This window comes from Bacillus cereus group sp. MYBK195-1 (assembly GCF_051916605.1).
Classification (GTDB): Bacteria; Bacillota; Bacilli; order Bacillales; family Bacillaceae_G; genus Bacillus_A; species Bacillus_A cereus.
Window position 1 is genome coordinate 1 of sequence record NZ_JBQAGZ010000009.1, and the last position, 57,671, is coordinate 57,671.

Below are 57,671 nucleotides of genomic sequence, written 5' to 3' on the forward strand. Positions count from 1 at the left end.
GTATTAGGCACGCCGCCAGCGTTCATCCTGAGCCAGGATCAAACTCTCCAATAAAGTTAGTTTGTCTAGCATCTAAAATAAAAATTGACGTTTCACGTTGTTTGTTTCGTTCAGTTTTCAAAGAACTACTTAGTCGCTCATTCGCGACTTCCTTATGTTAACATCTTCATTTTTCAATGTCAACTAAGTTTTTTATTTCTTTTTTGTCGTTTTCTGCGTTTCCGCATCAGCGACGGTTATTAATATATCATGCAGTATATACATGGTCAATACTTTTTATAAAAAAATTTCACATCCCGTTAAAAACTTAAAAACCGCTGTAAAAATCATTATAGCGTCCATTCATTCTTCATGGCTCCCCTCCTATTCATTTCATATCTTATCCCTTTATCAATTTACACGAGAGTGAAAATTCTAAATTTTATGTTATATTATTAGTATAGGAGCGTGGTGAGAATGAGCATTAAGTATTCAAACAAAATCAATAAAATCCGGACCTTTGCATTAAGTTTAGTATTTATCGGCCTCTTCATTGCATACTTAGGTGTCTTTTTCCGCGAAAACATTATTATTATGACAACGTTTATGATGGTTGGCTTTTTAGCTGTTATCGCTAGCACTGTCGTTTACTTTTGGATTGGTATGTTATCTACTAAGACTATCCAAATTATTTGCCCAAGCTGTGATAAGCCAACAAAAATGCTCGGCCGTGTCGATGCATGTATGCACTGCAATCAACCTTTAACACTAGATCGAGATCTAGAAGGAAAAGAATTTGATGAAAAGTATAATAAGAAGAGTTATAAATCATAAGTATCAAGGGAAATACGAATTTGCAACACTACAAATGTTTCAACTCATTAAAAAGTTGATTTCTTAAAAAATCAACTTTTTAATTGTTTTATTAAATTTATTACACCTATTTTTTCGAAATAACAGTAAACATCCCTGTCATATTAGGCGAATAATCTTTAAAATCATATTTTTCGTAGAATGATGTTTTACCTTGCGACGCAAACAAACCAATGAATGCTTTATTTGGAGCATTCTGATTTAAGTATTCTACTAAAGTATTCATTATTTTCTTTCCAATACCATTCTTTTGATACTCTGGATGAACCACTATATCTTGAATATAGAAATAGATAGCCCCATCACCAACAATTCTCCCCATGCCGATGATTTGATTATTATCCTTGACTGTTATACAGTAAATCGAATTTTGAAGTGATATTTCCGCCACCTCAAAGTTCATATAGTTAGTCCATCCCACAGAATCACATAAATATTTATATTCTTCCAATGTTGGAATGTTATTTTTAATCTCATATTTCTTCAAAATGTCCCCTCCCAGAATTCATTTCCACCAATACAAAGTAAATTCGACAAACTTTTATCTAACCCTTCTTACTAACTTAGCACTGTAAATCCCGATTAGCCTCACTCTAATCCTTATATAATAAAGAAAGAGGCTGACGTATAGCCGTCAGCCTCTTTCTTTATTATATATTACGCCTTATGACACTCTGGACAAACGCCATAAATTTCTAAGCGATGACTATTGATAACGAAGCCTGTCGTTTTCGCAGCTTCCTCTTCCAGCTTTTCCAAGCCTCCATAAGGAAAATCAACAATCTTACCACATTTTTCGCAAATCACATGATAATGTTGACTTGTAACATAATCAAATCTACTTGAAGCGTCTCCATAAGTTAATTCCTTTACAAGTCCAACCTCTTTAAACACACGTAAGTTATTATAGACAGTTGCAACACTCATATTTGGAAACTTACCTTCTAATGCTTTATAAATATCATCCGCTGTTGGGTGCGTCATTGATTCCACAAGGTACTCTAAAATAGCATGACGCTGTGGAGTAATGCGTACACCCGTATTTTTCAGCATTTCTAGCGCTTCTTTTAATTCTTCTTTGACCACCGTCATGCACCCCGATTCTATACGGATTATTATTTTATAATTCTTATAAAGAGTGTACTCCTTTTCTTATAAATCGTCAATATTTCTACTATAAGTATGTAGTTTATTTTTATATTCAGGACTTGTTTTTATGTATCTTTCCCTTTTTTCTTCATATATTCCATAGAAAAAAGTGCGACATAATCGCACTTGGAATACTATCATCTGAGGAGGTATGCCCTACACTTCCACTTTATGTAAGGGAGTAAAATATGTATAGACACTTGCCTTGTTTCTGCATATTTTATCTCCAATGTAGATTTATTTTATATAAGAAAGAACATCCTCAATATGTCCTTTCACTTTCACTTTACGCCACTCTTTTACAAGTTCACCGTCTTTATTAATAAGGAATGTAGAACGCTCGATTCCCATATACTCTTTCCCAAAGTTCTTTTTTAACTTCCAAACATCGTATAACTCTGCTACTTTATGATCTTCATCTACTAAAAGTGTAAATGGCAATTCATGTTTCTCAATGAATTTCAAATGTCTATTCGCTGAATCAGGACTTACTCCAAGAATAACCGTATCCTTCTCTTGAAATACTCCATACGCATCACGAAAATCACATGCTTCAGTTGTACATCCTGGCGTCATATCTTTCGGATAAAAATAGAGAACTACATTTTTACCGCGGAAATCAGCTAGGCGAACTTCTTCTCCGTTACTTCCCTCTAATGTGAATTCTAGTGCCATTTCTCCTACTGTAATCATAGTTATCACTCCTACTCTTTTCCTTTACTATAACAAATGCTTCCTTATTTTTCATTGTCTATTACAGACCTCATCACAAAAGCAAAAGGGAGTGTATATCCAATTAGCGCTTCTGCGATTGCAATCCATCGCCCAATTCCAATCGGAGATATGTCACCATATCCAACAGACAATAAAGTAACTGCGCTAAAATATAAACAAACTTCGACGAGTTGAAAAGAATGAGCGTTCAAACTTTCTCCGTCCTCTTTCAAAACTGCGAAACCCATTTCCTCTAATACAACGTAACTTAATCCAAATGCGATTAGTACTGTTGTATAGATTAAAAATAATGTGGCCAAATTATAGAGCGAAAAAAAACGCGTTGAATCCGAATAGGAACTCCATAATAATTGGACACTTTTCAAAATAGCGATTGCTGCAATTAATAGAATAAATCCCCATAACATGTCCTCCACCTCATTTTATATGTATGAGGTGGAGAACTGATTTATCCCTTAGAAACGAACAAGCTTCTATAATTAATTACCCGCGCCACGATACCTTTTTACCCCTTGGTTCCAGAGGGTGATTGCAATCGTAAAACAGATAACACCAACAATTGGCGTCGCAAATGCATAACTATTCCATTCTGTTTTTCTTAAAAAGTATGCCGCTGGATATACTCCAACAAATGCAAACGGTAAAACAAACGTTAAAATGAAACGAATTACACGATTATAAATATTAACAGGATAGCGCCCGTAATTACCTATATTATACATAAGAGGCATAATTGAACTTTTCGCATCCGACCAAAAACCAAGGCTCGCCAACGTAACAAATATCCCTCCATATACAAGTGCTCCTCCTCCTACCATCAATATAAATAAGAAGAAATCATACCAGTAAAAAGATAATTGTAACTCCACAGCTGCATATCCCATTACAACAATCCCTGTAATAGCTCCAATTAAAGATTCAAGTTCCATTCTTTCTAATATAATTTGAAATAGGCTATGGATCGGTCGCGTTAATACACGATCCATCTCCCCTTTAATAATGTATCGATCATTAAAATCCCATATATTAAAGAAAGCTGAAAAGATGGCAAATGGCACTAAAAAGAAACCATAAATAAAGATTACCTCTTCTCGACTCCATCCCTTCAATGCTTGTGTATGCCCAAATACAACGAGAATAAATATTAAATTAACTGCTTGAAGCGATAAATCAGAAAGTAAACCAACGATAAAATCGCCTCGATACTCCAATTTCGTTTTTATATATTGACTTGCATATTGTAAAAATAAGTTTATATATATCATCTCATCATCCCCCTTGTACAATTAGACGTTTTCTCGCCGTTCTCCACATGAGTACAATTGGAAGAATAAGTACAATCGCCCAAATCACTTGAAATACTAAAGCCTCATACAACTTACTCCCCTGTATACCTTCAGAAAAAATCATACTTGGAATATAACTAATAGCCTGAAATGGTAAAAACATCATTGCTTTTTGAGCCCATAACGGATAAAAACTAATTGGTAATAATAGACCTGAAAATAAATCAATAACAACGCGTTTTGCATACATAATCCCACTATTATTAAATAGGAAAAACGTAAGCATTCCCGTCATTAAATTAATTTGTGTATTAATAATAAAGCTAAATATTAAAGATAAGAAGAAATATAACCAAGTTTGAAAATTCGTTGTAATTTGCAACGAAAATAATAACGTAACCATAACCATGCCTGGAATGGAAAAGAAGGCAAAACGGAATATTCCCTCGCCAAGACCTTGCATAACTTTCATTCCCAAATAGTTATACGGACGAATTAATTCTACAGCCACACGTCCTTCTTGAATCTCCATCGCAATTTCCCTATCTATATTATTAAAATAGAAGGCACGTGCCATCCACGCGATTGCGATATACGTGGTCATTTGCGAAATAGATAAACTTTCAATATTCTCTTTTCCGCTATAAATTGCTTGCCATAAAAAATAGTAAGCACCGATATTAATCGTATAAATTAAAATCCCGCTATAGTAATTTGTACGATACGCAAGCATCATTAAAAAGCGAATTCGAATCATTTCAATATACTTACCCATGCGTAATACCTTCTTCATAAATGTTACGAATAATTTCCTCTGTAGACACTTCGTTAATTTTTAAATCTTTAATTTGAAATGCTTGTACTACTTTAGAAATAAGCATTGAAATAATAACTTCTTCATTCGGAATTTTTGCAATCCATGCATTTTCCTCTTTCGCTTTCGACCAAACGACATGATTATCTGGCATAACCATTGATAAATCCTGATAGGAAACTGGTGCAACAAACTGAAAGTGAATTTCCTTCTCTGCTCCCCACTGCGTACGAAGATTACTTAAAGAACCGTCATACATAATATTCCCTTCATCCAGCATGATAACGCGCTCACATAAAGCTTCAATATCAGTAATATCGTGTGTTGTTAATAAAATTGTTGTTTTATAACGTTCATTCATTTCTTTTAAAAATTCACGTATTTTCAATTTCACAAGTACATCTAACCCAATTGTTGGCTCATCTAAAAATAATAACGGTGGATTATGAATTAAGGCTGCCGCTAATTCACAACGCATCCTTTGACCAAGAGATAATTTTCGAACTGGTTTATCTAATAAAGGCCCTATATCTAACGTTTCAATTACGTGCTCCATATGCTCCTTATACTGAGCGTCTGATACACCGTACACTTTCTTTAATAAACGAAACGATTCTTGTACTGCAATATCCCACCAAAGTTGCGAACGCTGTCCAAAAACAACACCAATTGTTCTTACAAATTCTTCTCTTTGTTTATGCGGGTTCATTCCATTTACTGTGATTTGCCCTGATGTCGGAGTTAAAATCCCCGTAAGCATTTTAATTGTTGTTGATTTACCAGCACCGTTCTCACCGATATAACCAACCATTTCACCTTGCTTTACAGTAAAAGATACATCATTTACTGCTGGTACTATTTTATAATTACGATTTAATAAATCGCGAAATGCACCCTTTAAGCCCGGACGACTTGAATAGGCTGTAAACTCTTTACGTAACCCTTGTACCTCAATTACCGATTTCATAATCGGACCCCCCTCCTAAATGTCACAACGAATAGTTTACCCAACTGCCTGCGCTATCACAAACAATACGTCTTTTCGAAAAACATGTTAGAATAATACATAGATTTTTGTAAGGAGATGAATTGTAGTGAAATTCACAAAGTCAGAAGCATTACATAAAGAAGCTTTAGAGCATATCGTTGGCGGTGTTAATAGTCCTTCTCGTTCTTTTAAAGCAGTTGGCGGCGGCGCTCCTGTTGCTATGGAACGTGGGAAAGGCGCTTATTTCTGGGATGTAGACGGAAATAAATATATCGATTATTTAGCAGCATACGGTCCTATTATTACTGGACATGCTCATCCGCATATAACAAAAGCAATTACAACAGCTGCTGAAAATGGGGTACTTTATGGAACACCAACAGCGCTAGAGGTAAAATTCGCAAAAATGTTAAAAGAAGCAATGCCTGCATTAGATAAAGTCCGTTTCGTAAACTCTGGTACAGAAGCAGTGATGACAACGATTCGTGTTGCTCGTGCTTATACAGGTCGCACAAAAATCATGAAATTCGCTGGTTGTTACCACGGTCATTCTGATTTAGTACTTGTGGCAGCTGGATCTGGTCCTTCTACTTTAGGAACTCCTGACTCAGCTGGCGTACCACAAAGTATTGCACAAGAAGTTATTACCGTTCCATTTAATAATGTAGAAACTTTAAAAGAGGCTTTAGATAAATGGGGTCATGAAGTAGCAGCTATCCTTGTAGAACCAATCGTTGGAAACTTCGGTATTGTAGAGCCTAAACCAGGATTCCTTGAAAAAGTGAATGAACTTGTTCACGAAGCTGGCGCACTAGTAATTTATGATGAAGTTATTACTGCTTTCCGCTTTATGTACGGTGGTGCTCAAGACTTACTTGGTGTGACACCTGACTTAACAGCGCTTGGTAAAGTTATTGGCGGCGGCTTACCAATCGGTGCTTACGGTGGTAAGAAAGAAATTATGGAACAAGTTGCTCCGCTTGGACCTGCATACCAAGCTGGTACAATGGCAGGAAACCCTGCTTCTATGGCATCAGGTATCGCTTGTCTAGAAGTACTTCAACAAGCAGGGCTTTATGAGAAATTAGATGAACTTGGTGCAATGCTTGAAAAAGGAATTTTAGAGCAAGCAGCGAAACATAATATCGACATTACATTAAACCGTCTAAAAGGGGCTTTAACTGTATACTTCACAACAAACACAATTGAAGATTACGATGCCGCACAAGATACAGACGGTGAAATGTTCGGTAAATTCTTCAAGCTTATGCTTCAAGAAGGAGTTAACTTAGCACCTTCTAAATACGAGGCATGGTTCTTAACTACAGAACATACAAAAGAAGATATTGAATATACAATCGAAGCTGTCGGCAGAGCATTTGCTGCCCTAGCAGACAATAAATAATCCCGTCATTAAAAGGAAAAAAGAAAGCTCACCTTTCTTTTTTCCTTTTTTCTATTTCATAAATTCCGTATTAATAGTATAATTATTCATAATTATCTGTTTTATATTCTTTTACAGCATTACTATCTCTGTGTACAAGGTGATTCGCACCTTAAATAGTAAGATTATTCTAACTTTTACAAGAGGGGGGATTGACGGATGCTCAATAAAAAAAATACATGGACACCGTCTTTATTTCGAGATTATAGAAATGCAGAACATGATGCGTGTGGAATCGTTTCCGTTATGGAGAAACGAAAAATTGCTACAAAAGAAAACATTGACCTTTGCATACAATCACTCGTCAAAATGAATCATAGAGCTGGTTTCATTAATGGTGAGGGCGATGGCATCGGCATTCACATTGATGTACCAAAAACGCTTTGGAATGAAAAACTAAAAAGTAGCGGATATAATCCAACGATTGTGGATCATCCCCACTTTATCGTTGGACATTTTTTTCTAAATAAAAAAGAAGACATTACTGCCTTAAAAGATTATATTCGTACAAAGTTAAACAACAAAAACTTTACTATCATTTTCGAAAGTGATGATGTAACAAACTCAGATGCGCTCGGTCCACTTGGTAAACAAGAAGAACCTTTATTTTGGCAAGTTGCCCTTATCGCAGAAAACGAAATTACAAATATTGAGCAAACATTATTTTCTGTCACAATAAAAATAGAGGAAAACGAAGCAATTCATGTTGCTTCATTAAGTCGTGATCATGTTGTATATAAAGTTCTAGGTGCTGGTGATACGCTTGTTGCCTACTATAATGATTTACAACATCCGCTTATCGCTTCAACTATGACATTAGGACATAACCGCTACTCTACTAATACATTATCTAATTTTTTTCGTGTACAACCATTTAGCATTCTCGGACATAATGGTGAAATTAACACAATTGCGAAATTACGCGATCAAGCCGAAATGATTGATGTACCACTTACTGCAGGAGGCAGTGACTCTCAAGATTTAAACCGCACCTTAGAAACCCTACTTGTTCAATACAACTACAGCTTATTTGAAGCAATGGAAATTCTATTCCCACCAATTATTAATGAAATTAAACTTTATGAAACACCTTTACAAGATTTATATACGTATATACGTGAAGCATGGGGACATTTTGCCCAAGGACCAGCTGGCATCATTTCCCGTTTTAAAGATGAAGCTGTTTTCAGCGTTGATTCCCTTGGATTACGCCCAGTATGGAAAGTAGAGACAGAGAGCTCTTATATTTTCTCTTCTGAACCTGGAGTTGTATCACCAACTAAATATGTAGCAGAACCAAAACCACTCGCTCCTGGAGAAAAAGTCGGATTAAAATGGAATGAACAAGATGAACTTGTTCTTTATGAATATGACAAATATCAAATCCAAGTATATAACCGTTTTAAAAAGCGAATTGATACTACCAATTACCATTTAAATTTATCTATCCCTGAAACGAAAAAAATCCAAGGGCTATGTGATTCTGTTCAAGTTGAAACGAAACAATACGTCGCTTTCGGATGGGACCGAGAACATATTCAACTTCTTGAACAGATGGCAACAAAAGGCGTTGAGCCAATACGCTCACTTGGGCATGACTCACCACTTGCCGCACTTGATACTGATAGACGAAATATCGCTGACTTTATTAAAGAAAGTGTAGCTGTTGTTACAAACCCTGCAATTGACCGTGACCGTGAAATTGAACACTTCTCTACACGTACTGTACTTGGAGAGCGTCCAAGTTTATTAAGCGGCGCAAAACGGCCATTTGTAGTTGAAATGCTTTCACCAATTATTTTAGAAGGAAGCGTGGCACAACCTATTGCAGAGGAATTACACACAATTACGTACGAACAACTCATAGAGCTATTTAAAACTCATAACTCTATCGCCACAATCTCTGCTACATTCAGCTCGTCAGAAACTCTACAATGTGCATTAAGCCGCATTAGTTCTGAAGCGATAGCTGCTGTTAACAATGGTGCTTCCCTACTAGTATTAGATGACGCAAAAGCCCATCTAAATGAGCGATTGTGGATTGATCCACATTTAGTTACTGCTAAAGTACATCAAGCATTAAGTGAAAATAAATTACGCCGCAATTGTTCTCTCGTTATACGTTCTGGTGCCCTTCGCTCCTTACATGACATTGTCACGCTATATGGATTAGGAGCAGATGGTATTAATCCATATTTATTATTCGCGACTGTAAATGACGGAACAAAAACACCAATTACGAATCTGTATAATGCACTTAATAAAGGATTAGAAAAAGTCATTTCAACAATTGGAATTCATGAGTTACGTGGTTACGGACGTCTCTATTCATCTATTGGGTTACATGAAGAAATCGCAAATATATTACAGATTACAAATTTCTTCGGTTCAAATGATTTAGCTTTTTCACTTGAATCACTTGCTGAAGATGCAAAAATGCGAGCGGATGATTATAACAATCCTAAAATTAGAATGCGAAAATCATTTCATATATTCCCGCGAATTTGGAAAGCAATCGGCGATGTTGCAAAAGGAAATTCTTATGATGATTACCGTGACAAGTTAAGTGAACTAGAAGAGAATAATCCCATCGCAATCAGACACCTTGTTCAAACGAAACAAACAAAACATGTCGTTCCAACTGAAGAAGTATCTATCGGCATTAAAAACCATGATTTTCCATTTATTATTAGTTCTATGTCATTTGGTTCTCAAAACGAAATTGCCTTTCGCGCATATGCAGAAGCGGCCGATCAGCTAAATATGATTAGCTTGAACGGTGAAGGCGGCGAAATTAAAGATATGATTGGAAAATATCCACATACACGTGGACAACAAGTGGCATCTGGGCGATTTGGAGTAAATGCCGAACTACTAAACTCATCGAACTTAATTGAAATCAAAATCGGTCAAGGCGCAAAGCCTGGGGAAGGTGGGCATTTACCTGGTTCAAAAGTAACAGCCAAAATCGCTGAAGCACGTAATGCGACAATTGGCTCAGATTTAATTTCACCTTCTAATAACCATGATATTTATTCAATTGAAGATTTAGCTCAAATGATTACGGAAATTAAAACAGCTAATCAACTTGCCAAAGTAGCCGTGAAAGTCCCTGTCGTTCCTAATATCGGAACAATTGCTGTCGGTATCGCCAAAGCTGGTGCTGATTTTATTAACATTAGCGGATTCGATGGCGGAACAGGTGCTGCACGTATTCACGCCTTGCAACATGTAGGTCTTCCTGTAGAAATTGGTGTTAAAGCCGCTCACAACGCTTTATTAGAAGCGAGCATGAGACATAAAGTAGAGATTTGGGCAGATGGTGGTATTCGAAGTGTAAATGATGCCTTGAAAATCATGCTTCTCGGAGCAAACCGTATTGGATTTGGCACACTATCAATGATTGCAATCGGCTGCACTACTTGCCGTGGGTGTCATCTAGATACTTGCCATGTCGGAATTGCGACACAAATCGAGTCTGAAGCACAAGCAAAGGAACATGGGTTACGCCGCTTCGTCCCACGCGAATTAGAAAGCGCAGTTACTGGCCTGCTAAATTTATTCACCTCTTTCGGTATAGAACTAAAACGATTAACAGGACAGCTTGGGTGTACAAATTTACAAGCAATTGTTGGGCGTTCTGATTTATTAGAGCAAGTTCGAGGCGAAAATTTATTAAACTTACGTAATTTATTACAAATAATAGAACATCCATCTGTTACAACAACAGATGGTGTACCAGAAAAACAATTTAAGACAGTTCATTCCGCTGACTCAAAAGAATTAGTAGGCGTTGGTGTAGAGCAACGCGTTATGGGTGGTCTAGAATCATGTTATCGCGTTCGCAGTAAACTATATGAAGCTACTCAACTTGAACCACTTACATTAAAGTATACGAATGGTTCTATTCCCGGAAATGGGTTAGGCGCTTACAATAGTGAAAATTTATTTATACACGTAAATGGCGGCGCACAAGATGGCATTGGTAAAACTTCCTTTGGTGGTGGGATTTATATAACGAAATCAAAAGGAAAAGACGGAGTATATTATAACGGTTCTGTCGGAAAAGGATTTGGATATGGTGCACAAAAAGGGGCACTATACGTGCAAGGGAACGCTGATGCTCGCGCTGGCATTCGCCTTTCTGGGGCAGACATGATAATTGGAGGTAGAATAACAAAACCACTCCGTGAAAAAGAGCAAGGAAATATAGGGGCATACTCCAATATTAAAGGTTTTGCTTTTGAATATATGACAAATGGGCGAGCGCTTGTTTTAGGTGACCCTGGTCCATGGATTTGCGCTGGCATGACTGGCGGTGTTGTTTATTTGCGTCATGATTCAAACTTAGGCCTAACAGAACAGGCCTTAAAAAGAAGAATTGCAAAAGGGGCAAATGTTACATTACAACCAATTAGTAAAAATGGTTTGAAAGATGTAACTGAATTATTGCTAGACTATATTCGTGTACTAAACGAACATGAGCAATATGAGGAAGTTGCTTTATTAACAGCATTATTAGATGATATACAGAACCAGTTTTTTGAGATTATCCCGAAAAAAGAACAGGCAGACCCATCTATCTCAACAGAGTAAAATGAGTAATTTTCATTATTAAGAAAAAATTGACGAAGTACGCTTCTCATAGTAATCTATAATAACAATTTGAGACCTGCTGAAATTCAGCAGGTTTTTTTACTAAAAACTGATGTTTAAAAGGAATTAGGAAAAATTATAAAGTGAAACTTTAATTAGCCTACACCAATCGAGCGTTTACCGGCATCTAGCTTCTGATTTTTGAGGCAGTAATCTTACTACTCACAATTAGCGGGATAAAATGAAGACTAATTTCTTTTAACGTCACTAAAATATCACTTGCTAACATATTGTAATGAATGTATAGTATCATGTTGTACATTCATTATGACAAGAGAAAGGATCTTATTAAGGGTATGAAACTTGGTGCTCGCATTTTAAAAACGGGTATTGCCATCACGTTAGCTTTATTTGCTTGTATTTTACTTCAATTACCGAGTCCGGTATTTGCGGGAATTTCAGCTATCTTTGCTGTTCAACCGTCTGTATACCGTTCTTATTTAACAGCACTTGAACAAATTCAAGCAAATGTAATTGGTGCGATATTTGCTATCGCATTTGCTACTGCTTTTGGACATAATCCTTTTATTATTGGATTAACATGTATATTAGTAATTGCTCTTACATTACAATTACGATTAGAAAACACAATATCAATTGCTTTAGTAACAGTTATCGCCATTATGGAGTATCAAGGCGAAGATTTCTTTAGTTTTGCCTTACTTCGATTTGCGACGATTATGATTGGTATTATTGCGGCTTCACTTGTAAATTTAGTATTTATGCCGCCAAAATATGAAACAAAACTTTATCATCGTATCGTTGATAATACAGAAGAAATTGTAAAATGGATTCGAATGAATAGCAGGCAGGCTTCTGATTTTACAACGCTAAAAACTGATATTGATCGTATGAAAGAAAAAATGATCAAACTAAATCATTACTATTTGCTGTATAAAGAAGAAAGAAGCTATACGAAAAAAGTAAAGTTCGCAAAAATTCGTAAGCTCGTTTTATTCAGACAAATGTTAGCGACAACAAGCCGTGCTTTAAGTACGTTAAAATCATTACACCGTACTGAAAATGAACTGCGCTATATGCCAGAAGAATTTCAGGAATCTATCCAAAACGAACTTGACTCATTAACGCATTATCATGAACAAGTTTTATTAAAATTTATTGGTAAAGCAAAAAAACAACAATCAGTTGAAATGCTTGATGAAGTTGAAACAGGTAAACAAGAATTAATTGATATCTTTATGGAATATCAAAATAAAGACGATGAAGAAGCATATAAAACATGGTTACATCTCTTTCCTCTTATTTCTTCCATCATTAACTATAGTGAAGAAGTAGAGCATTTAGATTTGCTTGTAGATAGCTTCTACACATATCATAAACCAGAAAAAGAACTCCAAATCGATGATAAAAAAGAAGACGAATAAAAAAACAGCTCCTTTTATGCTAAAGGAGCTGTTTCTGTTATATGTTGAAGTTGATATAAATTGTAATAAAATCCTCTTTTTCGCATTAACTCTTCATGAGAACCAGTCTCTTTAATCTCACCGTCTTCAATGTAAATAATCGTATCAACATGCGTAATCGTCGCTAATCGATGTGCGATTATAATCGTTGTCCGGTCAGCAGCTAACGTCTGAAGCGCCTCTTGAATATACCTTTCATTTTCTAAATCTAATGCTGAAGTTGCTTCATCTAATATAAGTACCGACGGATTCTTTAGAAACACTCGTGCAATTGCCACGCGTTGTCTTTGCCCGCCTGATAGCTTCACACCACGTTCTCCAACGACAGTATTATAACCATCTGGTAAGTCTATAATAAAATCATGAATTTGCGCAGCTTTGGCAGCTGCAATCACTTCTTTCTCTGTAGCTTTCGGATTTCCATATAAAATATTAGCTCCAATTGTATCGCTAAACAATAAATTATCCTGCAGTACAATTCCAATATGACTACGCAAATTTCTCATATTGTACTTTCTTACATCTATGCCATCTACATAAACCGCGCCTTCAGAAACATCATAGAAACGCGGGATCAAACTAGCAAGAGATGACTTTCCTCCCCCACTCGCTCCTACAAGCGCTACTTTCTCTCCAGGCTGCATAGTTAATGACAAGTTGTGTAATATCTCTTTTTCATCTGCATTATAACGAAAAGAAACATTGTCAAATACAATTTCTCCATTTAATTTTTTCGTTTGTACCGCATTTGGTACATTAACAATATCGTATTTTTCATCTAACAGTTCAAACACACGGTCCATCGATGCAAAAGATTGTGTTAATGTTGTAGATGAATTAACAAGGCGGCGAAGCGGACTATATAAACTATCCATATATCCAACAAAAGCTACCATCGTTCCTAGCGTTAACTGCCCTTGAATTACTTCATATGCTGCAAAACCAATCACAAGTAACGGACCTAAATCGGTTAACGTATTTACTGCCGAAAATGTTCTTGCCGTCCAACTTGTATGGGTTAATGCTTTCGTTAAAAATTCATTATTTCTTTTTTCAAACTGCTTCCCCTCATACTCTTCTAACGCAAAGCTACGTGTCACTTGCATTCCTTGAATACGTTCATGCAAATACCCTTGCATCGTCGCTAATGCTTGTGAACGCTCTTTCGTCAAATTCCGAAGACGTCCGAAAAAATATTTCACTGCAATTACATAAATAGGTAAAATCAATAACGCAACAAATGTTAATTTTATATTCATAGAAAACATAACAATGATAGCAATAGCAATTGTTGCAGTATCTAACCAGACGTTCATCAAACCAGTAATTACAAAATCCTTCGTTTGTTCTACATCATGGATGACACGCGAAATAATCTCCCCTGTTTTTGTATTGGAGTAATAACGTAAACTTAACTTTTGTAAGTGACCGAAAATATGCTTCCGCAAATCATACAGTATTGTATTTGCGATACGTTGGGCGAAATATTGACGATAATATTCAATCGGTGGTCTTAATACCGCAAAAATAAAAAAAGCAATTCCAATCGCTGTTATTAATTGAGATGTTTTATCTTGAAGTGAGCCCGCGCCTTGAATTACATCATCGATAATATACTTTAATAACCACGGCATAATAAGTGGGATACCGAACTTAACTAGTCCAATAATAATTGTAATAGCAATAAGCCATCGATATGGTTTAACAAATTGTAAATATCTTTTTATGCCTTGCACATAATCCCCCCTCTAATAGGACAAACCTGCCGGGAAGCCCCCTGCAGGTTTGTTTTAATTTCTGTACATTAAATATCGTTCATACCACATATCTACGAAATCTGGTGCAAATGGACCTTTTCTTTGATGAATCCACTGTGTTAAATGTGCTACATTTCGTTTTAAAATTGTATCAATAACAGGTGGATACTGCATAATTTGACTATGTTTTTCATACTCATCTTCATCTAGAAGCGTATATGTCATATCTGGATATACTTTAATATCTAAATCATAATCAATATACTTTAATGCTTCAGGATCATACGCAAAAGGTGAGCTTAAATTACAATAATAATATACGCCATCTTCCCTAAGCATCCCAATCACATTAAACCAATAGTTGGCATGAAAATAACAAATTGCTGGTTCACGAGTAATCCATGTTCGGCCATCCGATTCTGTAACTACTGTACGATCATTCGCTCCGATTACAAGACTCTGTGTCCCTTTTAAAATTGTTGTTTCTTCCCACATTCTATGAATGGAGCCATTATGTTTATAACTATGTATTTGTACTTTTTCTCCTTCTTTGGGAAATCCCATATATGCTCCCTTCTTTCAACTGCAAATGCCCTTTGAACGGCATTCACTTTTTTTCTATTATAACTTTTTTGTCGAAATTTTAAAACTAAAGGGATAAGACTCTATTTTTCAAACTGAATATGCAGGAGGTTTATCGTTGAATACTATGCCCCAACTCTTCTTAAGAGATAGGGATTGTACTGCATTATTTATAAGCGAGGACATGTAATAGAAAAAGCCCTTCTCTATTTCCATACAAAGAAGGACTTTTCACCTGAAGATAACAATATATCTTATCCTAAATTTGAAATCATTTTTTCAGTTGCAAAAGATTGAATTACACTATTCGTTTGTTCTTCAAATTTCTCATGTAACATCTTCAAAGCTACTTCTGTTCTATATATTTCCTGGCGGATAAAATGCAGTTCTTTTTTATCGCACGTATCTTTTTCATTCATTTCGATTTGTTGATACTTCTCTAGATGTGCTTGTAACTTTAACAACTCATCCATCGTCTCTAATTGCTCCCCTACCAACTTATCAAAATCGTTCATTACTTACCCCCTTTTGGACTTATTCATCAGTTATTATTCCTAATTACATAATTCTAATTGTTAACTTCCTTCTCCTTTGACTACATTTGTTGACTTATTAGAAGTTATGTCGTTCGCTTTCTTTTCATTACAACGATCCACGCAAAAAGAAAACACTTCTCCCGAATTAGAGAAGTGTTTTTCTTTCATTACTGATTTGAGCTAGAAGATTGTGATTGTTTTGCAGCTGACTTAGCATTTTGTTTTTTCACAGCATGCACGTCTGTTTCAGTTGCAAATTCTGTACCATAACTAGCGTTTGCACTTTGTGCACCAGAAGCTTGTGCTTTCTTTGCTTCTGATTGTGCGTTTGCTTGTTTTACTGCTTGTACATTTGTTTCAGTCGCAAACTCTGTACCATAACTAGCATTTGTACTTTGAATGCTAGCACCAGAAGTTGCCTTGTTATAACCTTGTTGTTTTTTACTCATCTTTCTCACCTCCACAATCAATAATGTAACCAATTCACTTAGAAGCTATCCGTAATTTTCTTTTGAATAATTTCCGCATATATCTTTTGTTACTTATTCAAACTATAAGAAATGGAGGTGGAAATATGTATATAGGACGCGATATGACTGAACTAACGATGATTTCAAAAAATGAATGGAAAGAAGATGAATTAGCTTATTTTCATCACTCACTACAACAAGTTCTGCCTTATTTAAATGTAGAAGGGCAAAGTATTTACAAAGAAATTGTAGTAGAAATCGAATCAAGAGGCGGCTTACAAGAAGGTGAAGCTAGTTGGACTCATGGGACAAAAATTTCTTACGATTAAAAAAGTGTTCCCTAGATTGGGAACACTTTTTTATTTATTGCATTGTAATTTTCTCCACACAATTTTCATAAATAGTACGGTGTGATTTTGAGAAAGGTAATTGCTCAAATACCTCTTTTGATACAAATTTTAATGTATCTGTATCAACAATATTACCTGTTACTTTTCCGTAAAATACAAATATATCCCAAGTACGATGTGTAAACGTATGTTGTACATTCATTGCGTATTCATCAATAAAAACCTCGAGCTCAAATTTTTCTTTCATATAATCTATAAGCTGTTCCTTCTGATTTCGAATACTTTCTCCAAGTTCCACATTCGGAAACTCCCACATGTTAGCTAACAAACCTGTACTTGGACGTTTATTAATAACGTAACGACCGTCTTCAGTTTGAAGTACACCTGCAACAATAGGTACCATTTTAGGAGCTTTCGCTTTACTTTTTACTGGTAATTCTTTTTGAACACCTTCAGCATACCCTCTGCAATGTTCACGTACAGGACAAAGTAAGCATGCTGGATTTTTCGGAATACAAATTAGTGCACCTAATTCCATCAAACCTTGATTAAAATAAGATGGATTTTCAATCGAAATAATTTCACGCACAATCTCTTCAAAAACTTTTCGAGTCTTTGGTTTTGCAATATCATCCCATACTGATAAAATACGAGATAATACACGCATAACATTTCCATCAACTGCCGGCTCTGGTATACCATATGCGATACTTAAAATAGCACCTTTTGTATATGGTCCGACTCCTTTTAACTTTTCAATTTTCTTTACATCACTTGGTACAACTCCGCCGTATACTTCTTTTACCTCTTTTACTGCCGCATGTAAATTACGTGCTCTAGAATAATATCCTAAACCTTCCCATGCTTTTAATACTTCTTCATCATCTGCGTTCGCTAACGCTTCAAGTGTAGGAAACTTCCCCATAAAATTTGCGTAATATGGTTTTACAGCTTCTACTCTTGTTTGCTGTAACATAATTTCAGAAACCCAAACGCGGTATGGATCTTTATTCTTTCTCCATGGTAAGTCGCGCTGTTCTTCTTCAAACCAACCAATTAAATCATTTTGAAACTGCTCTATATTAAAATTGTTTAGTATTTCAAGTGTCAAACTTGATCCCCCTCATTTTTTTGCATATAAGTACTATTATAAAGATTTTAGGAAAAAATTTAAGTAAGATGATACAGGAAATAGAAGGCAAAGGACTTGAGGTATCGAATAAAAAGAGTTACATTAATAAAAAACGGAGGTGGATTTCTATGGACACAGCCACTCACCTTGTTATGGGTATCACTTTAGGTAGCTTAGCAACATTAGATCCAGCCATAGCACAAAGTGATATTGGCCCCCAAGCTGTTATGCTTGCTACAATTGCTGGTTCCAACATTCCTGACATTGACACAGTTTTAAAATTGCGTAATAACGCTAAATATATAAGAAATCATCGTGGGATTACTCATTCTATTCCTGCGGTAATTCTTTGGTCATTCCTTATAAGTGGCATCTCTTTCGCCTTCTTTTCAGACGCTCCATATCTTCATCTACTGCTTTGGTCATTTATTGCTGTCTTCCTTCACGTCTTTGTAGATATTTTCAATGCCTATGGTACACAAGCATTACGGCCTTTCACAAAAAAATGGGTCGCACTCGGCGTGATTAATACATTCGATACCGTAATTTTCTTTATCCATATACTTGCAATTGCTTGCATGCTCGTCGGTTCTCATAAGGGATATACAGCTTTAGCGGCATATATATTAATGATTGTTTACTATATCGGACGGATTATGATGCACAGAAATATAAGAAGCGTTGTACACAAACGTTTCAAAAATGTCGAAAAGATTATCATTTCTCCTTCTTACCGATTTTACCATTACCATTTAGCAATCGTTACGGCTGATTATTACTACGTTGCGAGATGGCACCGTGGTAACATCATGATATATGATAAGTTCGATCGGGTACCGTTCCCAGACAATAATATTATGCGAGCAGCTAAACAAGATGAAAACATCTCGGCCTTTCTATCTTTCTCTCCTGTATATCGCTGGGATATTTTTGATCATGACCATTATTATGAAGTACGATTCATTGATTTACGATATCGAAGTAAAGATTATTATCCATTTGTTGCAATCGTTCAGCTCGACCACAATTTAAATATTATTAGTTCCTATACAGGATGGATCTTTAGTGAAGAAAAGCTTCGAAAAAAACTGGAATTACTTCCACATTAAAAAAGCGACTTAAGTCGCTTTTTTTAATGTTTCAAATGATCTTCTTGATTAATTAAATGACTATACTTCGGATTATTTGTACGCATTTCATGAAGGCGTACACCATGATTATTAATCCATGATCGTACCACTTGTTCCGTCATTTCATCGCCTTGATAACGACCTGATTTTGCATAAGTTGTTTGAAAATCTTCCCATAGTAACTCAACCCACGCACGAGCTTGTGCGTAAGAAAGCTTGTCATTCTTGTCTAATAATTCTTTCGTTAATGTTTCATAAATATCATTCATATTATAATCTCCTTTTACCTATTTATCCCTTCATTTCTAAAGGATAGTTTCTTCAATTTTGCACATTCTATAATTGATACTTCTTAAAGAGGTATCAACCGATAATGAGGAGGGCGTTCGTAATGGGTAAACAAGCCGAATTTTGGTCTGAGTCAAAAAACAACAGCAAAATCGACGGTCAACCGAAAGCGAAATCACGCTTCGCTTCGAAACGACCTAACGGCACAATTAACACGCACCCACAAGAACGTATGCGTGCTGCAAATCAGCAGGAAGAGTAGTACAAATTAAATTAACTTCCTACACGAGGTGATAAAGATGAGCTACCGTGATCGCTTAGATAGTCGTTCTGAATTATTTAACCATACGTGGACTCGTCCAAAACATGCGAAAGCGCAAGTTAACGGACAGACGCAACAAACCCAGTCTCTCATTATATTGGCAAATGAATGTAAAAAACGCCAATTTTAGAATCTCCTATCTCCTTTAACGCCTACCAAAGATGAAAACCAGAGAGATATATGCTCTCTGGTTTTTATTTTTCTTGCAATAAGGAAATTGGTATGCCAATCTCTTCATTATCATTTTGCTTATATCCCCAAGCAAATACCCCATTGAAATACGTAATTTTAAATAATACACCAGGTTCTTCTACTAATTCATATGTTTCACCAATACGGAATTTGTTTATATCCGTCATATAAGCACGAGCCATTGCCATTTTTCTCATTAATACATCAAATTCATTGACAATCCCAAGCTGCTCCGCTTTTACTGCTTGCTCCTTCAAAGCGCCAATTTCTTCTCTTAGCTCATGCGGTGTCATTTCACTGTAGCGTTTTGGCATATTCATCTTATTCTCCTCATTCCTCTTCGCGTTTCATTTGCAAAAATATCTCGATTTCATCAATAGAGAATCCTTTTCGATATAACGCTTGTTTCATCTTGTTTTCAAATATCCATCCATCATGCTTCTTATATTTCTCATAATATTTATTCCCATGATAGTGTAACGCTTCTTGTTGCTTTTCGTCATCTTTTTCGTCTTTCAATTCTTCCAAACAAATTTGAATTACTTCTCTAGAATATCCTTTTCGAACAAGCATCTCATCTAACTTTAGTTTCATTTGTAAAAAAGAATGTTTTTGATAAGATTTTTTCTTCTTCTCTATGAGAAACAAGGCATTCTCAATTTGCTTTTCCTTCGGATATTCTTGTAAACTATGTGTAATAATTAAATCCTGAACACCTTTATTTAATAACTCTCTTTTAATAACAGTTGGACCTTTTCGATTCACATTACTTTGCGTTCGCGTATATAAAACAGCATACTCTTTATCATTAATATATCGGTCATGTAATAATTTCGAAACGACTTCAGAGATGATGGCCTGTCCCGCTTCTTTTTTTCGTAAAAAATCTTCTATTTCTTGTTTTGTTCTCATTTGATAGGATAAATAGGAGATTGCTTGTAAATATGCTTTTTGCACTTCTTCATTGTACAAAATATTTCCTAACTCGATTTCATCAATTTCTAAGCCTTTTTGTAATCCATGTTTTATTAAGATTACTTGATCCACACTAAATCCGTACTCTTCGCCTTGACCTTTATCAATATAAATATTAAATCGTTCTTTCGATCGTTTTTGTACTTCTATTTTTGTAATGACAGCCATACTCTCACCTCTCTATTATTTTAACATAGTCGAGGAACATTTTTTCTTTTCAAGAATATATATAATGAGGAGGAAATACTTGTGAAAATCGCAATTTCTGGTGGTACAGGCTTTATCGGTAAATCCCTTTCTACTTTTTTTATTCAAAAAGGATATACTGTTTACATTCTCACACGAAAAAAAACTACTGAAACTTCCGATCCTAACCTTCAGTATGTTCAATGGACACCAGATTTACAAACCTTCCCCCTCTCTTCTATTGATGTAGTTATTAATCTAGCGGGAGAGTCTATTAATAGTAGATGGACAAAGCAACAAAAGAAAGTCATTTTAAACAGTAGAATTCAAACAACAAAAGGACTCATTAAACAATTGCAGGGACTCCATACAAAGCCACACACATTTATTAACGCAAGTGCTATTGGATACTATGGAACGTCTGAAATAGAGTCTTTTACAGAACAGCATGAGACTCCTGGAAATGACTTTTTAGCAAATACAGTATATTCATGGGAACAAGAAGCATCTAAAGCACGTTCTCTCGGAATACGAACAATCTACGCAAGATTTGGAGTTGTATTAGGTACAAATGAAGGAGCTCTTCCAAAAATGCTACTTCCCTATCAATTCTATATCGGCGGCACCATTGGTTCTGGGAAGCAATGGTTATCATGGATTCATATAGACGATGTCGTTCGTATGATGGATTTCATCATACACAAAAAAGAAATTGATGGTCCTCTTAATATGACAGCACCAACACCTATAAGAATGAAGGAATTTGGAGAAACCATTGCAACTATAATGAAAAAGCCCCATTGGTTGCCTGTACCTTCTTTTATCATTCAAACTTTATTAGGTGAAATGAGCATACTTGTACTAGAAGGGCAACGTGTATTACCCATTAAAGCAATTGAACATGGATACCAATACACATTTCCAGAAATAGACCATGCATTACAAAATATACTTTCGCATACAATGTAGTACTTCTAAAACACAATTTTACATGGGCTCTTTCAAAACTTTCATTTTCTAGGATCCGAAGCATTACCACACAAATAACCTTTCAGTTACTTTCCCTTAACTTCCATTAGCATTATAAAGTAACAGAAATGAGGTACCTATGAAAATATTGCTCAAACAAGCCATTGTATACCCTATTACATCTCAAAAGTTTCAAGGAGATGTACTCGTTACAGGAGAGCGAATTACCGAGGTCAAACCTTTTATTCCACCTACTCAAGATATGACCGTTATAGATGCACGAGCACTCCATCTCTTACCTGGCTTTATTGATGTCCATACTCACCTTGGTCTCTATGATGAAGGTACTGGTTGGGCTGGAAATGATGCCAATGAAACATCTGAAGTTTCAACACCACATATTCGTTCTTTAGATGGAATCCATCCTTTCGATATTGCCTTTCAAGACGCTGTACAAAACGGAATTACAACCGTTCACGTTATGCCTGGCAGTCAAAATATTATCGGGGGTACTACTTGTGTAATAAAAACAGCTGGAACTTGTATTGATCATATGATTATTCAAGAACCTGCTGGTTTAAAGATTGCCTTTGGAGAAAATCCTAAAAAAGTCCATAGTAATGGAACAAAAGAATCCATTACACGTATGGGGATTATGGGGTTACTTCGGGAATCATTCTATGAAGCACAACATTACGGGCACGAAGCTGATTTTCGAATGCTTCCTATTCTAAAAGCATTACGTCGTGAAATACCCGTACGTATCCACGCTCACCGAGCAGATGATATTAGTTCTGCTCTACGCTTTGCAACAGAATTCAATCTCGATTTACGCATTGAACATTGCACAGAAGGACACTTTATTGTTGAAGAACTTTCAAAACACAATTTGAAGGTTTCAGTTGGTCCCACTCTGACACGCCGTTCTAAAATCGAACTAAAAAATAAAACATGGGATACTTACCATATATTATCAAAAAATGGTGTGGAAGTTTCTATCACAACAGATCATCCTTATACACCCATTCAATATTTAAATGTTTGCGCTGCTGTTGCAGTAAGAGAAGGGTTAGACGAGAAAACAGCACTAGAAGGAATCACCATATTCCCAGCACGAAATTTGCGTTTAGAGGATAGAATTGGAAGCATCGAGGTTGGAAAAGACGCCGATCTCGTGCTATGGACTCATCATCCTTTCCATTATTTAGCCAAGCCTGTACTAACTATGATTGATGGAAAAATAATTTACAAAAAAAATAAAAAAAACTAGTTTATTTTTTTGACTAGATAAAGTATTATACGATTATAAACTGAATGAAACCATAATCAATTTGTGTCGTGATTATCATTTTCAAATTGATGAATGGGGAAGGCAAATGGTGCGCCACCAGCGTTAGAAACTGGTTCTAGTGGGTTCGATTCCCACCCCGAAATTTTTTAAAGATTGATATAAAAATTTCGAGGGTGGGGTGTTTTTTCGTCATGCTACCCTCGTGTGAGGAGGAGTTAGTATGTTGAAAAAACGCGACTTACACGACAGCCACGTTCTATACGAGTTAATGGTGGATCCAGCTGTCTTCCCTTTTGTGCGTCAAAAGGCTTATTCTTATGAAGAATATTTATTCTTAACGAAACAAACGATTGAAGCTGAAGAGCGTGGTGAATTAATTTCACGCACAATTTTAGATGAATGGGGTAACCCTATCGGAACAATTACTTTATTTGATGTGCAAGAAAAAGCTGGATTTCTCGGGACATGGCTTGGCAAACCATATCATGGAAAAGGTTATAACAAATTGGCAAAAGATTCATTTTTTAGTGAACTTTTCTATGAATTAGATATTGAAACAATTTTCATGCGTATTCGTAAAATAAATATTCGTTCTATTAAAGCTGCAGAAAAACTGCAATATGTGAATCTAGCAAACGAAACAAGAAAAGCCGTATATGATGAAATTAACGCAAACGAAGAAGTGTATAACTTATATGAAATTCCAAAAGATCAATACACACTTGCTACAATGCGAGATACAACCTTCCAAGATGCTCATCAATTAAAAGAAGCGTAATCTAAATTTTCTGAAATGATAATCAGTTGTTAACATTTTCCATATGCGTATATCCCCTCATGTCTTTGGAAACGATAAATAGTAACTTTAAGACACGAGGTGATTTGTAATGGATAAAAAGAAACGTGATAAAACAAAAAACACATTATCTAGTACACAAGAAGTTCTCTATCAACGCGAATTTCAAAAAGCAGATCGTGCAGCAGGATATCGCTCGAAAAGCATTTAAAGTGAAAATGAATAATTAGAAGTTTCCCCCCTAATTATTCATTTTCATTACATAATTTTCTCGACTGATAGAAGTAAGCAAAAAAGCCCCTTATACATAAGGGACTTTTTTGCTGTGGACAACTTTATCCACAAAACCGATGAAATTGTTAGTAATTTTCAAAAACATTTAATATTTTTCTATATTAAAGCATATATCAGCTGTTTTAATTGTGGATATTTTTCTAAAAATTGTGGACAATGTGGATATAGTTGTTAATATTCCGACTTTACTGTTTAATGAAAGCGCAATCCTTTTGTGGATAACTTGCTAAATTTTCTTTAAAAATAATAAAGAACCCTCTTTACATATACAAAGAGGGTTTCATATTAAGTAAAAGATTGTGCAAGAGCAGGTGATTTAATAGGTATATGACGCGGTTCTGCATGATTTTCCGCCAAAATTGCATCTACAATATGGCCAGCTGGCTCTGGAAGATAGATGCTTTTCATTGCTTCTTTCATTTGAAGAAGCTTCACATCATCTTGTAATAATGCCTCTGTTTTTGCAAAAACCTCACTATCATCGCGAATGACAACTGCTGCTCCCTTTCTTTCAAAGTACATCGCATTTTCATTTTCTTGTCCTGGAACAGGCTTATATAAAATGACAGGTACTTGCAACGCTGCTGCTTCACTTAATGTTATTCCGCCTGGCTTCGTAATCATACAAGAAGTAACACGGAATAATTCATCAATATTTTCAACATACCCAAACACTTTTAATGCATCGGAATTTTGCTTCTGTAAACTTAATAAATCCTGTTTTAAAGCTTCATTTTTCCCACAAACGACAACTACTTGTAAATTAGGCACTGACATAAATGATTGGCATAGTTCTTTTACATTTCCTAATACCCCATGAGCACCTGCTACAATTAGTAAAATCTTTTTATTCTTACATAACTGATATTTATTATATATGATTTCTGGATTTACCTTTAACTCAAAACTACTCCGAATTGGAATTCCGGTTTCAACAATTTGTTCCGCAGGTACACCGATATCAACCATCAATTCTTTCACATGATCCGTTGCAACAAAATAACGATCTACTTCTCGATGAATCCATATTTTGTGCACGCAAAAATCCGTTAATACATTATAGACAGGAATTGAAATACCTGTTTGTTTCTTCAATTCTGGTACAGCGATAATTGGAAATGTATTAATTACAATATCTGGTTTCTCCACCTGTAACAGTGTTTTCAAACGTTTTCTTCCAAAGTTCGCATACCAAGATGCTATTTTCTTATCATAAATTTTTTCTACCCCGTAATAAAACAAACGATATAATTCTTTTCCTATTGTATAACTTTTTAAATATAGATATTTTGTAATGTCAGTTATAAATGGATGTGATTCTCCAAACAAGTCGCATACAATAACATCTTCAATTCCTTTTTGGCGAAATGTTTGTTCTAATGTTTTTGCTACTTGCACATGACCATTACCGTAATGTGCAGTTAATATTAAAACCTTGGGGTTTTTTATCAAACAAATCCACTCCTAGCTTTTTGTTTCTCCATATTGCATATACGACAATAGGAAAAACATTTTCCTTAAAAATTACATAAACAGATTCTAATAATTCCCTTTCAGCTATGTACCTGTCGTGGATATGCAAAGCATATAAGATTGACCCCTTAATCCTATCTGTGCTCATATCTTTACATTATACTTTCCTATAAGAGCTTTCGCAATAACTTACAAATGTTCTCTATTCCATGATACTCACTCTTTTACTTCTTAATTCTTTTTACTATTTTGATTTCCCTTTACAATTATGTAAATTTCTCCATTTATTCCGTACAAAATTATGGATATTCTATTTTCAGTATACTCTTTTATCAATATATACTCTAGATTTTATTGTAAAGAAAGCAAAAAGCCTAATCCAATATTTGGATTAGACCGCTTGTAAAATATATTTAGCATGTTCTACATTTTTCTCAGTAGGTGGTTCTACATTTGCGAGTGGATACTTGTGTCCAAGCGCCTCCCATTTATATACACCAAGCTTATGATATGGTAACACTTCAACTTTTTGAACATTAGACAGACTTTGAATAAAGCTAGATAGTTTTTGTAGATCCTCTTCATTATCCGTAACACCAGGAACTAATACGTGTCGTACCCAAATCGGTTTATTCTTATCCGATAAATAACGAGCAAATTGTAAAATATGTTCATTTGGTTTCCCTGTTAATTTACGATGCTTTTTGGAATCGATATGTTTCAGATCCAATAAAACTAAATCTGTATAATCCATTAAAATATCTAGCTTATTTTGGAATTCTGGTTCCTCAGAATAACAACCACCAGAAGAGTCGATTGTTGTATGGATACCAGCCTCTTTACACTTTTTAAACAACTCAATTAAAAAGTCTAGCTGTAATAATGGCTCTCCACCGCTAACTGTTATACCTCCTCCGGAAGCTTCAATAAATGGAAGGTAACATGTCACATCCTGCATCACTTCTTCAACTGTTATTTCTTTACCTTTACCGATTTCCCACGTATCAGCATTATGACAATATTGACAACGTAATAAACACCCTTGTGTAAATATGACATAACGAATCCCTGGGCCATCAACAGTACCACAAGACTCTACAGAATGTATTCTTCCTTTTACCATGTTACTTCCTCCTTTATTGAAACAGCCTCCCTTCGCTATATATTAAGAGCGAAGGGACACTTTTTTCATTTACATGCTTTCATGCATTGTACGGTTAATTACATCAATTTGTTGTTCACGAGTTAATTTAATAAAGTTTACAGCGTAACCAGATACGCGAATTGTTAATTGTGGATATTTCTCAGGATGTTCCATTGCATCCATTAATGTTTCACGGTTAAATACGTTAATATTTAAGTGGTGGCCTTCTTTTACTGCATAGCCATCAAGCATTGATACTAAGTTACGTACTTGTACATCATCTTCTTTACCAAGTGCTTTCGGAATAATAGAGAATGTATTAGAAATACCATCTTGTGCATCTTCATATGGTAATTTAGCCACAGATAATAATGAAGCTAATGCACCTTTTGTATCACGTCCATGCATTGGGTTCGCACCTGGTGCAAATGGTTCTCCAGTACGGCGGCCATCTGGAGTATTACCAGTTTTCTTACCGTATACAACGTTAGATGTGATTGTTAAGATTGACATTGTATGAACAGAATTTCTGTATGTTTTATGTTTACGAAGTTTATTCATAAATGTTTTTACAAGATTTACAGCAATCTCATCTACACGATCATCATTGTTACCGTATTTAGGGAAATCTCCTTCAATCTCGAAGTCAACTGCAATACCATTTTCATCACGAATTGGTTTTACTTTTGCGTATTTAATTGCACTTAATGAATCTGCTACTACAGATAGACCAGCAATACCTGTTGCCATTGTACGAAGAACGTTTGTATCATGAAGTGCCATTTCAATACGTTCATAGCTATATTTATCATGCATGTAATGGATAACATTTAATGTGTTTAAATATAGACCCGCCAACCATTCCATTGTCATATCAAACTTATGCATAACTTCTTCATAATTTAATACTTCAGAAGTAATTGGTGCGTACTCAGGACCAACTTGTGCTTTAGATTTTTCATCTTTACCACCGTTAATCGCATATAGTAATGCTTTTGCTAAGTTTGCACGTGCGCCGAAGAATTGCATTTGTTTACCAATTCTCATTGCAGATACGCAACATGCAATACCGTAGTCATCGCCGTAGTCAGCACGCATAATGTCATCATTTTCATATTGAATTGCTGATGTTTTAATAGACATTTTCGCACAGTAGTTTTTAAAGTTCTCTGGTAATTGTTTAGACCAAAGAACTGTTAAGTTTGGTTCTGGAGCTGGTCCTAAATTATCTAATGTATGCAAGAAACGGAATGAGTTCTTTGTTACTAATGGACGACCATCTAATGCCATACCACCGATAGACTCAGTTACCCAAGTTGGGTCACCAGAGAATAATTCATTATAATCAGGTGTTCTTGCAAATTTCACAAGACGTAATTTCATAATGAAGTGATCTACAATTTCTTGTACTTCTTCTTCTGTTAAAGTACCATTTGCTAAATCTCTTTCAATGTAAATATCTAAGAATGTAGAAGTACGTCCAAGACTCATTGCAGCTCCGTTTTGCTCTTTAATTGCTGCAAGATATGCGAAGTATAACCATTGGAATGCTTCTTGCGTGTTTGTTGCTGGCTTAGAAATATCGAAGCCATGAGAAGCAGCCATTTGTTTTAACTCTTGAAGTGCACGCATTTGCTCAGATAATTCTTCGCGTAAACGCATTGTCTCTTCGCTCATTACACCGCCAGTTAAATTTAAATCAGCTTTTTTCGCTTCAATTAAATGATCTACCCCATATAACGCTACGCGGCGATAGTCACCGATAATACGTCCACGTCCGTATGCATCTGGAAGACCAGTAATAACACCTGACTTACGAGCAGCTCTCATTTCTGGTGTATAAGCATCAAATACACCTTGGTTATGAGTTTTTCTCCAATCTCTAAAAATACGACTAAGTTCTTTATCCATTTCGTATCCATAAGATTCACAAGCTTGTTCTGCCATACGAATACCACCATATGGTTGTAAAGAACGCTTAAACGGTTTATCAGTTTGGAAACCGACTACTTTTTCAATATCTTTATTTAAGTATCCTGGGTCATGTGATGTAATAGAAGAAACAATTTTTGTATCCATATCAAGAACGCCACCGTTTTCACGTTCTTTTGTTGTTAAATCCATTACTTGATCCCAAAGTTGTTTCGTTGCTTCAGTTGCTTCTGCTAAGAAAGATTCGTCCCCTTCGAAAACGTTTACATTATTTAAAATGAAATCGCGAACATCAATCTCTGCTTTCCATTTTTCACCTTTAAAGTTTTCCCATGCGTTTTTAACATTTTCTAATACTTGAGTCATCCTAATCTCCTCCATTTTTGATTAGTACAGGACTAAGATTTTTTATATAACAGCTTACACACTTAGAATACTACTTTTTTACGAAAGTGAACGAAATAGTTGTGACATGTTTGTGAAATGTTGAGCAAACTACTATATATATAGTGTTAACTTCATTTAAAAGTCTTTAAAATTAACTCTTTCCTTAATTGTATTTTTTTGGTACCCTTATATACGAGTCCTATTTTGTAATATAAGAACAATACCCATTGTAGAGCTGTAATACTCTTATCTCCTAATCTGTTATAGTTTTTATAACAGAACAAAAAAGTGTACACATGTTGTACACTTTTTTTGTTACTTCTATAAAACATCTCTTTTTCTATTGCCATCATAGAATCCGCCACGATTGTCTGTTAATGCAATTATTTGCTCTAGTCCCTCTATATGATCACCTATAATTCGAAGTACAGCTGGAGGGTGACCTATTTTTGCGAAATGTTCACTGGGACGAATACGGTTCATCTTATCAACCTCAACACGATATACACATGCAATTTCAAATCCAGAAAGAAGAGCCTTCACTTGTGCTACACAAGGTGACAATAAAGATTTATACCCAATTGCTTTCAAACACTTTTGGCTAAATGCATTAGGTACCGCAATAAGTGAGCCTACCCCTAAATCCTTTCTATCACAAGCTAAATTTAGTGCATATTTAAATGCAGTTACAAGATGAAGCGGTACTCTTAAATCTAAATAATGATTTAAATCATTTAATGCGACGTCCTTTCCATCTGCTATAGCTTTTGCAAAAGGATATAGCTCACTCGCTGGAATAACAAAATCGCCGTCTATAAATAACACAATTTCTCCTTTTGCAAAATACGTTCCAAGTGAGCGCCCTACATCATTTCCGAGTGCTTCTTTATATACAATTGTCGTTGCCCCTTTGTCTTTTGCAATTTTTTTCGTTTTATCTGACGAACCATTTACGACAACGATAATTTCGAAGGGTTCAATTTTGCGAAGCTCTTCTATAACGTTTCCAATTGTTTTCTCTTCATCTTGTACGGGAATAACAACAGATAGTTGCTTTCCTTTATACAAATTAGATGTGACACCCCATCCTTGATAAAACTCTTCAAAACTTAAAGTATGATAGACACTATCCCTTTTCCTATTTCCATCATAATATCCTCCGCGCTCATCACTGCTTAATATCCGTGCCGCTACTGCTTCTATATGATCACCTATCATTCTTTTTTCAGATTGGGAAAGATTTGTTCCATATGCAGCATGCTGGAATGGACGAAATTTATTTGGCGTAATAACGTCAATGGCGCAATGACGACTAATTCTCCATTTACTTTGAAGTAGGCGTAAATGAGCCACAATAGGATTAACAAAACATTCATATCCGATGCTTTGAACGACTTCTTTCGTCAGCGCATGAGGTACATCTAATAAAGAATTAATTTTTAATTCTTCACGCTCTAACATTGCATTTAATATTTGGCGCCATACTGTAATAGAAGTAGGTTTTTGCCTTTTTAAAAATAATGCATCCAAATTATTTAAAACTACATCTGCCTGATCGTATAAAATCGGATTAAGGAATAATTTTAATTTTGAAGTTTGAATAGCAAAATCACCATCTATAAATAGTAATACATCACCTATCGCATGTTTTACGCCGACTGCACGTCCAACATCGTTCCCTAGTAGCTCTGTATGTTTGATTACTTTACACCCTAAACGATCTGCAACATCTTCTGTTCCATCATTACAACCGTTTGCTACTACAATAATTTCTACTGGATTTAATGGTCTTACCGATTGAATAACGTCTGAAATCGTATCGACCTCATTACATACAGGAATAATAACAGATAATGACTTAGCCATTGTTTTGTTCACGAAACCACTTAATTGTTTCCTTCAATCCGTTTTCCCACGTTACTTTCGCTTGAAATTGAACAAGCTCTTTTAATTTTGTTACGTCTGGTCTTCTATTTGGAATTTCTTCAAAACCATAAGGATATACTTCTTCAAAAGGCACTTGTACAATCTTTGAAGAAGAATTCGTTAATTTTTTAATTACTTCTGCTACTTCTTTTATGCTCTTTTCATTCTCAGAACCTATATTAATAATCTCACCATTTACCTTCTCATCCATTGCCCGAATCGTTGCCTCTACCGCATCACTTACATACGTAAAGCAACGTGTCTGCTTTCCATCTCCATATACGAGAATGTCTTCTCCTTGCAAAGCCGCACTAATAAATCGCGGGATTACCCCTGCATACGGACCATCTTTCGCTCTTGGACCATAAATATTAAAATATCGAACAATCGTTACCGGTAAACCTTCTAATGCGTATCCTAAACATAATGTCTCTTCCAACGTTTTACAAACTGCATAACTCCAACGAATTTTAGAAGTTGCCCCGTATAATCGATCTCCCTCTTCAGAGAAAGGCGGCTTGGCCTTACCATATACTTCTGAAGTAGAAGCAAAAACTACTTTCTTCTTTCCTTTTAACGCTGCTTGTAAAATATTTCTCGTCCCATCAAAATTCGTTTCTATGAGCTCTATACTTTTTTCCATTGTTGTTTTCACACCTAAAATTGCTGCTAAATGAAACACGACATCATGCTGATCTACTAATTCATAAATAGAATTTTTATCTAAAACACTTATTGGAATAACACGGATTTTTTTCATTAACTCTTCATGGTACTTATTTTTACCTTTATAAAAGTTATCCACAACAGTGACCTCATAACCTCTTCTCATCAACTCTTCAGCTAAATGCGACCCGATAAATCCGGCCCCACCTGTAATTAAACATTTCTTACTCATTTACTCACCTTCTTTACAATCCCGCGTGTATCTATTACTTGGTCCATTCCTTTAAAAAGCTTCCAATCAATATTAGAATGATCCGTTAAAATTAAAATACAATCCGCTTTTTTAACTTTTTCTTCATCTAAAGAAACAGATTGATACACCTTATCTCCAATTTCCGCGAAAGAAATATAAGGATCATGATATTCTATCTCGTATCCTTGATTTCTTAATAATTGAATAATCGGTAACGCTGGTGATTCTCTCAAATCATTTACATCTTTCTTATAAGCAATTCCTACAATTAAAACTGATGCAGGTGATTGCACCATGCCTTTTACTTTTCGGACTATTTTCTCTGGCATTTCTTCATTAATTATATGTGCTGCCTCAATTAATTGACTAATTGCCCCATTCTTTTTTATTCTCCATTGAAAATATAAAGGGTCTACTGGAATGCAATGTCCTCCTATTCCTGGTCCTGGCCAATATGGGGTAAATCCAAACGGTTTTGTAGATGCGGCTTCAAGCGCCTCATAAAAATCAATTCCTAAACTTTCACATAGTGTGTTTAGTTCATTTACTAAAGAAATGTTAACTAAGCGCTGAATATTTTCAAATAGCTTGCACATCTCTGCTACTTTCGGAGAGCTAACAGGTACAACTTCGTCAAAAATGGTACTATATAAATCCTGTACCTTTTGTCTACACTTTTCTGTTTGTCCACTAATAACTTTTGGAATAGCTTGAACTGAATATTGACTATTTGCTGGATCAATTCTCTCAGGGGAATATCCGATATAGAAATCTTCCCCTACCTTGTTACTATTTTGAGAAATAATAGGTAGGATGACTTCTTCAAGTGTGCCTGGATATGTGGAGCTTTCAAAAATGAAGGTTTGTCCTTTTTGAAGGTTTTGTTGTATATAATGCGAAGCTGAAATGAGGGCACTTAAGTCTGGTTCTCTTTGTTCATTAATTGGAGTCGGGACGGTGACAATAACATAATCACTATTTTGAAAATCAGCAATGCCTTGATCCGGTGTGTTTACTGTTAATTTTTTTTTCGTCAATAAACTTTGTAACTCTTTAGAAGAAACATCTGGAATATAACTTTCTCCTTTTATAATTGAGTCTATTTTTCTAATATCTTTATCTAATCCAAGTACTGTATGCCCTCTTTCTGCAAAATGTACCGCTAAAGGAAGGCCAACATACCCTAACCCAATAATAGCTACTTTACTACTATTCATTTGTATTCTCTTCTTCCCTTCTCAATTGTTGAATGATATCTCTATCTCTATCTCCATCAGTAAAGCCACCACGTTCGTCCGTACGTTGTAATAAATACGTAACCGCCTCAAGTTGATCACCGAAAATACGATCAAACGCTGAAATACGCCCATTTACAAATTCGTGTTGCTCTGGACGTACTCGATTTGTTTTTATAACATCTACTAACTCTACTGTTGTAATAGAGAATCCTTCTAAAATAGCTTTCACTTGTGCTAATGGCGGAATGATAAGGGAGTCATATCCTATTCTCTCTATTACCTTCTTATGCATGGCATGTGGTACAGCAGTTAGTGAGTTATTCCATAAATCTGGTCTTTTCGCTACCAAATTCAAAAAGTATTTTCCCATACTAATTGGATCTGCTGGATGAAACATATCTAATAAGCATTGTAAATCATTTAACACCACGTCATTTCCATCTTCAACAGCATGTAAAAATGGAGTGAGTTTTTTTGCTGGAATAACAAAATCACCATCAACGAATAAACAAATATCTGCCGTAGCATGCATGGCCCCTATTGCTCTTGCTACATTATGTCCAAGCGCCTTCGTAAATTCAACTACAATAACATTCTCTAGCTTTGCCTGTTTAACAGTCTCAACATCTGCTCCATTCGCGACAACTATAATTTCATCTACACCTGCTTCTTTCACTTCTTGTATAACAGACCTTATAGTTATTTTTTCTTCTGATACCGGGATAATGGCACTATATTTCGCTTTTTTCTTTTGTAATAAAACTGGTTTATACTTTCCTACAAACGCTCTATCTCTATTGTCCTCTGAAAAACCACCGCGATTACCGTATGTTTCGATTACGTATTGTAAAGCACGCAAATGATCACCCATAATACGACTAGTCGCTTTCGGATAAGGAGAGCCAGGTGATGTGCCCGTATGGACAGGACGAACTTTATTTGTGTAAATGACATCAACTGAAGCCATATCAGAAATATCTACTCCTCTAGACATCGCCATCGCTTGAAATAATGCTGGATCTGCTAAATTCCACCACCCCAGTTTTTCAATCACTTTACGACTTATCGCATGTGGTATTGCAATTAAAGATCCTACAACAAACTCCTTCTTGTTCAAATAACGATTTAACATATATTTTCCAACCGTCGTATAATGCGGTCTCATCTTCAAATAAACGGACCATGTTAAATTATTTAAAACAATCTCATGTCCTTGCTGTATTCCTTTAATAAAATTGTATAATTCTTCACTTTTCATGACGATATCACCATCTAAAAATAAAACAATTTCACCTTTTGCTTCTCTAGCACCAATTGCCCGTCCCACATCATTACCAAGGGAATATCTATAATAAATCACACGGCAATTATGCTGTAGCGCTATTTCTTTCGTACCATCTGTCGATCCATTATCTACTATGATAATTTCATATGGTTCGAGCTTTCTTACTTCTCCTAAAACTTTTGATAAAGTACTTGCTTCATTATGCACTGGAATAACAACTGACACTCTCATACTTGTATCACTCTTACCCTTCCAAGCGAACATAAGCAATAATAGGAATACGCACAATTACATCTTCTGGTGGTCCATAAGAAGGAGAAGTACGAACAATTACTGCCCCATCCGTCACAGATAAAAGAACGCCTGCAATGATTTCTACAGCTGTCACAACTTGTACTAGTTCCCCAACATGGTTACGTAATTCATCAGTAAATAACATATATAACGCTCCTTTCTTACGCTTCTTTAATTGATATAATACTTGTAAATGGTAATAAAACTTCTGTTCCTATTCCTTCTTGCAATGTTAAGAAGTCATCACCAACTGCTACAATAACGCCTGTTAACTGTCCCACTGTCACAGTAATTTCTACGTTTTTACCTAAATACTGCTCTGCAATTTCTTTAAAAGGTGATGTAGTACATTCTTTTAAAATGTTACAAATAATAGATTGAAATCTACTTGATTCAATAACTTCTTCAGTAGCTTGCTTAGAGTTTCTTTGAATAAATCTCGCGAAGTTTTGTGAAAATAAAAGTCTTTCCACAGCAGGTAATAACTTATTATCTAAAAAATAATCTAATTGCCTATTAAACAATCTCGATAATTTATGCCAATATTTTCTGAACAGACACATACACTTCTCCTCCTATTATTTTTAGATTATAAAATTTCACATCCATACATCTTAATGTATACAAAATAGATATTTTTGTGATAGGTAAGACATACATTTTCTAAAAGAAATATTTAGTTCAAGGCATAAAAAAACTATCCAAAAGGATAGTTTCTTACACTTCAATATTCCGCAATATCGAATAAATATCGTTATTCACTTTACCAAATGATTTAATGTTATTTTGAATGTTAGATAATAAAACAACATATACACTACCATTTTTACTAAATCCGTTTAAGCAATTCCATCCTGGCATTACACCGTGATTCGAATAGCTTCCTGGGTCTACGTACCATCCAAACCCGTAATCCTTTTTTCCACCCGTAAACATTTGATCGTAACTCTCTTTTGAAATTAATTTACCAGAGAATAGTGCTTCGTTAAATAAATATAAATCATGCGCACTTGTGTATATATCACCACAACCATATAGTTGTGACATGCTCGGAATATTAGGTGTTGTCATATTATTATTTACTATTTTATAACCCGTTGATGGGAATCTTGTTTGTTCTAACGCTGTACCAAAACCAGAATGTTTCATACCCGCAATAGCAAAAATATGTTGTTTAATATATTCTTCGAGCGACTGTCCACTTACCTTCTCGGCAATGTATGCAAGTATAGAGTAGTTCGAATCAGAATACTTCCACTTCTCTCCTGGACCACCAATACGCTTTTGATTTCCTATCCGCTTTATCAGTTCTTCATGAGAAATATCTTCTTTTCCCTGCTCATATTCGGGAATCCCTGATGTATGTGTTAATAGATGTTTTAGCTGAATACTATTACCTTGAGGAAAATTTGGAATATACTTTGCAACAGTATCTTCTACTTGTAATTTATTTTGATCTTTCAACTGCATAATAGCAGTTGCTACAAATGCCTTTGAAATAGAACCAATATAAAAAGTCGTCTCTGAATTATTCGGTACTTTCTGTTCTTTATTTGCCATACCGTACCCTTTATTCAAAAGAACTTTTCCGTTCTTCACAATAACAGCTGTCCCGCTAAATCCTGCGTTTTGTAAATACTGGTCCAATTGAGCGTTTTCATTAATTTCTTGAGGTGGTCCCTCGGGAAGCTTCTCCACAGCTTGCGCTTGCTTCACTTGTTCTTCCTGCTCTTTTTGTTTTTGCTTCTGTACTTCTTGTTTCTTTTTTTCTTCTTTCTTTTTTAGCTCTTCTTGTTTCTTCATTTCTGCTGCCGCTTTTAAAGTTTCTTCTTTCTTATTATGCGCAACAATTTTTGTATACATGAAATATACAAGTGATAATAGTAAGACGAGAATGATTGTTCTGTTTATGTATACAATCGGCCGACGTACTTTCCCATTCGCATTATTTTTTTCCTGATCCATAATTGCTTTTTTCCCCATACTCACCAATAATTTAATTCCTTTACTAAAGATTCGTTTTAGTAGATTATGGATAATCCACTCTATATCATCCCTACTTTATCACGCACTGCACATATTACCAACCTATATGTACAAAAAAGAAAAAGAAAATTTACAAAAGTAAGATTCCCGTTAAATTATTAACAAAAAAAGAGGATATCCTCTAAAAAATTGATGTTATCAATCTTTTTGGACATCCTCTTATCTCATTATTTATACGTGTTTTTTCATATCATCGGCAACAGATTCAACATTTGTACCTACGATAACTTGGACACTTGTATTACTTAATTTCATAACACCTTTTGCACCAGCACGTTTTAATGCTGCTTCATTTACTTGACCAGCATCTTTTACTTGTAAGCGTAGACGTGTTGCACAGTTATCAATAACTGTTAAGTTTTCTTTTCCGCCTAAAGCTGCTACGTAAGTTTCACCAATTGAACCTGCAACTGGTGCCTCACCATCTTCAACTAACTCATCGTCATCTTCACGACCAGGAGTTTTTAAATCGAACTTCTTAATTAAGAAGTAGAATACTATGAAATAAATTGCTGCGTAAATTAAGCCGATACCTGCTAGTAAGACTGGTTTTGTTGCAATACCGAAGTTTAAAGCGTAATCGATTGCACCGGCACTAAATGAGAAACCATCATGAATGCCAAGCGATGTTGTAATGAATAAAGAAAGACCTGTTAGTACAGCATGAATACCATATAATACTGGTGATAAGAACATGAATGAGAATTCAATAGGCTCTGTAATACCAGTTAAGAATGAAGTTAATGCTAGACCAGCTAACATACCAGTAACTGCTTTACGCTTTTCTGGTTTAGCAGCTGCAATCATTGCGAAACATGCTGCTGGTAAACCGAACATCATAACTGGGAAGAAACCAGTCATAAACATACCTGCTGTTTTGTCACCTGCAAGGAAACGAGCAATATCACCATTAACAACATTACCTGCTGCATTTGTAAAGTCCCCAAATACAAACCAGAAGTATGTGTTCATTACGTGGTGTAAACCAATTGGGATTAATAAACGGTTTAATAAACCAAATAATCCTGAACCAATTGCACCTAAATTAACAATTCCATGAGCTAATGCATCAATACCATTTTGAATTGTGGGCCAAATTTGTGCAAATAGAATTCCTAATATCAGCATCACGACTGATGTAACAATTGGAACGAAACGTTTTCCAGCAAAGAAACCTAACCATTCTGGAAGTTTAATCTTATGGAATTTATTATAAAGAAGTCCTGCTATAACACCAACAATAATACCACCTAAGACTTTCATATCTACTTTAGTCGATAATTCAGCAGCCTTAGATACTTGTGTCATTGTATCCGCAAGCTTAGATGGATCTACATTTGCGCTATTACCTATTAAATCTTGGACTTTACCTAATTTATCTTGTAATTCAGCAGTTGAATACCCTTTGCTAAGTGCATCAATACTATTTTTCATAACAAGATAACCAATTGCACCTGCAAGACCTGCTGCACCACTACCATCCACTGAAAGACCGATTGCAATACCAATTGCAAAAATAAGTGCTAAGTTATCAAAAACTGCTGCGCCGGCCTGTGCCATAACAGGAATATCAAATACATCTGGTTGCCCTAAACGAAGCAATAATCCTGCTGCTGGTAGTACTGCGATCGGAAGCATTAAAGCTTTACCAATACGTTGTAAAAACTGCAACATTTTAATTCCCCCTAATCAAATTTATGAAATCGTTATCATTATAAGTACGCTTTAGAAAACGCTTTCTATTACATAACCATAATAACATATAGTTGTATAGATGTGTAGTTTTTATTTCTGAACTTTTTATAGATAAATCTCCTATTTCCAAACTGTTATATAAAAGGAAAATTCTCCTTTTTAAAATACAGAATACTCGAAACGAAAGACCTATTATAGCACATTGAACTTTCGTTTTATCATTCCACTTTTTCATGTTATTATTTATTTCCGAGCATATCGGGAAAAGTAAACTTAGTTAATTCAAAATAGGAGCGTTGGTACTATGCAGTGCATTGAAACAAACAACTTACAACAGTTGTTAGAACAAGTAAAACCGTATACGAAAAAAGGAAAACTTGCTACTTATATCCCCGAACTAGGAAATGCAAATCCAGACGATTTAGGGATTGCCATTTTCCATAAAGAAACAGAATATATCCATGCAGGCAACTCACAAACACTATTTACTCTTCAAAGTATTTCCAAAGTAATTACACTTGCCCTTGCCCTTTTAGACCGTGGTGAAGAATATGTATTTTCTAAAGTTGGAATGGAACCAACGGGTGACCCATTTAATTCTATTATTAAGTTAGAAACGACAAGTCCATCCAAACCCCTTAATCCAATGATAAATGCAGGGGCTTTAGCTATTACAAGCATGCTAACAGGAAAAGATAACGAGGAAAAAATGGAACGTATTCTTCATTTTGTACGTGAAATAACAGATAATCCTACTATTAATTATTCCTCTAAAGTTGCCGATTCAGAACTAGAGACAGCTTACCTAAACCGTTCACTTTGTTATTATATGAAACAAAACGGAATTATCGATTGTGATATTGAAGAACTTATGGATTTATATACTCGTCAATGCGCAGTTGAAGTAAACTGCATCGATTTAGCACGTATCGGCTTAATTTTTGCAATGGATGGATATGATCCATATAAGAAAAAACAAATTATCCCTAAGCATATTACAAAAATTTGCAAAACATTTATGGTCACATGTGGTATGTATAACGAATCTGGTGAATTTGCAATTCGTGTTGGTATTCCTGCAAAAAGTGGTGTAGCCGGTGGTATTTTTGGCTGTGTAAAAGGAGACATGGGAATCGGTATTTTCGGACCAGCTTTAGATGCAAACGGAAATAGTATTGCCGGTTTTAAAATTCTTGAACTTCTTTCTGCTCAAGAAGGTTGGAGCATTTTTTAATCGCGAGTTATCCTGCTATACTAGCAGGATTTTTTATTTTGCCAAAACCTCACTTTTGTCAGTTATCAATCCTCTTACAAAAACAGTGCTGAAAGTTTCTCTATATCATGCATATTTGTTCCCCCCTCCTGAATAATATAGTACAACCTAGCGCTATATGTGGAGGTGTGAAAGATGAAACTAATATTTCAAATGGGAAAACAACCTGTTCTTGAAAAAACAATCCTTCTTTTTATATTGAGTATTGTAGAAAGCTTGAAGTTAAAAGTTGTTTCACTCGACGAAGCTCACCGATACATATTCAATTTAGAAGTACTTGAATTATTAATGGATCGGAACATCGATGATCAAGTACTTGAACTTATTCATTTCGGGATGGGACTTGAAGACATTTATCATGTGCTTCCTGAAGAACTTGAGCATACGATTGAGGAATTAAAGTGGCTTTGCATTCAAGTATTAAGTGAGTACAGTATGCATGAAGAATCCGAACAATTAATTGAAGATATACGGTAAAAAAGCACCTATGTAGGTGCTTTTAATGTTTTTTCAAACTATTTTTATACGCCTCAATATTTACTGGTAGCTCTTCCTCTTCCAAAGTATGTTCATTTACATCTTTATGAATGAACGCACCTTTAGGTGGTTGATGATCATGCCCTTTTTTCTTATGATCAAATGCTTTCCCGCGTCCCATACAAATCCCCCTTTCTTAAAAGAAATCCGTATTAGTATGGAGAAAAGTACGTCGATATATGCAATCTCTTGCTGTATTTCCAAGGAAATACTCGAACCTTGTTTTCTACTCTCCTTACAACAACTGATCGATCCCAATAAGAATTAATAATAGTCCTGCGATAACTGTCGCCCATTTCCCTAAGTATTCTGCTAAAAATCGTTTTCCTACATACGCAAAACCACTAATACAAATAAAACTAAACACCCCAGAAATAGTCGCTGTAAGCCAAAGATTTAAATTTGTTACCCCTGCATCAAATCCACCTGCAATATTATTAATAGACAACGCAACTCCTAAAACAATTGCTTCTGAGAAACTAATTGTTTTAGAACCATCAAAATCTGCTTTTTCCGGATTACGTAAAATGCCCATAAGTACATTATCATCTTTAGAACCTGCAGTATTTTTTTGACCCAAGAAAGGCTGGCACAAAATAAACACACCGATTATCCCTAAAACGATTGCTCCAATCAGATTTGCTGTAAACTCTGAAATAAATAACGCAATCCAGTTTCCAAAAAATCCAGCTAGTAAAGTAAATAAAAATCCAAAGAATGCGATGATAAAATTGTTAAACCACGAAATACGAATTTTACGAATGCCATATGCAATTCCAACACCTGCATTATCTAAATTAGAAGCGATCCCGATTAAAAAAATTGAAAATAAGCCTACTGTACTCATAAATAGTCACCCCTTTTTCTCACTTTTCAATGCATATTATGAAAATGTTGAGCAACTGTGCCTGTCTGTTTCATATACTTGTAATAAATGCTCAATATTTTTTCAATACTAAAAAAGGAGTGCCTACACTATGGCTAATGAAAACCCGAATGATCGGCTTGGCAAATTAATAAAAAAACTTTTAAAAGAACGCGCCTTATCTATGCGCCAACTAGGAATACTTACAAATATTGATCCTGCAACAGTCTCAAGAATTATTAATGGAAAACAACCGCCAAAACAAAAACATCTACAAAAATTTGCAGAATGTCTTCAAGTTCCACCCCAATTGTTATTTGATGAAATGTACCCTGATTCTCCTCACATAAATAAAGAAAAAACAGATATGTACACATCTCTTGATACCATTCAGCAAACGCTGCACTCCTCTAACTTATTCGATTTCGATTACACTACAACTCGCGTAAAACAAGAACTCGAAAATTACGAACGCTATGCCCAGACAACAGAAGGCGAAAAACGTATTCATGACAGTTTCGCAAGCAAATTAGAGCAAATTGATAGTGCTGGTCCTTTTATTGAACAATTAACAGATATGTATCAACAATTTTGCAATGAAACCATTTCAAAAGAAGAACGTGCAGTTCTTGGGAGCGCATTACTGTATTTCATTTTATCGACAGATATTATTCCCGACTATCTCTTTCCAATTGGCTATTTAGATGATGCGATCGCCGTTGAATTAGCAAAAGAGAAATTACTTGAAATAAAACGAAAGACATAGCAAAATAAAGAACTATTTCAGTTGTTTATTTTCACCTCTGAAATAGTTCACTAAAAAATCGTACAAGTATACATACTCGTACGATTTTACTATACAAATCTATTTTTTCGTGTGGCACCATTCATATATAAATGCTGTTATTACTTTTGTAAATTCAATTAACTGTTCAATTTCAACTTTCTCATTTACAGAATGTGCTTCTTCTAATGTACCTGGTCCATATATAATCGCTGGAATATGAAACTCACTAAACCAACCGCCATCAGTTACCGTTGCAGACATATCTAAAATTGCATTTTTTGATAAAATAGACTCGTGTACTGAGCTAAGTTTTTTTACAGCTGCATGTTCCCTATCTACTTCTAATGAAGGGAAAATTTCACCACGATCTACAATCATTGATTCTCCGCCCCACTTAAATTGTGGCGGATTTTCACTTAACCATGGATCGGCAGCTGCTACCTTTCCAATATATTCTTCAATTTCTTTTATTATTTGTTCATGTGTTTCGTTCGGATAGAAGTGCACTGTTATCCATAACTGGCACTCATCCGCAATAAACGCCGCATGCCTTCCCCCCTCAATAACAGCTGGATTAATTGTTGTTGTTCCAGATGGATAGCCTTCATATGTTTTCATGACTGCCCAGTGACGCTCTAATTCTTGTAAGCTCTGCACAATTTTCATCATTTTTTCAATCGCACTCGCTCCAAATAAACGTCCTCCAGCATGGATCATTTGTCTGCGCGTTGCATCATGAAACGTTTGCGGACTTTTCACTGTAATCCATCCAGTAATAACACCACCTTGCCCTTGCATATGTAAATCACTCGTATCCACTACGACTGCAAAATCAGCATCGTAACCTCGCCTGCAGCATTGAAGTGTTCCTGCCTCTCCAACTTCTTCCCCTATTACTGATTGAAAGATTAAATCTCCAGGTAATTCAATACCAGCTTCTTGTAAAAGTTGAATGGCAAATAGCGCTCCAGCCAGCCCACCTTTCATATCTGCTGCGCCACGTCCAACTAACCAGCCATCTTTTATAAATGGATCAAATGGATCAGTTTCCCACGCCTCATCTGCTGACACTTCAGCTACATCCATATGACCATTAATAATAAGACTTTTATATGAGTCACTTTTTATTCCTTTTTTTACCCCAACAACGTTCGAATCATTCGGATATACATCCCATTTATTAATACTAAAATTTCGTTTTCTTAAAAACTCTGCAACAAATTCTTGCGCTTCCTTTGTATTTCTCGCTGGCGGTGCTGGTGTTTCAAAACGAATTAATGTTTTTGTAAGTTCTAACAATTCCTCTTTCCTTGAATCTATTTGTTTTAACAACTGCGAAATTTCTCGATTCATCGCTAATTCCCCTTTGCATACATAGTATGTTTCCAGCTTTATTTTCACAAAAAAAGAGACTGTTTACAATTTTACAGTCTCCTAATTGATCACTATTATAAACTCTCTACTTCCGTTGTATTTGTCTTTTCAATATGCTCTACATTACTTCCCTTATTTCTTGTAGCACGATAAAACAGTAAACAAACAATCATAAATGGAATACCACAATACAATGCCATTCTTTGTTCTGGAATAAAGGCCATGCCAACGATTACTGTTACATTTAATAATAGCGCAAGCAGTGGTACGAATGGATACAGCGGTGTTTTAAATTTCAGGTCTTTGACATCCCCGCCCTGCTTTATGTATGACCTTCTAGCTAATAAGTTAGATAGAGCAATAGATGCCCAAACTAGTATCGCTCCAAATCCAGCGATAGAAAGCAGCCATAAATAAACTGTATCTTCCGCATAAATACCTGATAATAATGAGAGACAACCTACAATTGTGCTTACAATCAATGCATAAATAGGAACACCGTTTTTAGATAACTTACCAAAAATCGGACTAATCATTCCTTGATTAGACATAGACCATAGCATACGCGAAGTTGCATATAATCCTGAATTCGCAACGGATAGTACTGCTGTAATAATAACGAAATTTATAATATCTGCTGCATAAGGAATACCAATTTTATCAAATACAACTACGAATGGACTTTCTATTACTCCTGCTTGCTGCCAAGGGAATAGTCCAGCAAGAATAAAAATAGATAGTACAAAGAAAACAAGTATACGCCAAACTGTATTGTTAATTGCCTTCGGGATCGTTTTCTCTGGATTTTCACTCTCACCTGCTGCAATACCAACTAATTCTGTTCCTTGGAAAGAAAAATTAACTGCAATCATTGTAATTAAAATGGCTGATAATCCATTTGGAAACAATCCACCATAATCAGTAAAGCTAGAGAACATTGGCGCTGGTTCATTCCCTTTCATATCTAGAAACCCAAACATTGCTGCCCCGCCCAAAATAATAAATGCAATAATTGTAATTACTTTAATACTTGCAAACCAAAATTCCACTTCCGCAAAACTTCTTGAAGATAACGCATTAATAGCAAAGAGCAGTACCGCGAACACTACACACCAAATCCATGACGGTACATCAGGAAACCAACGTTTCATCAAAATACTAACTGCAATTAATTCAATACCTATCGTAGCAGACCAGTTTAACCACGACATCCATCCCACTACATAACCTGCTGCAGGAGAAATATGCTTTGTCGCATACGTTTGATAAGACCCTGCGTCAGGCATCGCAACAGCTAATTCTCCAAGACAGAGCATCGTTAAATACATTACAAATCCACCGACAAGATACGCTACAATTGCTCCTCCAGGTCCAGCCTCATGAATCGTATAACCTGACCCTAAAAAAAGTCCTGTACCAATAACTCCACCGAGTGCAATCATAAATATGTGCCTGCTTTTCAATTCTCTTTTTAATCCTTGGTTTTGATCCATCATATAAATCCCCCCCTTTTCACTTTGCCAATCCATTTAATGTAAGCGTTTTTAAAATTCTTCACCGTAAAAATAATGATTGAAAAGAGCAAAAATACACATCACTTACATTAATCACTGCCTGTTACTAAAAGGTCATCCCTTACTGTTATTAATAACTTTTGATCAGCAATAGCTTGTCCTTCTACTACTTCTAATGATTCAATATAACCACTGATTCCTATCTTAATTTCTACTTTCTGTTTATCTATCGTTTCAATTAACGCTAATTTCTCCCACTCGTATACGTAAGAACTTTCCGTAACAAATAACTTCTCTACTTTTCCATAACAAGGACTATACACACCTTCTATAACTGTCTTCACTTTATAAATCCCTCCCTCTTATTAATTGACACCGAAACGTTGTATATCCTGTAAAATTTCATATTCTCCCCTCTAGAGATTTCAAATATTATTTATGCAAAATACGTACCAAGTCTCTAATTCATGTATTAAATGAGAGTTTCATACAAAAAAATGTGCACAACCGCAAAATTTTTCGATCATTTAAAAAGTTTTAAACGAAAAATAGCAAAAATTTTTTGCGATTTTATAAGAATTTTAATAAAATTATAAAAAGTCAGTCTTCATAGGGTGAAATGAGGAGAAGATGTTACATGCATACAGAAGAAATTAATTTCAAACAAATTATTGAAATGAATATGCTATATGAAACTTTAATCAATGAACTCGATATCGGGATTCATATTATTAATGAGGAAAGTAAAACGATTGTCTATAACCGCAAAATGATGGAAATTGAATCAATGGATCGCTTAGATGTGCTATATAAAAGTCCTTTAGAGGTATTTGCATTTGAAGAAAATAAAAATAGTACTCTTATAGAGGCATTAAAATTTGGAAAAACAAAGAAAAATATAAAACAAACGTATTTTAACAATAAAGGACAAGAAATTACAACGATTAACGATACTTTTCCTATAATAGAAAATGGAAAAATTAAAGGCGCTATTGAAATATCAAAAGAAATTAGTAACTTAAAGCAAACAATAAGAATGGGCCCTTCTCGAAAACAAAGTACTAAATTTACCTTTGATCACATAATTGGTGATTCTGAAGCTATTCAATCAATCATTACTGAAGGAAAAAGAGTAATTCGTACATCTTCCTCCATACTTCTAGTAGGAGAAACAGGCACTGGGAAAGAACTATTTGCACAAAGCATCCATAATGAAAGTCAGCGTTCAACAAAACCCTTTATTTCACAGAACTGTGCCGCTATACCTGATACACTCATGGAAAGCTTATTATTCGGTACAAACCGAGGTGCATTTACAGGAGCTATCGATAAAGCTGGTTTATTTGAAGAAGCGAACGGAGGAACTTTGTTATTAGATGAAATCAACTCATTAAGTCCAGCACTTCAAGCGAAGTTACTACGAGCTATACAAGAAAAAACAATACGAAGAATCGGAGGCACACACGAAAAAGAAATTGATGTTCGTATTATAGCAACTATTAATGAAGATCCTTTCGAAGCCATCGCACATAATCGATTAAGAGAAGACTTATATTACCGATTAAGCGTCGTTACTTTATGTCTTCCGCCTTTACGTGAAAGAAAAGAAGATATTCTAGCTCTTGTTCAGCACTTTATTGAAAAATATAATACTCAATTTGGGCTCAACGTAACCGATGTAGATGTAAATGTAAGAGAATTTTTCTATGCATACGATTGGCCTGGAAACGTACGGGAGTTGGAACATATAATTGAAGGTTCCATGAACTTGATAGAAGATGAAACCATCATTACAGCGTTTCATATGCCTACTCGCTTTCGTGAACGAATAAAAACAGAATTCAATATGCAGCATGCACTAACTAATCACAATACTGATGCACCTAAAACTTTAAAACACACAATAGAAAAAATGGAAAAGAACTACATTAATCAAATTCTTAAAGAGAATCATGGCAACATTTCACAAGCTGCAAAATTTTTAGGATTAAGTAGGCAAAACTTACAATATCGAATTAAAAAACTGCATTTACACATATGAAATAAACATGTCTCCAAGTGCAAAAATAACTTGGTAAAATATGTTATAATAAACATATAACATGCTAGAAAGGGGCTATATATATGAGTAATGATAAAAAATTAAAGTTATTACACTACTTATACCTTCTCCCTGCTGTTCTATGTATAATGTTATTCATTAATGGTGATATGAGTAGCTTTCCTTATGCAAAGCTATTAGGAACAATTAGTGGCTCCTTTGCAGCTATTATGCTTGCTGCTTTTTGGAATTTGAAGCTACGTATAAAAAACGAGAAATCTTCGTAATACTAAAAAAATCGAGCTACTTAGCCCGATTTTTTTATTTGCCATTAAAACTCAACATTCTCTAAATACAACCCACTTGCCTCAGCAAGACAATTAATTTGATTGCGCTGCTTTTCCTCTAAAATGTTTGGAATTGCTTCAGCGTCTAATTGTCCTAATCCAACTTCAATTAATGCCCCGACAATTTTTCTTACCATATTATGAAGGAAGCCGTTACCACTTACTCTAATTTGTACAAACCCTGCCTCTTCCATCACATCAAGTGTATATACTTCTCGAACCATAGATTTTTTCTTTGATTTCGCATTTGAAAAAGCAGTAAAGTCATGTGAACCAACTAAATGTTTCGCAGCTGCTTTCATGCTTTTCACATTTAATTTTTTATTCACATGCATGCTGTATTTACGCATAAATGGATTTGTATGCTCTTCATTCCAAATTTTATACAGATATGTTTTTGCTTTAGAATTGTAACGAGCATGGAAACGATCATGTACTTCTTCCACATTCGTAATGCTAATATCATTAGGTAAATATTGATTTAAATATTTTTTCACTTTATGTTCCACTAACTTCTCATCACTTTGAAAGTTAGCAACTTGATTCAAAGCATGTACACCAGCGTCTGTTCTACTACAACCAATAATTTCAATTTCTTTTCCGACCATTTCAGATATGACACTTTCGATTTTTCCTTGAATTGTATTATCGTTATTACCGAGACGTTGCCATCCTTTAAAACGTGCGCCATCGTACTGAATTGTTAATTTATAATTATGCATAATATTCTCCTTCATAGAAAATATTCCCTCATACCATGAGGGAATATTAATAAACTTTACTTTCTAACAAGCTTCACTACATTTTCTACGTGAGCTGTATGCGGGAACATATCAACTGGTTGCACATACTCCACTTCATAGCTCTTCATTAATGCTTGTACATCACGTGCTAATGAAGAAGGATTACAAGACACATACACAACTTGTTTCGGCTTCACCTTTAAAATTGTTTCCAGTAATTTATCATCGCAACCTGTACGTGGTGGATCGACAACAATTACATCTGGACGCCATCCTTCTTTTACCCATTTCGGTAACCATTGTTCAGCTTTACCTGCTTCATATTTCGTATTTGTAAATCCGTGACGCTTTGCATTTTTTCTTGCATCTGCAATCGCTTCTGGAATTACATCCATACCACGTACTTCCGCTGCATCATTTGCAAGCCAAAGACCGATTGTACCAACGCCACAATACGCATCTACAATTTTCTCATCGCCTGTTAACGCAGCGGCTTTTTTTGCTTCATTATATAAAACAACGGTTTGCTCTGGATTCAACTGGAAGAACGCACGTGCTGATAATTCAAATGATAAATCACCAAGTGTTTCTTGAATTACTTCTTTTCCAGCTAATTTAAATGTTTTGTCGCCAAAAATAACAGATGTTTTACGCCAGTTTACATTTTGCATAATTGATTTAACCGCTGGCATCTGTTTTTGTACTTCTGCAATAAATTGTTCTTTATTTGGTAATTCTTCTTTTGTTGTAATAAGTGTAACTTGTACTTCACCTGTTTGAACTGCAGTACGTGTTACAATTGTGCGTACTAAACCTTTTTGTTTTTTCTCATTGTAAATAGAAACATTTAATTTTTCTAAAATACGTCTTACAACTTTTGTCGCTTCATTCGTTGCTTTATGTTGAATCATACAGTGAGCGATATCAATTAACTGATGTGAGTTTTGTTTATATAGCCCTGTAATAACCTTTTCGTCTTTACGCCCCACTTGTAATTGACTCTTATTACGATAATGCCATGGATTTTCCATGCCAAGCGTTGGACGAATTTTCTCTTCCATACTATTTTTCATGTACTTCTCAAATGCTTGTACAACGATATCACGCTTTTGATTCAATTGTTCTTTATAATCTAAATGTTGCAGCTGACAACCGCCACACTCCTCATATACTGGACACGGTGCTTTCACACGATGCGGTGAAGCTTTACGAACTTTTTTCACTTTCGCTTCAGCGAAGCCACGCTGAATTTTCGTTGTTTCTGCAACAACTTCTTCTCCTGGTAATGCCCCTGGAATGAAAACAACTTGTCTCTTAAAATAACCAACGCCTTCTCCGTTAATCCCAAGACGTTTAATTGTCACAGGAAACGTTTGACCAACTTCCAACTTACTCTCATGTTGCTTTTGTATCATTATTACACCTCTACTCTATACTTTTCCATAAATATAACGCTGCATAACTGCAGTATGGTTCACACTCTTGTTTCAATTTTTCTAAAAATGCATCATCAGGTTTATCATCTAATTGAAATATACCTTGCACTGCACGCTGAATCCCAATGTCCGCTTTCGGGAACATATTTTTCCGTCCAAGCCCAAACATTAAAAAGTTTTGCACTGTCCATGCACCAATTCCCCTAATTGGCAACAATTGTGCTGAAATGTCTTCTTCCGTCCCATTTTCTATACTCGCTAAATTTAATGTACCACTGACAATACTTCGACCTAATCCTACTATATATTCAGCCTTTCGCTGACTAAACTTCTGCTCTCTCAATTCTTCTATTGAAATATTTGCTACTATTTCCGGAGTGGGGAAAAAGAATACACCGTTCTTCTCTGTTCCATACCGTTTCACAAATTGTTCTGTTAACACAGTAGCAAATTTCAAATTTATTTGTTGGTGAATGATACAGCGAAGCAGACAAGCAAAATAATCAAATTCTAAAATAATTGGAGTATAAGCATATGTTTCAAATAGTGGACGTAATGATGTGTTTAAAAAATGATTTTGTATATCTTGAAACGGTTCATTCCAATGAAAAATGGCTCTCATTCGTTTCATGACTTTCTCTGGATCTCCTGTCTGACTAGAAATCCAAAACTGTGGATTTTGAACAGTACCAATCCCTTGTAAGCGAACAACAACCTGTTCCTCGTCGATACAAAGCGGGATATAAATAACTTTCTCATCTAATTGAATGACGTTAAGAGGATCAAAAGATAAACGTTTTAATACTTCTTCAAAATGATACGGATACTCTAACGTAACATGCTCGCTCCACATACGTTTCCCCATCCTTTTTACACATCATTATAGCATGAGAAAACCGTAAGCATACATGCTTACGGTTGATTGCCTTTTACTAAGTCATCTAGACTTTTAAAATGATACCCTTTCTCGCGCAAATCATCAATGATTTTTGCAAGTGCTTCTGCATTATCTTTTGATATTGCATGAAGTAATAAAATAGATCCTGGATGAATCATCGTCATAACATTATTATGCGCATATTGCCATCCTCTTTGCTGATCCACTTTCCAATCCAAAAATGCAAGTGACCAAAATACATTATAATAGCCCATTTCTTTCGTAAGAGCTAACGTTCTTTCACTAAATACACCGCGCGGAGGACGTACATATTTCACTTCTTTTTGCCCAGTTACTTTTTTAATTTCTTCTGTTACACTCGTTAATTCTTCACGAAGTTTCTCATCATTTACCGCTGTAAAATCAGGATGACTCCAAGAATGGTTTCCAATAATGTGTCCTTCATCCTTCATTCTTAACAATAAATCTTTTTGTGTTTTAATGTAATGTCCCGTTACAAAGAAAGTTGCTGGTACTTTTTTCTCTTTTAGTACATCTAATATTTTCCCTGTGTATCCATTCTCATATCCATTATCAAATGTTAAATAAATATCTTTTTTCTTCGTATCTCCTAAATAAAACCCGCCATTTTTTTGTAGTAAATCTGTATATAACTTTCCTGCATCTGGTACTGTTTCATTTTTAGGACGCGGGATTCCCCAGTTATGTGGAGTATTTGTATAAGCCAGTGCTGAAACTGGAACAAGTGCCATCATAATTGAAAAAATGAGACCGATATATAACCATTTATATTTCATAAATAGTCTCCTTTCCATATATAATCGTACTTGTAGTTTCTGTTGCAACGCATTCTTTCATGCTGAACATGTTTTTCTATATATACCAAAAAAATGCATCTCGAATCATTCGAGATGCATTTTTTATTTACTTAAATACTGGCTCTTTAAAGCTAGCTAATTTTTCAAGTGATGTTTTATCAACATCTGCATGTAAGCTATTACCATGAGAGTCCATCGTTACAACTGCTTTAAACCCGTCGATACGTAAATGCCACATTGCTTCTGGAATACCAAATTGTAAGAAATCAACATCTTTCACTTCTTTAATACATTCAGCATAATATTGCGCTGCACCACCGATTGCGTTTAAATATACACCGCCATGTTCTTCTAAAGCCGCTAATGTTTTCGCACCCATACCGCCTTTTCCAATGACAGCGCGAATACCGAATTTCTTCATAATATCGCCTTGGTACGGTTCTTCACGAATACTTGTCGTTGGACCTGCCGCTTTAATTTGCCAATTGTCATTTTCATCTTTCACAACAACTGGACCACAGTGGTAAATAATTTGTCCATTTAAATCTACTGGACAATCATTATCCATTAAATGCTTATGGATTGCGTCACGACCTGTATACATCATGCCATTAATTGTTACAACATCACCAACGCGAAGTTCACGAATTTGCTCTTCTGTAATTGGTGCTTGTAATACAATCTCACGTTGCTCTGTTTTTTCTTGTGCTTCATGCTGAAGTGTATCTTCACCTTCTTGATATAACCAATCCATAATTTCACCTGTTTCAGGATGGATTGTTACACCTAGGCGGCGATATGCCCAACAATTATACGCCACAGATACGTAGAAGCTAGCCGGCAGGCGGTTATACACGCCAATTTTACAGCCCAGTAAAGTTGTTTCTCCACCAAATCCCATTGTACCAATGCCAAGCTTATTCGCATTTTCTAATACGTACTCTTCAAGTTGTTGTAACTCTGGTACTGGATTGACATCATCTAATGTACGGAATAATTGATTTTTTGCTAATTCATAACCTGATGTGCGGTCTCCCCCGATACCAACACCAATTACACCAGCGCTACATCCTTGCCCTTGTGCTTGATATACTGCATGAAGAAGGCATTTACGAATCCCTTCTAAATCACGGCCAGCTCGTCCAAGTCCTTCTAGTTCACACGGTAAGCTATATTGAATATTTTTATTCTCACAGCCACCACCTTTTAGGATTAAACGTGCATCAATATAATCTTTTTCCCATTGTTCAAACTTAATCACCGGTGTACCTGGTCCTAAATTATTTCCACTATTATCTCCAAAAAGAGAATCAACAGAATTGGGACGAAGTTTACCATCTTTTGTCGCCCGCTCAAGCGCATTATAGATAGCTTCCTTCAACTTTAATTGATTCACACCAACTGGTGTATAAATTTTAAACGTTGGCATCCCTGTATCTTGGCAAATCGGCGAGATGTTATCATCGGCCATTTTAATATTATTTGTAATTGTGCCAAGTGCCATCGCAGAACGAGTCCCTGCATTTTCTCGCTCTTTCGCTTGTTGAATCGCACGACGAACATCTTTCGGTAAGTTCGTTGACGTTTCAACAATTAGTTGATACATGCTTTCTTGAAGCTTTTCCATTGTTACTTCCCCCTCAATTGTGAACGCTACCAAAACGTTATGAGCTAAAAATTCAATTGTTATGCTCTTTAGCTATTTATTTCACGCTATTAGAGCATAAATGAAATTTTTCACAACTTGATTATACCTCTTTTTCTATCGTCCTTCTATTACCCGAACAGAAAAAGGCTACCAAATTGGAATTGGTAGCCTTTTTAATATATTATTCGTCTTTTTTAAATTGCTCACATTTTAATTCTAATTCATCTAACATTGCAAGAAGACGATCTACATCTTCTAATTCTACTTCTTCGGGTTCAATTGTATCAATTACTTCAATGAACATATTTAAACGTTCTTTTAAATATACTAATTGTGTATCTTTATCTTGAATTGCTTTTCCCATGAAGGCACTCTCCTTTTAATTCGAGTTGCTTTTATTATACCGCAAAAACGATTGCTATGGGCATGAAATTTCATCAATTTTGTCATAGTCATCCACTATAATGTAAGCCCTCTCTCTTTTCATGATAAAAAGTTTCACTTTATAAAAAGCACATATTCTTCTATTATAGAGAATGGACAAATTGTTATTTCAATAGTCAAAGGAGTATTTCATATGACGATATCACAAAAAATGAAGCCGATTACTCCTTCTTACGATCCATGGGAAGCGTATATGGACCTTGAAGAGTACGGCAAACTACTATTAACAAATGTTGAATTTACAACGACGACGTTATGCAATATGCGCTGTGAGCATTGCGCTGTTGGTTACACGTTACAGCCGAAAGACCCAAATCCGCTTCCGATGGATCTTTTATTAAAACGATTAGATGAGATTCCTCATTTACGTTCTTTAAGTATTACTGGCGGAGAACCTATGCTTTCAAAAAAATCCGTCGACAACTATGTAACACCACTCTTAAAATACGCCCATGAACGAGGCGTTCGCACTCAAATCAACTCTAACTTAACTATAGATTTAGCACGTTACGAACAAATTATTCCTTATTTAGACGTATTGCATATCTCTCATAACTGGGGAACAATCGATGACTTCGTTGAAGGCGGATTTGCAATGATGGAGCGTAAACCTACTTACGAACAACGTGCAAAATTATTCGAAAGAATGATTACAAATAGTAAGGCTCTATCAGATGCAGGTGTACTTGTATCTGCCGAAACAATGTTAAACAAAAGAACTCTACCACATATTGAACATATTCACCGCCAAATCGTCGAAGAGATGGGCTGTAAACGTCATGAAGTTCATCCAATGTATCCAAGTGACTTCGCGAGTAATCTAGAGATTTTAACAAAAGCTGAAATTCGTGATGCGATTGAGCATTTACTAGAAATTCGCGATGAAAATGTATGGATGTTATTTGGAACTTTACCTTTCTATGCTTGTAGCGATGACGAGCGAGACATTGCCACATTTAAAAAGTTACAAGAGAGCAAAAATGTAACTGTTCGTAACGATCCAGATGGTCGTTCACGCTTAAATGTAAATATTTTTGATGGCAATATTATCGTTACTGATTTTGGTGATGTTCCACTTCTAGGAAACATACAAACAAACACATTACAAGAAGCGTATGAAAAATGGAGCGCTTCAAAAACTGCAAAATCATTAAGCTGTCACTGTCCTGCAGTAAAATGTCTTGGACCAAATGTTCTTGTAAAAAACAGCTACTATCCGACAGAAGATTTCTTATCAAAAACAGCAAACATTACATTATAAAAAAACGTCAGCTTATAAGCTGACGTTTTTTCATGTTATTGCGAGTGGGAAGAAGAAATGAATTTAAAATACAAATGATCATGAATTGGAATAGCAGCTCCAATTCCTTGAGAAGTAATATTTTTCACAACAAGTCTTTTTTGATTTCCCTTTAATACAAGATACACTTCTCCAAATGTTACTTTTCCTTTTTCATTTACTGCTGGTGTATAAGCGTATAAATATCCGAGTTGACTCGGACTAATATTATACACACGCTCATGTCCAGTACCATAACCAATGGTCGTTTTAAACGAAAGGGGTAATTGTACTTTTTCAAGTGCTTTGAGAAGCATCATTTTTTTCACATCTGCAGCATCTTTCATATCTGCTGTTAAATCGCCTTCAACCGTCTTTTGTGTTTCTTGCTTATAGCGAAGTGGATATAAACGGTCTCCTCCGCGATTATCATACACATTTCGATTCACTTGTTTATATTCCCAATTAATCGATGTGTCTACTGATTCATAATGTAAAGCCCATTGACCCAAATAAATTTTTGCCCGATACCCTACTGCAAGCGGCGCATTTGAAATTGTCGTTTCATTAAACATCCGAATTAAGTCTGGATTTTCAATTTTAATATTAGCCGTTTTCAATAGCTCTTGAGCAAATTTACTTGGTTGCAAACGTGGCAAATCTTGCGCATCATTTGGAAATGTATTGTCTTTTGAAATATTTAAAACAGATGAAGGCATTTTTGTTCCTACTGTTGTCTTTGCAAAACTCATGTTAGGAAATAATAAAATAAACGAGACCATAGTTGAAAGACATATGCTGTATACTCGTTTCACCTGTCTGGCTCCTTCCTATGTAGGTATATATACTACTTCGTTTATTGTTTTCTCTGAGCGCAATTGTTATGCCTATTTTTCATAATAAATAAAAACCAATTCCCATAATGACATACGCCGCTAGTAAAGTGCCACCTTCAAACCAGTTTGTATCTCCATCATTGGAAATCGCAATCGTTAAGAAAACGGCTGTAATCATAGACACAAGTTCTGGTATGGTAAATACTAAAGGCATCCTTTGCGTGAAGAACATAGATAGCAATACTAATACAGGAGCAACAAACATGGCGATTTGTAATGTAGAGCCTATTGCAATTTCGACTGCAATATTTACTTTATTTTTATAAGCCATAATAATTGCAGACGCATGTTCCGCTGCATTCCCAACAATTGCAACGATAATAACCCCTATAAATAACTCTGACCAGCCAAATGACTTTGCGACAGTTTCAAAAGTATGTACGAGTGCCTCTGACACATAAGCTACTGCCAGTGTTGCTATCGCTAAAATAAGGAGCGCCTTCCCTTTCGACCACTCTGGCTCTTCTTCATGCGCTACTTCGTCACTTTTATGTTGATATACACCACGGTGCGTAACTAACTTAAATAGTAATGCAGCAAGGTACATGATAATCATAATAATAGAAACACCTATACTTAATTGATACGTCTTGCCAGCGTCCATCTTCATTGAAAAGATCTCTGGAATAACAAAGGCCACAACAACAGCAAATATTAATAAAGCTGAATTATGCCTTGCATCATATACATTAAAACTTTGTCTTTTGTATTTAAGACCTCCAACAAAGAAAGATAACCCCCCTACCAATAATAAATTTCCAAGTACAGAACCGGTTAAAGAAGCTAACACCACTTCAATTAACCCTGCTTGAAGTGCAAAAATTGAAATGATAAGTTCAACAGCATTACCGAAAGTAGCATTTAATAACCCGCCTATTCTAGGACCAGAAACAATTGCTAAACTCTCTGTTGCTCTCCCCATAAAACCAGCTAATGCGATAATCGTAATACAATACACAGCGAACATAAGTGTTTCTGGCCAATGAAGTGTTTTTCCAAGTACAGATAGTGGTACACCTATAAGTGCTACTATAAGAAATATTTTATTAAACATGCTTTTCATCCTTCCATCGTATGTATTTCTCCTCAATATTATTATTATTCTTCTCCTAACTTGTCCGATTTCATCACAATTACGTTTAAAAAATGGACTTGAAGAAAACAGTATGAAAGATATTTAAATTATCTTGTTTAAACAGAGAAAATATAAATTAGGAAAAGAGGTAAAGAATATGCACTTAAAAGAGAAAATTGCAACTATTATCCAAGGACAACGTACCGGTGTATTATCTACAGTACGTAACGAAAAACCCCATAGTGCCTTTATGATGTTTTTCCATGAAGATTTTGTACTATATGTTGCAACAGATCGACAATCAAAAAAGATAACAGATATTGAACAAAATCCTAATGTCCATGTACTACTCGGACGAGAAGGAAAAAAATTAGATGAAGATTATATTGAAGTTGAAGGATTAGCTTCAATCGAGGAAGACTCAACATTAAAAAACAAGTTTTGGAATAATAGCTTAAAACGTTGGTTACTCGGTCCTGAAGACCCTAATTACGTATTGATAAAAATTAATCCCGACACAATTTATTACATTGATGGTGCCGGTACGACGGAGCCTGAGTTTTTACGACTATAAAATAAAACAAGCCCCCCCTTAGGTGGGCTTGTTTTGTCGAAAAGTTCTTTTAAAAAAATAATAAAATAGGTGGAACTTTCTAAAGATTCTGTTATATAATAGCAGTAACTTAAATAAACTGTATTAAAACAGATTGAGAGGAGAAATAAAATTGATGAAGAGAGA

The 57,671-nt window shown here is 35.3% G+C and carries 60 protein-coding genes and 1 pseudogene (1 of these 61 running past the window's edge); 20 read left to right on the plus strand and 41 right to left on the minus strand.

The window, feature by feature from the left end; all coding sequences use genetic code 11:
* The first annotated feature begins 456 nt into the window (after window positions 1-456).
* A complete protein-coding gene (locus ACTFRY_RS25275) occupies window positions 457-813 on the plus strand; it encodes a YgzB family protein (protein WP_000025058.1) in 357 nt (118 codons plus the stop codon).
* Between the two features lie 106 nt (window positions 814-919).
* Here the strand turns inward: ACTFRY_RS25275 and ACTFRY_RS25280 are convergent, their stop codons facing one another.
* The 7 genes from ACTFRY_RS25280 to ACTFRY_RS25310 form a co-directional block, all read right to left on the minus strand.
* Complete coding sequence (locus tag ACTFRY_RS25280; protein ID WP_098616482.1) at window positions 920-1,339, minus strand: GNAT family N-acetyltransferase; 420 nt, start codon at window positions 1,337-1,339, stop codon at window positions 920-922.
* Window positions 1,340-1,509: 170 nt separating this feature from the next.
* The gene (gene perR / locus ACTFRY_RS25285; protein WP_000237829.1) at window positions 1,510-1,938 is read right to left on the minus strand and encodes a peroxide-responsive transcriptional repressor PerR; all 429 of its coding nucleotides are present in this window, start codon (window positions 1,936-1,938) and stop codon (window positions 1,510-1,512) included.
* 300 nt (window positions 1,939-2,238) lie between these two features.
* Window positions 2,239-2,694 carry a thioredoxin-dependent thiol peroxidase gene (gene bcp / locus ACTFRY_RS25290; RefSeq protein WP_098616483.1) on the minus strand — a complete coding sequence of 152 codons (456 nt, stop codon included), beginning with the start codon at window positions 2,692-2,694 and terminating at the stop codon, window positions 2,239-2,241.
* A 44-nt stretch (window positions 2,695-2,738) separates the two neighbouring features.
* Entirely contained in the window at window positions 2,739-3,143 is a 405-nt protein-coding gene (locus tag ACTFRY_RS25295; RefSeq protein WP_000964343.1) for a potassium channel family protein, read from the minus strand.
* 72 nt (window positions 3,144-3,215) lie between these two features.
* Window positions 3,216-4,001 (minus strand): ABC transporter permease, encoded by a 786-nt coding sequence (locus ACTFRY_RS25300; RefSeq protein WP_000639388.1) that lies wholly within the window; start codon window positions 3,999-4,001, stop codon window positions 3,216-3,218.
* Between the two features lie 4 nt (window positions 4,002-4,005).
* The gene (locus tag ACTFRY_RS25305) at window positions 4,006-4,797 is read right to left on the minus strand and encodes an ABC transporter permease (RefSeq protein WP_098616484.1); all 792 of its coding nucleotides are present in this window, start codon (window positions 4,795-4,797) and stop codon (window positions 4,006-4,008) included.
* Window positions 4,790-5,803, minus strand: a complete 1,014-nt coding sequence (locus ACTFRY_RS25310; RefSeq protein ID WP_016117129.1) for an ABC transporter ATP-binding protein — start codon at window positions 5,801-5,803, stop codon at window positions 4,790-4,792. Before ACTFRY_RS25310 ends, ACTFRY_RS25305 begins: the two co-directional genes overlap by 8 nt.
* Window positions 5,804-5,930: 127 nt before the next feature.
* Between ACTFRY_RS25310 and hemL the strand changes: the two genes are divergently transcribed.
* The 3 genes from hemL (at window position 5,931) to ACTFRY_RS25325 (ending at window position 13,309) form a co-directional block, all read left to right on the plus strand.
* Window positions 5,931-7,229, plus strand: coding sequence for a glutamate-1-semialdehyde-2,1-aminomutase (hemL, locus tag ACTFRY_RS25315; protein WP_000673236.1), 1,299 nt, complete (start codon window positions 5,931-5,933; stop codon window positions 7,227-7,229).
* 198 nt (window positions 7,230-7,427) lie between these two features.
* Entirely contained in the window at window positions 7,428-11,864 is a 4,437-nt protein-coding gene (locus ACTFRY_RS25320; RefSeq protein ID WP_098616485.1) for a glutamate synthase-related protein, read from the plus strand.
* A gap of 356 nt (window positions 11,865-12,220) precedes the next feature.
* Window positions 12,221-13,309 (plus strand): aromatic acid exporter family protein, encoded by a 1,089-nt coding sequence (locus ACTFRY_RS25325; RefSeq protein ID WP_000765787.1) that lies wholly within the window; start codon window positions 12,221-12,223, stop codon window positions 13,307-13,309.
* Window positions 13,310-13,323: 14 nt separating this feature from the next.
* On the opposite strand, the gene ACTFRY_RS25330 is transcribed toward ACTFRY_RS25325, so the two are convergent.
* The 4 genes from ACTFRY_RS25330 to ACTFRY_RS25345 form a co-directional block, all read right to left on the minus strand.
* On the minus strand, window positions 13,324-15,084 hold the full coding sequence (locus ACTFRY_RS25330) for an ABC transporter ATP-binding protein (RefSeq protein ID WP_098616486.1): 1,761 nt from the start codon (window positions 15,082-15,084) through the stop codon (window positions 13,324-13,326).
* A gap of 54 nt (window positions 15,085-15,138) precedes the next feature.
* On the minus strand, window positions 15,139-15,669 hold the full coding sequence (gene ntdP, locus ACTFRY_RS25335; RefSeq protein ID WP_000506624.1) for a nucleoside tri-diphosphate phosphatase: 531 nt from the start codon (window positions 15,667-15,669) through the stop codon (window positions 15,139-15,141).
* 272 nt (window positions 15,670-15,941) lie between these two features.
* Entirely contained in the window at window positions 15,942-16,202 is a 261-nt protein-coding gene (locus tag ACTFRY_RS25340) for a YgaB family protein (RefSeq protein ID WP_000997575.1), read from the minus strand.
* 188 nt (window positions 16,203-16,390) lie between these two features.
* Window positions 16,391-16,672, minus strand: a complete 282-nt coding sequence (locus ACTFRY_RS25345) for a gamma-type small acid-soluble spore protein (RefSeq protein WP_000039035.1) — start codon at window positions 16,670-16,672, stop codon at window positions 16,391-16,393.
* Between the two features lie 125 nt (window positions 16,673-16,797).
* Here ACTFRY_RS25345 and ACTFRY_RS25350 point away from each other — a divergent pair, with 125 nt between their 5' ends.
* Complete coding sequence (locus ACTFRY_RS25350; RefSeq protein ID WP_000275436.1) at window positions 16,798-17,022, plus strand: hypothetical protein; 225 nt, start codon at window positions 16,798-16,800, stop codon at window positions 17,020-17,022.
* 34 nt (window positions 17,023-17,056) lie between these two features.
* Here ACTFRY_RS25350 and mutY read toward each other — a convergent pair whose 3' ends face one another.
* Window positions 17,057-18,154 carry an A/G-specific adenine glycosylase gene (gene mutY, locus ACTFRY_RS25355; protein ID WP_000171390.1) on the minus strand — a complete coding sequence of 366 codons (1,098 nt, stop codon included), beginning with the start codon at window positions 18,152-18,154 and terminating at the stop codon, window positions 17,057-17,059.
* A gap of 149 nt (window positions 18,155-18,303) precedes the next feature.
* Here mutY and ACTFRY_RS25360 point away from each other — a divergent pair, with 149 nt between their 5' ends.
* Entirely contained in the window at window positions 18,304-19,284 is a 981-nt protein-coding gene (locus ACTFRY_RS25360; protein WP_000379106.1) for a metal-dependent hydrolase, read from the plus strand.
* A gap of 23 nt (window positions 19,285-19,307) precedes the next feature.
* Here the strand turns inward: ACTFRY_RS25360 and ACTFRY_RS25365 are convergent, their stop codons facing one another.
* Window positions 19,308-19,574: a YfhJ family protein gene (locus ACTFRY_RS25365; RefSeq protein ID WP_000998166.1), complete on the minus strand. Its 267-nt coding sequence runs from the start codon at window positions 19,572-19,574 to the stop codon at window positions 19,308-19,310.
* Between the two features lie 122 nt (window positions 19,575-19,696).
* Between ACTFRY_RS25365 and ACTFRY_RS25370 the strand changes: the two genes are divergently transcribed.
* Complete coding sequence (locus tag ACTFRY_RS25370) at window positions 19,697-19,855, plus strand: small, acid-soluble spore protein K (protein ID WP_000517891.1); 159 nt, start codon at window positions 19,697-19,699, stop codon at window positions 19,853-19,855.
* Between the two features lie 37 nt (window positions 19,856-19,892).
* Window positions 19,893-20,045, plus strand: a complete 153-nt coding sequence (locus ACTFRY_RS25375) for a YpzG family protein (RefSeq protein ID WP_000122093.1) — start codon at window positions 19,893-19,895, stop codon at window positions 20,043-20,045.
* A gap of 64 nt (window positions 20,046-20,109) precedes the next feature.
* On the opposite strand, the gene ACTFRY_RS25380 is transcribed toward ACTFRY_RS25375, so the two are convergent.
* A complete protein-coding gene (locus ACTFRY_RS25380; RefSeq protein WP_001057024.1) occupies window positions 20,110-20,427 on the minus strand; it encodes a YfhH family protein in 318 nt (105 codons plus the stop codon).
* A gap of 10 nt (window positions 20,428-20,437) precedes the next feature.
* On the minus strand, window positions 20,438-21,250 hold the full coding sequence (recX, locus tag ACTFRY_RS25385) for a recombination regulator RecX (protein WP_086423806.1): 813 nt from the start codon (window positions 21,248-21,250) through the stop codon (window positions 20,438-20,440).
* An 81-nt stretch (window positions 21,251-21,331) separates the two neighbouring features.
* Here recX and ACTFRY_RS25390 point away from each other — a divergent pair, with 81 nt between their 5' ends.
* The 4 genes from ACTFRY_RS25390 (at window position 21,332) to ACTFRY_RS25405 (ending at window position 24,535) form a co-directional block, all read left to right on the plus strand.
* Entirely contained in the window at window positions 21,332-22,237 is a 906-nt protein-coding gene (locus tag ACTFRY_RS25390; protein ID WP_086423807.1) for a TIGR01777 family oxidoreductase, read from the plus strand.
* Between the two features lie 139 nt (window positions 22,238-22,376).
* Window positions 22,377-23,507, plus strand: a complete 1,131-nt coding sequence (locus tag ACTFRY_RS25395; protein WP_000698314.1) for an amidohydrolase — start codon at window positions 22,377-22,379, stop codon at window positions 23,505-23,507.
* A gap of 241 nt (window positions 23,508-23,748) precedes the next feature.
* Window positions 23,749-24,306, plus strand: coding sequence for a GNAT family N-acetyltransferase (locus ACTFRY_RS25400; RefSeq protein WP_000914737.1), 558 nt, complete (start codon window positions 23,749-23,751; stop codon window positions 24,304-24,306).
* Window positions 24,307-24,415: 109 nt separating this feature from the next.
* The gene (locus ACTFRY_RS25405; protein ID WP_000358486.1) at window positions 24,416-24,535 is read left to right on the plus strand and encodes a YfhE family protein; all 120 of its coding nucleotides are present in this window, start codon (window positions 24,416-24,418) and stop codon (window positions 24,533-24,535) included.
* Between the two features lie 368 nt (window positions 24,536-24,903).
* On the opposite strand, the gene ACTFRY_RS25410 is transcribed toward ACTFRY_RS25405, so the two are convergent.
* The 13 genes and pseudogenes from ACTFRY_RS25410 to ACTFRY_RS25470 all read right to left on the minus strand — a co-directional run bounded on the left by ACTFRY_RS25410 (window position 24,904) and on the right by ACTFRY_RS25470 (window position 39,192).
* Window positions 24,904-26,070, minus strand: a complete 1,167-nt coding sequence (locus ACTFRY_RS25410; RefSeq protein ID WP_000594688.1) for a diglucosyl diacylglycerol synthase — start codon at window positions 26,068-26,070, stop codon at window positions 24,904-24,906.
* 412 nt (window positions 26,071-26,482) lie between these two features.
* A complete protein-coding gene (pflA, locus tag ACTFRY_RS25415) occupies window positions 26,483-27,214 on the minus strand; it encodes a pyruvate formate-lyase-activating protein (RefSeq protein ID WP_000238467.1) in 732 nt (243 codons plus the stop codon).
* Between the two features lie 69 nt (window positions 27,215-27,283).
* Window positions 27,284-29,533, minus strand: coding sequence for a formate C-acetyltransferase (gene pflB / locus ACTFRY_RS25420; RefSeq protein WP_016117127.1), 2,250 nt, complete (start codon window positions 29,531-29,533; stop codon window positions 27,284-27,286).
* Window positions 29,534-29,685: 152 nt separating this feature from the next.
* Window positions 29,686-29,907, minus strand: a complete 222-nt coding sequence (locus ACTFRY_RS25425; protein ID WP_016117126.1) for a hypothetical protein — start codon at window positions 29,905-29,907, stop codon at window positions 29,686-29,688.
* A complete protein-coding gene (locus tag ACTFRY_RS25430) occupies window positions 29,876-31,420 on the minus strand; it encodes a glycosyltransferase family 2 protein (RefSeq protein ID WP_141541463.1) in 1,545 nt (514 codons plus the stop codon). Before ACTFRY_RS25430 ends, ACTFRY_RS25425 begins: the two co-directional genes overlap by 32 nt.
* Window positions 31,413-32,378 (minus strand): NAD-dependent epimerase/dehydratase family protein, encoded by a 966-nt coding sequence (locus ACTFRY_RS25435; protein ID WP_000037015.1) that lies wholly within the window; start codon window positions 32,376-32,378, stop codon window positions 31,413-31,415. The genes ACTFRY_RS25430 and ACTFRY_RS25435 overlap by 8 nt, the downstream gene beginning before the upstream one ends.
* The gene (locus tag ACTFRY_RS25440; protein WP_098616488.1) at window positions 32,375-33,616 is read right to left on the minus strand and encodes a nucleotide sugar dehydrogenase; all 1,242 of its coding nucleotides are present in this window, start codon (window positions 33,614-33,616) and stop codon (window positions 32,375-32,377) included. The genes ACTFRY_RS25435 and ACTFRY_RS25440 overlap by 4 nt, the downstream gene beginning before the upstream one ends.
* Window positions 33,609-35,153 (minus strand): glycosyltransferase family 2 protein, encoded by a 1,545-nt coding sequence (locus ACTFRY_RS25445; protein ID WP_001266452.1) that lies wholly within the window; start codon window positions 35,151-35,153, stop codon window positions 33,609-33,611. Before ACTFRY_RS25445 ends, ACTFRY_RS25440 begins: the two co-directional genes overlap by 8 nt.
* A 13-nt stretch (window positions 35,154-35,166) precedes the next feature.
* Window positions 35,167-35,361, minus strand: a complete 195-nt coding sequence (locus tag ACTFRY_RS25450) for a hypothetical protein (protein WP_000899468.1) — start codon at window positions 35,359-35,361, stop codon at window positions 35,167-35,169.
* Window positions 35,362-35,377: 16 nt separating this feature from the next.
* Complete coding sequence (locus ACTFRY_RS25455; RefSeq protein WP_000335534.1) at window positions 35,378-35,779, minus strand: hypothetical protein; 402 nt, start codon at window positions 35,777-35,779, stop codon at window positions 35,378-35,380.
* A gap of 154 nt (window positions 35,780-35,933) precedes the next feature.
* Window positions 35,934-37,181 carry a serine hydrolase domain-containing protein gene (locus ACTFRY_RS25460; RefSeq protein ID WP_000371845.1) on the minus strand — a complete coding sequence of 416 codons (1,248 nt, stop codon included), beginning with the start codon at window positions 37,179-37,181 and terminating at the stop codon, window positions 35,934-35,936.
* A gap of 252 nt (window positions 37,182-37,433) precedes the next feature.
* Window positions 37,434-38,936 (minus strand): N-acetylglucosamine-specific PTS transporter subunit IIBC, encoded by a 1,503-nt coding sequence (nagE, locus tag ACTFRY_RS25465; RefSeq protein WP_000938893.1) that lies wholly within the window; start codon window positions 38,934-38,936, stop codon window positions 37,434-37,436.
* A gap of 141 nt (window positions 38,937-39,077) precedes the next feature.
* Window positions 39,078-39,192 (minus strand): annotated as a pseudogene (locus ACTFRY_RS25470) (transcriptional regulator).
* A 69-nt stretch (window positions 39,193-39,261) separates the two neighbouring features.
* Here ACTFRY_RS25470 and glsA point away from each other — a divergent pair.
* Entirely contained in the window at window positions 39,262-40,191 is a 930-nt protein-coding gene (gene glsA, locus ACTFRY_RS25475) for a glutaminase A (protein WP_098533933.1), read from the plus strand.
* Between the two features lie 174 nt (window positions 40,192-40,365).
* The gene (locus tag ACTFRY_RS25480) at window positions 40,366-40,707 is read left to right on the plus strand and encodes a DUF3969 family protein (protein WP_000766604.1); all 342 of its coding nucleotides are present in this window, start codon (window positions 40,366-40,368) and stop codon (window positions 40,705-40,707) included.
* A gap of 22 nt (window positions 40,708-40,729) precedes the next feature.
* Here ACTFRY_RS25480 and ACTFRY_RS25485 read toward each other — a convergent pair whose 3' ends face one another.
* Both ACTFRY_RS25485 and ytaF read right to left on the minus strand, forming a co-directional pair.
* Window positions 40,730-40,888, minus strand: a complete 159-nt coding sequence (locus ACTFRY_RS25485) for a hypothetical protein (protein WP_000532409.1) — start codon at window positions 40,886-40,888, stop codon at window positions 40,730-40,732.
* A 114-nt stretch (window positions 40,889-41,002) separates the two neighbouring features.
* Complete coding sequence (ytaF, locus tag ACTFRY_RS25490) at window positions 41,003-41,614, minus strand: sporulation membrane protein YtaF (RefSeq protein ID WP_000108729.1); 612 nt, start codon at window positions 41,612-41,614, stop codon at window positions 41,003-41,005.
* Between the two features lie 130 nt (window positions 41,615-41,744).
* Here ytaF and ACTFRY_RS25495 point away from each other — a divergent pair, with 130 nt between their 5' ends.
* On the plus strand, window positions 41,745-42,398 hold the full coding sequence (locus tag ACTFRY_RS25495) for a DUF1232 domain-containing protein (RefSeq protein WP_061663405.1): 654 nt from the start codon (window positions 41,745-41,747) through the stop codon (window positions 42,396-42,398).
* 99 nt (window positions 42,399-42,497) lie between these two features.
* Here the strand turns inward: ACTFRY_RS25495 and ACTFRY_RS25500 are convergent, their stop codons facing one another.
* From ACTFRY_RS25500 to ACTFRY_RS25510, 3 genes are all read right to left on the minus strand, one after another.
* The gene (locus tag ACTFRY_RS25500; RefSeq protein ID WP_098616490.1) at window positions 42,498-43,772 is read right to left on the minus strand and encodes an acetylornithine deacetylase; all 1,275 of its coding nucleotides are present in this window, start codon (window positions 43,770-43,772) and stop codon (window positions 42,498-42,500) included.
* A gap of 95 nt (window positions 43,773-43,867) precedes the next feature.
* Entirely contained in the window at window positions 43,868-45,289 is a 1,422-nt protein-coding gene (locus ACTFRY_RS25505) for an amino acid permease (RefSeq protein WP_000969247.1), read from the minus strand.
* Between the two features lie 107 nt (window positions 45,290-45,396).
* Complete coding sequence (locus ACTFRY_RS25510) at window positions 45,397-45,651, minus strand: biotin/lipoyl-containing protein (protein WP_000859489.1); 255 nt, start codon at window positions 45,649-45,651, stop codon at window positions 45,397-45,399.
* Between the two features lie 293 nt (window positions 45,652-45,944).
* Between ACTFRY_RS25510 and ACTFRY_RS25515 the strand changes: the two genes are divergently transcribed.
* Together ACTFRY_RS25515 and ACTFRY_RS25520 are read left to right on the plus strand one after the other, a co-directional pair.
* Window positions 45,945-47,348, plus strand: a complete 1,404-nt coding sequence (locus ACTFRY_RS25515) for a sigma-54 interaction domain-containing protein (protein ID WP_098616491.1) — start codon at window positions 45,945-45,947, stop codon at window positions 47,346-47,348.
* An 83-nt stretch (window positions 47,349-47,431) separates the two neighbouring features.
* Entirely contained in the window at window positions 47,432-47,635 is a 204-nt protein-coding gene (locus ACTFRY_RS25520; RefSeq protein WP_000063854.1) for a hypothetical protein, read from the plus strand.
* Window positions 47,636-47,679: 44 nt separating this feature from the next.
* Here the strand turns inward: ACTFRY_RS25520 and truA are convergent, their stop codons facing one another.
* The 6 genes from truA to ACTFRY_RS25550 all read right to left on the minus strand — a co-directional run bounded on the left by truA (window position 47,680) and on the right by ACTFRY_RS25550 (window position 53,602).
* A complete protein-coding gene (gene truA, locus ACTFRY_RS25525; RefSeq protein WP_000553118.1) occupies window positions 47,680-48,417 on the minus strand; it encodes a tRNA pseudouridine(38-40) synthase TruA in 738 nt (245 codons plus the stop codon).
* A 56-nt stretch (window positions 48,418-48,473) separates the two neighbouring features.
* Window positions 48,474-49,853: a 23S rRNA (uracil(1939)-C(5))-methyltransferase RlmD gene (rlmD, locus tag ACTFRY_RS25530; RefSeq protein ID WP_000615200.1), complete on the minus strand. Its 1,380-nt coding sequence runs from the start codon at window positions 49,851-49,853 to the stop codon at window positions 48,474-48,476.
* A gap of 10 nt (window positions 49,854-49,863) precedes the next feature.
* Window positions 49,864-50,727 carry a DNA-3-methyladenine glycosylase family protein gene (locus ACTFRY_RS25535; protein WP_000269421.1) on the minus strand — a complete coding sequence of 288 codons (864 nt, stop codon included), beginning with the start codon at window positions 50,725-50,727 and terminating at the stop codon, window positions 49,864-49,866.
* 59 nt (window positions 50,728-50,786) lie between these two features.
* Window positions 50,787-51,569 carry a delta-lactam-biosynthetic de-N-acetylase gene (gene pdaA / locus ACTFRY_RS25540; protein WP_000875956.1) on the minus strand — a complete coding sequence of 261 codons (783 nt, stop codon included), beginning with the start codon at window positions 51,567-51,569 and terminating at the stop codon, window positions 50,787-50,789.
* A 127-nt stretch (window positions 51,570-51,696) separates the two neighbouring features.
* Window positions 51,697-53,217 (minus strand): class I fumarate hydratase, encoded by a 1,521-nt coding sequence (gene fumA / locus ACTFRY_RS25545; RefSeq protein WP_000413527.1) that lies wholly within the window; start codon window positions 53,215-53,217, stop codon window positions 51,697-51,699.
* Window positions 53,218-53,419: 202 nt separating this feature from the next.
* Entirely contained in the window at window positions 53,420-53,602 is a 183-nt protein-coding gene (locus tag ACTFRY_RS25550; protein WP_000513558.1) for an SE1561 family protein, read from the minus strand.
* A 213-nt stretch (window positions 53,603-53,815) separates the two neighbouring features.
* On the opposite strand from ACTFRY_RS25550, the gene yfkAB reads away from it, so the two are divergent.
* Window positions 53,816-54,943 (plus strand): radical SAM/CxCxxxxC motif protein YfkAB, encoded by a 1,128-nt coding sequence (yfkAB, locus tag ACTFRY_RS25555; RefSeq protein WP_000156023.1) that lies wholly within the window; start codon window positions 53,816-53,818, stop codon window positions 54,941-54,943.
* 35 nt (window positions 54,944-54,978) lie between these two features.
* Here yfkAB and ACTFRY_RS25560 read toward each other — a convergent pair whose 3' ends face one another.
* Window positions 54,979-55,776 carry a YfkD famly protein gene (locus tag ACTFRY_RS25560; protein ID WP_002102695.1) on the minus strand — a complete coding sequence of 266 codons (798 nt, stop codon included), beginning with the start codon at window positions 55,774-55,776 and terminating at the stop codon, window positions 54,979-54,981.
* A 79-nt stretch (window positions 55,777-55,855) separates the two neighbouring features.
* On the minus strand, window positions 55,856-56,911 hold the full coding sequence (cax, locus tag ACTFRY_RS25565) for a calcium/proton exchanger (RefSeq protein WP_136986108.1): 1,056 nt from the start codon (window positions 56,909-56,911) through the stop codon (window positions 55,856-55,858).
* Between the two features lie 178 nt (window positions 56,912-57,089).
* Between cax and ACTFRY_RS25570 the strand changes: the two genes are divergently transcribed.
* Together ACTFRY_RS25570 and ACTFRY_RS25575 are read left to right on the plus strand one after the other, a co-directional pair.
* Entirely contained in the window at window positions 57,090-57,506 is a 417-nt protein-coding gene (locus ACTFRY_RS25570) for a pyridoxamine 5'-phosphate oxidase family protein (RefSeq protein ID WP_000550220.1), read from the plus strand.
* Window positions 57,507-57,660: 154 nt separating this feature from the next.
* Window positions 57,661-57,671 carry the start of a BH0509 family protein gene (locus ACTFRY_RS25575; RefSeq protein ID WP_000817786.1) on the plus strand. The gene runs 136 nt beyond the window's last position, so only the first 11 of its 147 coding nucleotides appear in the window; the start codon lies at window positions 57,661-57,663; its stop codon lies beyond the right edge, outside the window.

Bases quoted from the DNA above. Each gene is read 5' to 3' on its own strand.
- ACTFRY_RS25275 (WP_000025058.1), top strand. From the start codon at position 457: ATGAGCATTAAGTATTCAAACAAAATCAATAAAATCCGGACCTTTGCA.
- bcp (WP_098616483.1), bottom strand. From the start codon at position 2,694: ATGATTACAGTAGGAGAAATGGCACTAGAATTCACATTAGAGGGAAGT.
- ACTFRY_RS25295 (WP_000964343.1), bottom strand. From the start codon at position 3,143: ATGTTATGGGGATTTATTCTATTAATTGCAGCAATCGCTATTTTGAAA.
- ACTFRY_RS25300 (WP_000639388.1), bottom strand. From the start codon at position 4,001: ATGATATATATAAACTTATTTTTACAATATGCAAGTCAATATATAAAA.
- ACTFRY_RS25305 (WP_098616484.1), bottom strand. From the start codon at position 4,797: ATGGGTAAGTATATTGAAATGATTCGAATTCGCTTTTTAATGATGCTT.
- ACTFRY_RS25310 (WP_016117129.1), bottom strand. From the start codon at position 5,803: ATGAAATCGGTAATTGAGGTACAAGGGTTACGTAAAGAGTTTACAGCC.
- ACTFRY_RS25320 (WP_098616485.1), top strand. From the start codon at position 7,428: ATGCTCAATAAAAAAAATACATGGACACCGTCTTTATTTCGAGATTAT.
- ACTFRY_RS25325 (WP_000765787.1), top strand. From the start codon at position 12,221: ATGAAACTTGGTGCTCGCATTTTAAAAACGGGTATTGCCATCACGTTA.
- ntdP (WP_000506624.1), bottom strand. From the start codon at position 15,669: ATGGGATTTCCCAAAGAAGGAGAAAAAGTACAAATACATAGTTATAAA.
- ACTFRY_RS25340 (WP_000997575.1), bottom strand. From the start codon at position 16,202: ATGAACGATTTTGATAAGTTGGTAGGGGAGCAATTAGAGACGATGGAT.
- ACTFRY_RS25345 (WP_000039035.1), bottom strand. From the start codon at position 16,672: ATGAGTAAAAAACAACAAGGTTATAACAAGGCAACTTCTGGTGCTAGC.
- ACTFRY_RS25350 (WP_000275436.1), top strand. From the start codon at position 16,798: ATGTATATAGGACGCGATATGACTGAACTAACGATGATTTCAAAAAAT.
- ACTFRY_RS25360 (WP_000379106.1), top strand. From the start codon at position 18,304: ATGGACACAGCCACTCACCTTGTTATGGGTATCACTTTAGGTAGCTTA.
- ACTFRY_RS25365 (WP_000998166.1), bottom strand. From the start codon at position 19,574: ATGAATGATATTTATGAAACATTAACGAAAGAATTATTAGACAAGAAT.
- ACTFRY_RS25370 (WP_000517891.1), top strand. From the start codon at position 19,697: ATGGGTAAACAAGCCGAATTTTGGTCTGAGTCAAAAAACAACAGCAAA.
- ACTFRY_RS25375 (WP_000122093.1), top strand. From the start codon at position 19,893: ATGAGCTACCGTGATCGCTTAGATAGTCGTTCTGAATTATTTAACCAT.
- ACTFRY_RS25380 (WP_001057024.1), bottom strand. From the start codon at position 20,427: ATGAATATGCCAAAACGCTACAGTGAAATGACACCGCATGAGCTAAGA.
- recX (WP_086423806.1), bottom strand. From the start codon at position 21,250: ATGGCTGTCATTACAAAAATAGAAGTACAAAAACGATCGAAAGAACGA.
- ACTFRY_RS25395 (WP_000698314.1), top strand. From the start codon at position 22,377: ATGAAAATATTGCTCAAACAAGCCATTGTATACCCTATTACATCTCAA.
- ACTFRY_RS25400 (WP_000914737.1), top strand. From the start codon at position 23,749: ATGTTGAAAAAACGCGACTTACACGACAGCCACGTTCTATACGAGTTA.
- ACTFRY_RS25405 (WP_000358486.1), top strand. From the start codon at position 24,416: ATGGATAAAAAGAAACGTGATAAAACAAAAAACACATTATCTAGTACA.
- pflA (WP_000238467.1), bottom strand. From the start codon at position 27,214: ATGGTAAAAGGAAGAATACATTCTGTAGAGTCTTGTGGTACTGTTGAT.
- pflB (WP_016117127.1), bottom strand. From the start codon at position 29,533: ATGACTCAAGTATTAGAAAATGTTAAAAACGCATGGGAAAACTTTAAA.
- ACTFRY_RS25425 (WP_016117126.1), bottom strand. From the start codon at position 29,907: ATGATGGCAATAGAAAAAGAGATGTTTTATAGAAGTAACAAAAAAAGT.
- ACTFRY_RS25430 (WP_141541463.1), bottom strand. From the start codon at position 31,420: ATGGCTAAGTCATTATCTGTTATTATTCCTGTATGTAATGAGGTCGAT.
- ACTFRY_RS25435 (WP_000037015.1), bottom strand. From the start codon at position 32,378: ATGAGTAAGAAATGTTTAATTACAGGTGGGGCCGGATTTATCGGGTCG.
- ACTFRY_RS25440 (WP_098616488.1), bottom strand. From the start codon at position 33,616: ATGAATAGTAGTAAAGTAGCTATTATTGGGTTAGGGTATGTTGGCCTT.
- ACTFRY_RS25445 (WP_001266452.1), bottom strand. From the start codon at position 35,153: ATGAGAGTGTCAGTTGTTATTCCAGTGCATAATGAAGCAAGTACTTTA.
- ACTFRY_RS25450 (WP_000899468.1), bottom strand. From the start codon at position 35,361: ATGTTATTTACTGATGAATTACGTAACCATGTTGGGGAACTAGTACAA.
- ACTFRY_RS25455 (WP_000335534.1), bottom strand. From the start codon at position 35,779: ATGTGTCTGTTCAGAAAATATTGGCATAAATTATCGAGATTGTTTAAT.
- ACTFRY_RS25460 (WP_000371845.1), bottom strand. From the start codon at position 37,181: ATGGATCAGGAAAAAAATAATGCGAATGGGAAAGTACGTCGGCCGATT.
- nagE (WP_000938893.1), bottom strand. From the start codon at position 38,936: ATGTTGCAGTTTTTACAACGTATTGGTAAAGCTTTAATGCTTCCGATC.
- glsA (WP_098533933.1), top strand. From the start codon at position 39,262: ATGCAGTGCATTGAAACAAACAACTTACAACAGTTGTTAGAACAAGTA.
- ACTFRY_RS25480 (WP_000766604.1), top strand. From the start codon at position 40,366: ATGAAACTAATATTTCAAATGGGAAAACAACCTGTTCTTGAAAAAACA.
- ACTFRY_RS25485 (WP_000532409.1), bottom strand. From the start codon at position 40,888: ATGGGACGCGGGAAAGCATTTGATCATAAGAAAAAAGGGCATGATCAT.
- ytaF (WP_000108729.1), bottom strand. From the start codon at position 41,614: ATGAGTACAGTAGGCTTATTTTCAATTTTTTTAATCGGGATCGCTTCT.
- ACTFRY_RS25495 (WP_061663405.1), top strand. From the start codon at position 41,745: ATGGCTAATGAAAACCCGAATGATCGGCTTGGCAAATTAATAAAAAAA.
- ACTFRY_RS25500 (WP_098616490.1), bottom strand. From the start codon at position 43,772: ATGAATCGAGAAATTTCGCAGTTGTTAAAACAAATAGATTCAAGGAAA.
- ACTFRY_RS25505 (WP_000969247.1), bottom strand. From the start codon at position 45,289: ATGATGGATCAAAACCAAGGATTAAAAAGAGAATTGAAAAGCAGGCAC.
- ACTFRY_RS25515 (WP_098616491.1), top strand. From the start codon at position 45,945: ATGCATACAGAAGAAATTAATTTCAAACAAATTATTGAAATGAATATG.
- ACTFRY_RS25520 (WP_000063854.1), top strand. From the start codon at position 47,432: ATGAGTAATGATAAAAAATTAAAGTTATTACACTACTTATACCTTCTC.
- truA (WP_000553118.1), bottom strand. From the start codon at position 48,417: ATGCATAATTATAAATTAACAATTCAGTACGATGGCGCACGTTTTAAA.
- rlmD (WP_000615200.1), bottom strand. From the start codon at position 49,853: ATGATACAAAAGCAACATGAGAGTAAGTTGGAAGTTGGTCAAACGTTT.
- ACTFRY_RS25535 (WP_000269421.1), bottom strand. From the start codon at position 50,727: ATGTGGAGCGAGCATGTTACGTTAGAGTATCCGTATCATTTTGAAGAA.
- pdaA (WP_000875956.1), bottom strand. From the start codon at position 51,569: ATGAAATATAAATGGTTATATATCGGTCTCATTTTTTCAATTATGATG.
- fumA (WP_000413527.1), bottom strand. From the start codon at position 53,217: ATGGAAAAGCTTCAAGAAAGCATGTATCAACTAATTGTTGAAACGTCA.
- ACTFRY_RS25550 (WP_000513558.1), bottom strand. From the start codon at position 53,602: ATGGGAAAAGCAATTCAAGATAAAGATACACAATTAGTATATTTAAAA.
- yfkAB (WP_000156023.1), top strand. From the start codon at position 53,816: ATGACGATATCACAAAAAATGAAGCCGATTACTCCTTCTTACGATCCA.
- cax (WP_136986108.1), bottom strand. From the start codon at position 56,911: ATGTTTAATAAAATATTTCTTATAGTAGCACTTATAGGTGTACCACTA.
- ACTFRY_RS25570 (WP_000550220.1), top strand. From the start codon at position 57,090: ATGCACTTAAAAGAGAAAATTGCAACTATTATCCAAGGACAACGTACC.